The sequence below is a fragment of the Microcystis sp. LE18-22.4A genome, from assembly GCF_027531105.1.
GTDB classification, from domain to species: Bacteria; Cyanobacteriota; Cyanobacteriia; order Cyanobacteriales; family Microcystaceae; genus Microcystis; species Microcystis aeruginosa.
The window spans coordinates 1-40,519 of sequence record NZ_JAPZRB010000114.1 but is presented as its reverse complement, the minus strand read 5'-3'; the positions used below and the strand labels follow the sequence as shown (position 1 = coordinate 40,519).

Annotated in this window: 38 protein-coding genes and 2 pseudogenes; 25 read left to right on the top strand and 15 right to left on the bottom strand. The window is 41.8% G+C overall.

Annotation, left to right across the window (positions count from 1 at the left end; genetic code table 11):
• Positions 1 to 267: 267 nt before the first annotated feature.
• Positions 268 to 810 (bottom strand): helix-turn-helix domain-containing protein, encoded by a 543-nt coding sequence (locus tag O9295_RS04920; protein WP_288032123.1) that lies wholly within the window; start codon positions 808 to 810, stop codon positions 268 to 270.
• Positions 811 to 1,245: 435 nt separating this feature from the next.
• Here O9295_RS04920 and O9295_RS04915 point away from each other — a divergent pair, with 435 nt between their 5' ends.
• From O9295_RS04915 to lepB, 8 genes are all read left to right on the top strand, one after another.
• On the top strand, positions 1,246 to 3,462 hold the full coding sequence (locus O9295_RS04915; RefSeq protein ID WP_288032120.1) for an Hsp70 family protein: 2,217 nt from the start codon (positions 1,246 to 1,248) through the stop codon (positions 3,460 to 3,462).
• 2 nt (positions 3,463 to 3,464) lie between these two features.
• Entirely contained in the window at positions 3,465 to 3,962 is a 498-nt protein-coding gene (locus O9295_RS04910) for a LysM peptidoglycan-binding domain-containing protein (RefSeq protein ID WP_288032117.1), read from the top strand.
• 20 nt (positions 3,963 to 3,982) lie between these two features.
• Positions 3,983 to 6,442, top strand: coding sequence for a hypothetical protein (locus O9295_RS04905; protein ID WP_287739332.1), 2,460 nt, complete (start codon positions 3,983 to 3,985; stop codon positions 6,440 to 6,442).
• Positions 6,442 to 6,828 (top strand): J domain-containing protein, encoded by a 387-nt coding sequence (locus tag O9295_RS04900; RefSeq protein ID WP_242029970.1) that lies wholly within the window; start codon positions 6,442 to 6,444, stop codon positions 6,826 to 6,828. The genes O9295_RS04905 and O9295_RS04900 overlap by 1 nt, the downstream gene beginning before the upstream one ends.
• Before the next feature lie 2 nt (positions 6,829 to 6,830).
• Positions 6,831 to 7,298 carry a nucleotide exchange factor GrpE gene (locus O9295_RS04895; RefSeq protein WP_190356653.1) on the top strand — a complete coding sequence of 156 codons (468 nt, stop codon included), beginning with the start codon at positions 6,831 to 6,833 and terminating at the stop codon, positions 7,296 to 7,298.
• 384 nt (positions 7,299 to 7,682) lie between these two features.
• On the top strand, positions 7,683 to 8,054 hold the full coding sequence (locus O9295_RS04890) for a hypothetical protein (RefSeq protein ID WP_002797213.1): 372 nt from the start codon (positions 7,683 to 7,685) through the stop codon (positions 8,052 to 8,054).
• Between the two features lie 382 nt (positions 8,055 to 8,436).
• A complete protein-coding gene (mazG, locus tag O9295_RS04885) occupies positions 8,437 to 9,270 on the top strand; it encodes a nucleoside triphosphate pyrophosphohydrolase (protein WP_288032115.1) in 834 nt (277 codons plus the stop codon).
• Entirely contained in the window at positions 9,270 to 9,845 is a 576-nt protein-coding gene (gene lepB, locus O9295_RS04880; protein WP_288032112.1) for a signal peptidase I, read from the top strand. Before mazG ends, lepB begins: the two co-directional genes overlap by 1 nt.
• Before the next feature lie 10 nt (positions 9,846 to 9,855).
• Here lepB and O9295_RS04875 read toward each other — a convergent pair whose 3' ends face one another.
• On the bottom strand, positions 9,856 to 10,344 hold the full coding sequence (locus O9295_RS04875) for a universal stress protein (RefSeq protein WP_288032110.1): 489 nt from the start codon (positions 10,342 to 10,344) through the stop codon (positions 9,856 to 9,858).
• Between the two features lie 18 nt (positions 10,345 to 10,362).
• Here O9295_RS04875 and O9295_RS04870 point away from each other — a divergent pair, with 18 nt between their 5' ends.
• Together O9295_RS04870 and pheA are read left to right on the top strand one after the other, a co-directional pair.
• A complete protein-coding gene (locus O9295_RS04870) occupies positions 10,363 to 10,770 on the top strand; it encodes a ribonuclease D (RefSeq protein ID WP_288032108.1) in 408 nt (135 codons plus the stop codon).
• Between the two features lie 55 nt (positions 10,771 to 10,825).
• The gene (pheA, locus tag O9295_RS04865; RefSeq protein WP_288032106.1) at positions 10,826 to 11,680 is read left to right on the top strand and encodes a prephenate dehydratase; all 855 of its coding nucleotides are present in this window, start codon (positions 10,826 to 10,828) and stop codon (positions 11,678 to 11,680) included.
• Positions 11,681 to 11,721: 41 nt separating this feature from the next.
• Here pheA and O9295_RS04860 read toward each other — a convergent pair whose 3' ends face one another.
• Positions 11,722 to 13,647 (bottom strand): sensor histidine kinase, encoded by a 1,926-nt coding sequence (locus O9295_RS04860; protein ID WP_288032103.1) that lies wholly within the window; start codon positions 13,645 to 13,647, stop codon positions 11,722 to 11,724.
• A gap of 91 nt (positions 13,648 to 13,738) precedes the next feature.
• On the opposite strand from O9295_RS04860, the gene O9295_RS04855 reads away from it, so the two are divergent.
• Positions 13,739 to 14,419: a RibD family protein gene (locus tag O9295_RS04855; RefSeq protein ID WP_190718811.1), complete on the top strand. Its 681-nt coding sequence runs from the start codon at positions 13,739 to 13,741 to the stop codon at positions 14,417 to 14,419.
• 255 nt (positions 14,420 to 14,674) lie between these two features.
• Complete coding sequence (locus O9295_RS04850; RefSeq protein ID WP_147069880.1) at positions 14,675 to 15,865, top strand: GNAT family N-acetyltransferase; 1,191 nt, start codon at positions 14,675 to 14,677, stop codon at positions 15,863 to 15,865.
• 28 nt (positions 15,866 to 15,893) lie between these two features.
• Here O9295_RS04850 and O9295_RS04845 read toward each other — a convergent pair whose 3' ends face one another.
• Positions 15,894 to 16,478, bottom strand: a complete 585-nt coding sequence (locus tag O9295_RS04845) for a MiaE family protein (protein ID WP_002778708.1) — start codon at positions 16,476 to 16,478, stop codon at positions 15,894 to 15,896.
• A gap of 132 nt (positions 16,479 to 16,610) precedes the next feature.
• On the opposite strand from O9295_RS04845, the gene glyS reads away from it, so the two are divergent.
• The 7 genes from glyS (at position 16,611) to O9295_RS04810 (ending at position 26,256) form a co-directional block, all read left to right on the top strand.
• Complete coding sequence (gene glyS / locus O9295_RS04840; RefSeq protein WP_288032099.1) at positions 16,611 to 18,743, top strand: glycine--tRNA ligase subunit beta; 2,133 nt, start codon at positions 16,611 to 16,613, stop codon at positions 18,741 to 18,743.
• 325 nt (positions 18,744 to 19,068) lie between these two features.
• The gene (locus tag O9295_RS04835; protein WP_044034869.1) at positions 19,069 to 19,458 is read left to right on the top strand and encodes a hypothetical protein; all 390 of its coding nucleotides are present in this window, start codon (positions 19,069 to 19,071) and stop codon (positions 19,456 to 19,458) included.
• 83 nt (positions 19,459 to 19,541) lie between these two features.
• Positions 19,542 to 20,615 carry a magnesium chelatase ATPase subunit I gene (gene bchI / locus O9295_RS04830; protein ID WP_288032096.1) on the top strand — a complete coding sequence of 358 codons (1,074 nt, stop codon included), beginning with the start codon at positions 19,542 to 19,544 and terminating at the stop codon, positions 20,613 to 20,615.
• A gap of 70 nt (positions 20,616 to 20,685) precedes the next feature.
• Positions 20,686 to 22,110, top strand: a complete 1,425-nt coding sequence (locus O9295_RS04825; RefSeq protein ID WP_288032095.1) for an AAA family ATPase — start codon at positions 20,686 to 20,688, stop codon at positions 22,108 to 22,110.
• Positions 22,107 to 22,796 (top strand): retron system putative HNH endonuclease, encoded by a 690-nt coding sequence (locus O9295_RS04820; protein WP_288032092.1) that lies wholly within the window; start codon positions 22,107 to 22,109, stop codon positions 22,794 to 22,796. The genes O9295_RS04825 and O9295_RS04820 overlap by 4 nt, the downstream gene beginning before the upstream one ends.
• Before the next feature lie 74 nt (positions 22,797 to 22,870).
• On the top strand, positions 22,871 to 23,959 hold the full coding sequence (locus O9295_RS04815) for a glycosyltransferase family protein (RefSeq protein ID WP_288032089.1): 1,089 nt from the start codon (positions 22,871 to 22,873) through the stop codon (positions 23,957 to 23,959).
• Positions 23,960 to 24,264: 305 nt separating this feature from the next.
• The gene (locus O9295_RS04810) at positions 24,265 to 26,256 is read left to right on the top strand and encodes an ABC1 kinase family protein (RefSeq protein ID WP_288032087.1); all 1,992 of its coding nucleotides are present in this window, start codon (positions 24,265 to 24,267) and stop codon (positions 26,254 to 26,256) included.
• Positions 26,257 to 26,384: 128 nt separating this feature from the next.
• On the opposite strand, the gene O9295_RS04805 is transcribed toward O9295_RS04810, so the two are convergent.
• Positions 26,385 to 27,689, bottom strand: a complete 1,305-nt coding sequence (locus O9295_RS04805) for a cytochrome P450 (RefSeq protein WP_288032085.1) — start codon at positions 27,687 to 27,689, stop codon at positions 26,385 to 26,387.
• 433 nt (positions 27,690 to 28,122) lie between these two features.
• A complete protein-coding gene (gene alr, locus O9295_RS04800; protein WP_190718778.1) occupies positions 28,123 to 29,319 on the bottom strand; it encodes an alanine racemase in 1,197 nt (398 codons plus the stop codon).
• Between the two features lie 104 nt (positions 29,320 to 29,423).
• Between alr and O9295_RS04795 the strand changes: the two are divergent.
• The 5 genes and pseudogenes from O9295_RS04795 to O9295_RS04775 form a co-directional block, all read left to right on the top strand.
• Positions 29,424 to 29,564, top strand: a pseudogene (locus tag O9295_RS04795) (RNA-guided endonuclease TnpB family protein); the annotation flags it as partial.
• Between the two features lie 495 nt (positions 29,565 to 30,059).
• On the top strand, positions 30,060 to 30,335 hold the full coding sequence (locus O9295_RS04790) for a polyhydroxyalkanoate biosynthesis repressor PhaR (RefSeq protein WP_147069334.1): 276 nt from the start codon (positions 30,060 to 30,062) through the stop codon (positions 30,333 to 30,335).
• Between the two features lie 113 nt (positions 30,336 to 30,448).
• A complete protein-coding gene (locus O9295_RS04785) occupies positions 30,449 to 30,757 on the top strand; it encodes a DUF4164 family protein (RefSeq protein WP_002760170.1) in 309 nt (102 codons plus the stop codon).
• A gap of 112 nt (positions 30,758 to 30,869) precedes the next feature.
• Positions 30,870 to 31,166, top strand: coding sequence for a polyhydroxyalkanoate biosynthesis repressor PhaR (locus tag O9295_RS04780; protein ID WP_288032082.1), 297 nt, complete (start codon positions 30,870 to 30,872; stop codon positions 31,164 to 31,166).
• Positions 31,167 to 31,279: 113 nt separating this feature from the next.
• On the top strand, positions 31,280 to 31,597 hold the full coding sequence (locus O9295_RS04775) for a DUF4164 family protein (protein ID WP_016514447.1): 318 nt from the start codon (positions 31,280 to 31,282) through the stop codon (positions 31,595 to 31,597).
• Between the two features lie 62 nt (positions 31,598 to 31,659).
• Here the strand turns inward: O9295_RS04775 and mnmE are convergent, their stop codons facing one another.
• Positions 31,660 to 33,033 (bottom strand): tRNA uridine-5-carboxymethylaminomethyl(34) synthesis GTPase MnmE, encoded by a 1,374-nt coding sequence (gene mnmE, locus O9295_RS04770; RefSeq protein ID WP_288032080.1) that lies wholly within the window; start codon positions 33,031 to 33,033, stop codon positions 31,660 to 31,662.
• Between the two features lie 53 nt (positions 33,034 to 33,086).
• Between mnmE and O9295_RS04765 the strand changes: the two genes are divergently transcribed.
• A complete protein-coding gene (locus O9295_RS04765; RefSeq protein ID WP_002803625.1) occupies positions 33,087 to 33,620 on the top strand; it encodes a DUF2062 domain-containing protein in 534 nt (177 codons plus the stop codon).
• 658 nt (positions 33,621 to 34,278) lie between these two features.
• Here O9295_RS04765 and O9295_RS27265 read toward each other — a convergent pair.
• The 8 genes and pseudogenes from O9295_RS27265 to O9295_RS04730 all read right to left on the bottom strand — a co-directional run.
• Positions 34,279 to 34,539 (bottom strand): tetratricopeptide repeat protein, encoded by a 261-nt coding sequence (locus O9295_RS27265; protein WP_353846009.1) that lies wholly within the window; start codon positions 34,537 to 34,539, stop codon positions 34,279 to 34,281.
• Between the two features lie 16 nt (positions 34,540 to 34,555).
• The gene (locus O9295_RS04755; RefSeq protein WP_002737575.1) at positions 34,556 to 34,813 is read right to left on the bottom strand and encodes a ParE family toxin-like protein; all 258 of its coding nucleotides are present in this window, start codon (positions 34,811 to 34,813) and stop codon (positions 34,556 to 34,558) included.
• Positions 34,791 to 35,012 carry a hypothetical protein gene (locus tag O9295_RS04750; RefSeq protein WP_002736659.1) on the bottom strand — a complete coding sequence of 74 codons (222 nt, stop codon included), beginning with the start codon at positions 35,010 to 35,012 and terminating at the stop codon, positions 34,791 to 34,793. The genes O9295_RS04755 and O9295_RS04750 overlap by 23 nt, the downstream gene beginning before the upstream one ends.
• A 72-nt stretch (positions 35,013 to 35,084) precedes the next feature.
• A complete protein-coding gene (locus O9295_RS27705) occupies positions 35,085 to 37,244 on the bottom strand; it encodes a tetratricopeptide repeat protein (RefSeq protein WP_502846490.1) in 2,160 nt (719 codons plus the stop codon).
• Positions 37,245 to 38,249: 1,005 nt separating this feature from the next.
• Positions 38,250 to 38,936, bottom strand: a pseudogene (locus tag O9295_RS27700) (caspase family protein); the annotation flags it as partial.
• Positions 38,937 to 38,939: 3 nt separating this feature from the next.
• Positions 38,940 to 39,329 (bottom strand): hypothetical protein, encoded by a 390-nt coding sequence (locus tag O9295_RS04740; protein WP_287234226.1) that lies wholly within the window; start codon positions 39,327 to 39,329, stop codon positions 38,940 to 38,942.
• Between the two features lie 57 nt (positions 39,330 to 39,386).
• On the bottom strand, positions 39,387 to 39,818 hold the full coding sequence (locus tag O9295_RS04735) for a hypothetical protein (RefSeq protein ID WP_287234228.1): 432 nt from the start codon (positions 39,816 to 39,818) through the stop codon (positions 39,387 to 39,389).
• A gap of 244 nt (positions 39,819 to 40,062) precedes the next feature.
• On the bottom strand, positions 40,063 to 40,519 hold a 457-nt coding region (locus O9295_RS04730; protein WP_288032074.1), incomplete at its 5' end, for a DUF3782 domain-containing protein.

Here is a 40,519-nt window from a genome sequence, read left to right as displayed (position 1 = left end):
AAACCGCCGACACCATCGGTCAAAGCATGGGGGCATCGCGGCTGGGGTTGTCTCTTTCATCGCTGCTCTTTCAACGTAAAGTGCTTACTCTTTAACGATTATACTCGATTTGATCTTTATTTGGCGTTTAAGTCCCATTAGTCTTGTAGTTCAATGCTCCAAAATATGTTTGTCTTTCTTTTTCATTTTTAATGGGTACTTCTACTCTACTTTCTGTTTCTCCCCATACATATCCAGTTAAGTCTCCATTCAGCAAGTGACATTCATCTAAAATAATACTATTATTTCCCCAGATTCGATTTCATCCTTGTTTTGAGCCAATACCTTCTGAATTTCTTTCTTCTTTTTTTCGACTAACTCTTGATCGAATTTTGGATTACTTTTTTGAGATTTTTGACCACTTATTTTCGCCAGCGAAAACAAATGATAATAACTTTGTTGGGATTTGTCAATAACACTATAATGTTGGCTGATATAATCGATTAATTCATCCATGTTCCAATAACTCTTTGCTTTCAACCACCCGATTACCTCATGGGTCTGGTCATCTGTTAAATATCCGATCGATCCTTTATATCCTATTCTAATTCCTTCGATTCCTTTTGTTTTAAATATATTTCGACCGTAATATATAAAAGATTGCTTGACACAGAGTATTTTGCTGATTTCTTCACAGGTTTTACCTTCGAGGGACATCTTTACTGAGAGCGCTCGTTTCATTTCTCTTGAATCTATTACACTTTTTATAAATAGTTCTAATTCAGCGATTTGTAGTTCCTTGCTTTGCTTCTCCAATCCTGTGTAATTCATTTTTTATTGGGTATAATTAAACATTATATTATCTTATCACTTTTTTGAAAATAATTTAGGATCGCTATAGCTTGTTTCGGGGCAGAAAACCATCAAAAACATGGCTACAGAGGGAATCGCTGACTCTAGAGATTAATGACACCATCTGTTACGCTAAGGTTAGCGATCACTATACAGCCAACTCTACGGAATCGCTCTACTCCAGATACAGTCAACGGTACAGCCATTTTCAAGGGGAAAATGTACCCAGTGGTCGCTTGTCAACTTTTTCTGAGAAGCCCCATGCAGTAAGGGTTTTGTTGATTTTTTAGTATTTCTGTATGGGTGAAGTCCAGCCATACCTCATTAGACTGAAAATCGCTATAGTATTTCCTTTAACAAATAGAGTAATCATGGGTATAATAAGAGCAATCTTAAAAAAGATGAAGGTATCCGATGGGTAATATTGTCGGGATAGATTTGGGTACGACAAATTCAGTAGCGGCATTTAAATTAGCGGGGGTGGAGGTAGTGACCGCCGCAGATAACTCGCCTCCGGAGAGAAAATTAACCCGATCGCTCGTCTCCCTAGCCGGAGAGGGGCTGATCGTGGGAGAGGAAGCCTACAGACAGATCAAGGCGACCCCAGAAAACGTGATCATGTCGATCAAGCGTTTGATGGGTAGGAGTTTTAGCGATACTATCGTTCAGGAGCAAATACCCCGTTTAAGCTATAAAGTCACTCGCTCGAGCCGGGGTACGGAGGATAGTCTATCGGTATGGTTAGGGGGCAAGGAATACGAACCGGAAGACATATCGGCCGAGATTTTAAAAAAAGTAGTAGCTAATGCCCAGAATTATCAAGGGGCTAACGGTCAGAAAAGCCGGATAAAGGAAGCTGTGATCACTATTCCCGCCTATTTTAACGATAAACAGCGTCACGCCACGCAGATGGCGGCAAAACGGGCTGGTATCATCGCCTGCGAGTTGCTCTCAGAACCGACCGCGGCGGCAATTTCCTACGGTTATAAACCGGATTCGGAGGAGGTAAAAACTATACTGGTGTACGATTTCGGTGGCGGTACTTTCGATTCTTGTTTGATCACCGCCGCAGGAAATCAATTTATAGAATCGGGGAAAGCTGGGGATCTCTGGTTAGGAGGAGATGATATAGATGCACAATTAATGCGATTTGTCAAGGAAAAAGTGGCACAAGAAGAAGCTCTAGAGGATGTGGACGCTCTGATCGCCGCGATGCCCCATTATCAAAGGGTAAGATTTTTAGGGGATTTCAAGAGTGCCGTAGAGAGGGCAAAGATAGATTTAAGTAGTGCTGAAAGTGCTGCCATCATCCCCGCAACCCCGTTGATCGATGAGATGGGTATGGCGATCACCATTTCCGTGACGATTAAGAGGAGTGAATTTGAAGAGATGATCCGGCCCCTAGTGGAGAAAACGATCGCCATCTGTCAAGAAGCGATCCGGTATTCCGACTATCCCGAAGATCTGATCGATGTGGTGTTATTAGTGGGGGGTTCCTCCCAGATTCCTTTCGTCCAACAGGAAGTTAAAAGAGTTTTCGGTTCCGAGAGGGTGGTAGTTCATCGACGGCCGATGTATGCAGTAGCGGAGGGAGCAGCGATCGTGGCTGCTGGTTTAACAGAGAAGGTAATGACCGTATCCCGTGATTACTGTATCCACTTGGCCGACAGCAGCCAATATCGGATCATCAAACAGGGGGATATATTACCCGTTAAAACCACCCACAGTTTTAAAACCGAAGTGGATGATCAGAGCCTGATCCATTTTAAATTTTATAGTCCGGATCGGGTGCGGGAAGAAAGTACCGGGGAGAAGTGCGACGAGAAAATTGGGGAAATGTGGTTAGCCCTCGATCGACCCTATCCAAAGGGTACAGAAATATTACTAGCCGTTTCCCTAGACGAACAGAATAATTCTCTATCGATGGTAGCAAGTTTAAAAAATGACCCCTCGATCAAAGTGAGTTCCGATTTTTCCCGCGGGGGTGAGGACGAGGCGATATCGCGACAGGTAGAAGAAAGTATCGAGGAGATGAACCGTAAGGAGTTATTAACCACGGTAGGGGCCGAATACGTCTATCAAATAGCTGGGGAAATAGTTCGGGCGGCCAATCAAATCCGCGGAGAGGATGGAAAATCGCGGCAAGATCGGGTCAAGGTAGCCAGGGAAAAATTACAGGAGTTAAAAACTTACACCTGCGAGGATAGTAGTCAGGGTAAAATCCTGATCTCCGAGTTCGAGTTCGTTTTAAAATACTGTCAAATTCTGGTTCCGGAAGAACAACAGGCACGCATCGAACAACTGATCGAAGATTTAAATAAAGCTATCAATAACGGTAATCTTTCGGCTATACAGCGATTAAATGAAACGGCAATACAGGAGAGGAAAAATTTATCCGAATTGTTGCTGCTGCTGCTATTGTGTCGTAGCGTCATCACCCGAACTGGAGTGGTAAATCAAGCCAGCGCGGATAGTATGGCGAGAAAATTCCTAGGGGTTATCACCGCTTTGGCAGCGGGGGATCGAGAAACGGCGGAACGAGAATTACAGCGATTATTACCGGAAGTTCGCCAGAATTGCGAGATCGAATTACCGACAGGCAATGTGGCCACTGGATTAACCCGATTTTAATTATGAGTAAAATTAATTGTCCCGTTTGTCAACGATCGAACGTGGAGGGGAATGTTTGCCCCAATTGCGAGACGGATTTATCCTCTCTACGTCTTTTAATGGAACTATCCCCCGTTGTCGATAATCCGACTGCAACTAACGGCCGCGGCTTATTACTGGGATTGGCTCTTTTGCTGTTAATTTCGGGGATTTTTCTGGGCGCTATCGCTTCTAATCTATTTCCCCGTTCCCTAATCCCTGTCAGCGAATCTAGTCCCGTTATCCCTCCTGTTGGGGAACTGATTGCGCCATCGAAGGAGGTGACTAGAACTGTCTGCGTGGATGGGTTTAACTATCGGGTTCGATCGGGTGATTCCCTATCTCGTATCGCTCAACGTTTTTACGGAGATGAGTCTCTATTATCTCCCATACTTGAGGGTAATCCTTTTTTGCTTGATCGGCTCGATTCTCTCGAGGTCGGTGAAAAGTTATTGATCCCCAACTCTGATAAATCCTGTTAATTTTACCCAGTACGAATATTATGTTAGTTTTCTTGGGCTATGCTATTGGATTTGTTTTAGCTTTTTTTCTCGCCATTAGTTTAACGGCTGTTTTTTTAGGGTTTCCTACTAATAAGGACAATAACTATTCCTCAAGACAATCAGAAATATTAACCGGCTTTGGTTGCGTACTTGTCATTATATTTATCCTCTTTGTCCTCAAAAATTGGCTGGCTTTAGATGAGAATTTTATCACTTATTTTTCTATCACTACATTTGTTTTGATTTTCTTGGTTTTTTATGGACGAATAGAAGGAATTAAAAAGGGCAGAGAACTGGCGAATAAGGCGATAAAATTACAAGCGGAAGATACGGGAAACCCTTTCGAGAAAGGAAAGTTATCGGAGGCGTTAAAATTCTACCAAGAGGCTAACAAATTAATTAATGATCCTAAGTTAAGATCTTTAGAGAAAAATCTTGAACAAGAATTAGAAAAAAGAAAAAAATTTCTGGATTTTTTTAAACAGGGCAAGGAGTTGGGAAATCGGAGATATTTTAAGAAGGCTTTAGGGGTACTGGAAAGCGCACAGGCTCTTTATTCCCATCACCGAATCCGTTTAGAAATCCAGCAATGTCAATTACAGGTAGAGCCAGAAAATATCTGTCAAGTAAGACTTAAAAAAGCCCAGGAATTAGCCCGACAGGGACAACTAAAACAATCGAGAGAGTTAATAAATAAAGCCCTAGCAGATTTCCAGCGACTGGACGTTAAAAACCTATTAACTAAGGTAGAACAGATAACGATCGGCTTCAATTATTTTGAACAGGGAGTGGCTGCCGAAAAAAACGGCGATCTAAACAAGGCGATAGATAACTATCGAAAAGCCCTACTCATGACACCCGAATTAATCGATATAAACCGGCGATTAGGCATGACGAATATTAAAGCGGGGAACTATCGGGAGGGAATAGAACAATTAGAGGGAATCGAAGATAGGGAATCGATCTACTTCCGGGGTTACGGTTATGCGAGATTAAAGGAATGGAGGAAAGCGCGTCGGGAATGGAAAAAGATCGATCGACCGGAAATTAAAGAACAGATAGAGCTGCTCACCCGATATAGCCAAAGGGAAAAATTAACTCTACAGCAGGAAATACAAGAACTAATTCAAGAAGAAAACCTAGAATTAGCCCGCTCGAAAAGTGAGGTGTTTTTAGAGAAATTCGGCGATGACCCTCAAGTTAGCCAGAACTTAAGCAATCATATCGTCTCCCGGATAGCCCATCAACTCTGGATGTCTCAGGATCGAGAAAAAATCCTTATCAACGCCGAGAGGGAATGGGAAAGAAAACGCAATCTGGAATCATTGCACAATTTGGCAATCGCCCTTTATTATCGATCGGTAGAAAATCCCGCTACCCTAGAGAAATTAATACCCGTCTGGTTATCCGCTACGGCGAATTTAAATCTCAACACCAGTATCAGGAATATGGTTTGGAAAGTTATCGATGACGGTGATATACGGGACTTAGAGGCACAATTAACCCGAATACTTGAGGAGCTGATCGATCGAACCAAAGAAGACCTAAATTACTACCTGCAACTTCGCGATCTTTACCGTCGCGATACTGTCGCCCTAGGGTTATTACGGGATAATCCTGTAGAGGGAATCCATATCGAAGGGTTAACCATCCTACCTGGGTTGTATCGGACTCACCCTGATAGAAATACTGTTAAACTGCCCGATCAATTCTGGGCGACTCTCTATACCCGTTGGGGGGAATCGGTGGCTGCCTGTTTGCAGGGGGATCGGGTTCGCGGAGTCGCGTTAAAACCCCTAACCTGCCAATCTAATCTCGAACAGATAGCTAATACTTTTGTATCATTCCATCAAGGTTGTCATTATCTACAACAGAAACAGTGGCAAAAAGCCGAGAATCCTTTAAAAGAGGCGAAACCAGCCCTTAAAAATCACCCAGAATGGATTGAGGAGATCGATCGACTTTACCTAGAATTACAGGAGGAGATTGAGGGTTTCGAGAATCTATTAAGGATGAATAGAAATTGGTACGAGTTAGTACAAACTACTAACTCGAAAATGTATTACGTCCGAGATAAAGCCTTGGAAATAGTCAGGAGATTGGATGAGCAAAAGATAGACGATTCCAAAGCTTTAAGCGAACTGGAGAAATTAAAACAGATAGATTACAATAATGCCATACTAAACGAATTCATCGAGGAGATTATTTTTAGAAAAGACGTAAGGGAAGTAGGGCGATTGATGGAGCGCAATCAATTTTCTGAGGCGATCAAAAAGGCGAAACGATCGAGATCACAAAAACTCCGTCACCTTACCGCCCAATTCTGTCTCGATCTTTTAAGAGAAAATTATCAAAAATTACCCCAAGAATTACTAATAGAACTTGTTAGATCGGCTTACGAATTATGCCCAGATGCTCCAGAGTTTCGAGAAGTCTATAAACTATTTCATATTATTTAATGGGAGTTAGATTAATGTACGATAATTTAGATAGTAATCCTTACGATATTCTAGAAATTTCCCCCGCCGCTTCCACTGCCGAAATCACTAAAGCTTTCGGTCTAGCTATGAAACGCCGTAGGTATTCTATGGATAGCATAGCTAAAGCGCGTAAGATATTAATGAATCCTCAAGATAGGATAGTTGCGGATTATTTACGTCCTCATCTCCCTCTGGTTCAACGCTTGAAAACCATGTCTTTCTCGGAATTGTCTGAACCTTTACCATCTTTAGAAATCTTAAATACCATGGATGATATTAATAATTACGATCAAGAACAACTTAAAAAAGTTGCTGGCGAACTGGCTTCATCGATACTCAAAGACCTTAATTTTTTGGAGGAATAAGGATGAATAATTACAAAATTAGCGAAGAAGATAGAAACAAATTATTAAGCCTAATTATAAATTTAACCAAAGAGGAGGCAAGTTTAAAACAAGCTTTACGGCAGCAAGGAGAGAACAATCGCTCGGAAAAAGAACAGATTTTTTTAGAACTATTAGAGGTATTTGATACCCTCGAATCGTTATTAAATTATTTAGAATATCGACACGAACCAGATGATCGAGTCGGGAAAAGATTACCGAAATCTTTAAAAAGTGTACAGACAAAATTATTAAGTATTCTAGAAAAACGTCAGGTGCTGAAAATAGAACTATCCGCTGATCAGCCAGATTTTACTATCTGTCAGGTGGTCGCTCGAGAAATACGCCCCGATTTGGAAGAACAGACGATCACAAAAATAGTCAGGCAGGGATTTACAATCGAGGATAAATTACTCAGACCGATGGAGGTTATTACATCTAAACAAGAATAGATAACCCCTTGCCACTTCCCACTCCCAACCCTGGCGCTCCCGTCCACCTATTTTCTGAGAATTCTAGAGGTGCTTGTAAAGATTTGTTACAAGGAGACGAGGAAAAATCTGAGGGCAGGGAGACAAGAAAGGATTATCGACGGGGATCAAGGATTTCATCGGGAAATTAGATTGGGGATCAAGAAAAACTGATTGTAAAGTTTTCGATACCTCTCGCCGATTCTTGTAATAGTTCGATACACATAACATAGATGATCAGCGATGATTGTAAATTTATATTGCGAATAGCTCATCTTCTTCGGTGTTTTCCCTATACTGGTTTTCATCAACTTTGAGCCGACGTGCAGAAAAGTTAGACCACCAAGTTTGTAAGAGGTCAGGAAGATGCAATTAACCGCAAGAAATAACTGGGGCCACGTTTCTTTAGCAATGCTAAAAAGCTTTCTTCTCTGGAGTTTCGTCCTCACTGTCTGTTTATTAGTAGTGGGATTTCCTTTAGTAGTATTAATGATGACAGTGGGAGCATTGTCGGCGATTATCTTACAGTCAGTTTTACCGATTAGTTCCGTGCTTTTAGTTGCGGGAATGATTATTGGTATTAATATTTTGGCTATCCTAATTAGTGCCGCTTTATTAACAGCAAAAGGTGTTCATCCCCATGAAGTTAGCTGGCTGCACTGGTTACACGGTGAGGTAAAAACCTCTCATCAAGCTGTTTATGCTTCTTGTCCCCTAACTTGCGGGGTAGTTCATTAAATCTGATTTTCTTACAGTGGAATTACTTACCTTTTTTCTATTTAGATTTATTTAAGTTTTCAACTGCTTTATCGGTTGACTATACAGATTCCAAGCTAGTGGAACCCGGTTTTACCGGGTTTTTTCATCGTTATTGAGCTAAAGCAGTTATCTGAATGGTGAGGTACGAAGTTTTCGTTTTGGGGAGTCGGTCGCCGGTCGTCGATATCAAATTATGAGAAAGGCTGTAACTGAATATTAGAAGATAGGGAAATAAAAGCTTTTTTGCTGTGATCGGTAAACAGTGATCAGTTAACTGAAAACTCACATCTGATAACTGATAACTGATCACTGATAACTGATAACTAACCGGTATAATGGGCGAGAAAACCGGAAAAAATCGATGTCTAGCCTTCCAGAAACCGACAATCCCAGTTACAAGGCCATCTTAGCCGCATTAAACCATTTAATCAGCGTTGTTGCCCGTTTACGAGACCCAGAAAGCGGCTGTCCTTGGGATTTAGTCCAAACCCCGGAAACCCTAATTCCCTACGTTATCGAAGAAGCTTATGAGGTGGTAGCGGCGATTAAAAGTGGTGATAAAACTGCCATTGCCGAGGAATTAGGCGATTTACTGCTACAGGTGGTTTTACAAGCCCAAATTGCCAGTGATGAGGGTAATTTTAGCCTAGAAGAAGTAGCTAGAGGCATCACTGATAAATTAATTCGTCGTCATCCCCACGTTTTTGGGGAGCTATCCCTAGAAAATCCCGAACAGGTGCGTCAAAATTGGGAGAAAATCAAAGCTGAGGAAAAAAATGACCCGACTATTAGCGGCAAATTAACCCGTTATGCCCAAACTTTACCACCCTTGATGGGGGCGATGAAAATTTCTCGGCAAGCGGCGCGAGTCGGTTTTGAGTGGGAAAATATCGCAGGAGTCTGGGAAAAATTTGGCGAAGAGTTAGCAGAATGGCAAGAGTCCCTAGAATCGGGCGATAAAGAGCATCAACAGGCAGAATTAGGCGATTTACTCTTTACTATTGTCAATCTTGCTCGCTGGTATAATTTAGACCCCAGTATCGCTTTACAAGAGACTAATCTGCGTTTTATTCAACGTTTTTCCCTAGTGGAATCTGTGGCGGAAAAGCCTCTCCATGACTATACACTAGAGGAATTAACAGTTTTTTGGCAGCAAGCGAAAGCTAAGTTACATCAACCATCATCTGGGCAATAATGCAAGAGCAAGAAATTAATAAGGACAAATCTAAGAGTTTTTGGGCTTCTATTCGAGAAAATCTGCAAATTATCGCTATAGCTTTAGTTTTAGCCCTACTGATTCGCACTTTTGTGGCTGAACCTCGTTTTATCCCCTCCGATTCTATGTTACCCACTTTAGAACAGGGCGATCGCTTAGTGGTGGAAAAACTTTCCTACGATTTCCATCCCCCTCGACGGGGGGATATCGTCGTCTTTGAACCGCCGGCACAATTACAATTACAGGGATACCAAAAGGACCAAGCTTTTATTAAAAGAGTGATTGCCACAGCAGGGGATGTGATTGCTGTCAAGGAGGGCAAAATTTACCTGAATAATCAACCCTTGTCAGAGGATTATATTCTCGAATCCCCTCAATATAATTTAATGCCTTTGCTTGTGCCGCAAAATAATTTATTTGTCATGGGAGATAATCGCAATAATAGCAATGACTCCCATATCTGGGGGTTTTTACCGGAAAATAACGTGATTGGTAGGGCGGTTTTTCGCTTTTTTCCTTTTAATCGTTTGGGGATTTTAGGGGGGAATAGCTAATCAGCAATTTTTAGTCTTGATGATGTTGAACAATTAAGACGGAACAGGGGGCATGATGGAGAACATAATTACTCACACTACCTAAGAATAACTCTCCTAGACCCGATCGCCCACGCCGACCGATGACAATTAAATCAATATTTTCCTCTCGCGCCACTTTACAGATAGTTTTGGCGGCATGACCGTAAATTTGCCGGTATTCTCCCTTGACACCCATTTCTTCCGCCTGATTAGCTCTTTTTTGCAACATGGCCACCCCTTTCTGCTCGAATTCTTCCCATTGTTGCCGCCAAAAATCGAGAGTGAGATCATTCCCCTGGGCGGGGTAAATATCGGCTAAATTGGGTGGAATCGGTAAAGGGCTATAATCTTCTTCAGGGGAAAGGACGTGCAGTAGTAGAAGGTTAGCTTCGTACTTACTGGCTAAGGATACAGCCTCCTTAAAAACACTGTCCCCCATCTCTGACAAATCTACTGCTATCAAGATTTTTTGATACATTTTTCAGCCTCTGCAACCATGCCTTATTTAACGGAATCCGACGCTATTAAGAATGCGATCGATCACTTTTCTCATTTTCCCATTCTTTGGTTAGATACGGAAGTAGCCGATTACAATAGCAAGACTCCCCGTTTGTCTCTGATTCAAATTCTGGCTGATTCCACGGACTTAACGGGGGAGCGGGTGACAATTTTGGATGTTCTTGATCGACCCGCTCTTACTAACTATTTTATCACTAAAATCATGCTGGTTGACCGGATAGAAAAGGTTTTTCACAATGCTAGTTATGATTGTAAATTTTTGGGCGGTAAAAGCCAAGTTAAAAAAATTACCTGTACCCTAGAGTTAGCTAAAAAGGTTCCCTACTATATTGCTCCTTTACCCAATTATCAACTGAAAACTGTGGTTGAATTAGGTTATACTTGATGTTGACGAGAAAGGCTGTAATAGCTAGAAAAAATTGCTTGCGGGGATAATCTAAATGACTGTAAAGATCGCTTATCTGGGGCCGGTGGGAACCTATTCAGAAACAGCCGCTTTAGCATTTGCTAATAGTTTACCACCCCAGCCTCGTCAATTAATACCCTATCCTAGCATTGCCTTGGCCCTGCGATCGGTTGTCCAAAATCAGGCCGATTTAGCAGTGGTCCCGGTGGAAAATTCCACCGAAGGAAGTGTGGTAATGACTCTTGATGCTTTATGGCAATTACCCGGGTTACAGATTCAACAAGAATTAGTTTTACCGATTTCCCATGCACTTCTATCTCCCAGACAATCGCTAACAGAAATTAAAACTGTTTATTCCCATCCCCAAGCTTTAGCCCAATGTCAAAAATGGCTAGAAAATAATTTACCTAACGTGCCGATTATTCCCACCAATTCTACCACAGAAGCTATTCAAATTCTCGATCGAGAGACTAATTCGGCCGCGATTGCTTCTCCCCGGGCAGCAAAACTCTATAATGTACCAATATTAATACAACCAATTAATGATTATCCCGATAATTGTACCCGTTTTTGGGTCATGGCTTTAACTTCCCATCGCCAAGGTGAGCGGATGTCCCTCGCTTTTCAAGTTTTAGATCAACCCGGCGCTTTAGTCAAACCTTTAGAAGTTTTTGCCAAACGTCAGCTTAATTTATCTCGGATCGAATCGCGACCAACTAAAATATCTTTAGGGGAATACATATTTTTTATTGATCTAGAAATTAATCCAGATCAACAGCATTTAATCGCGGCAACTTTAGAAGAATTAACCAATTATACCGATGCGATCAAGGTTTTTGGTGCTTATCAGGTGGTTAATTTGCCTGTAGAAAGTTTAGAGGAATTATAAACTAAATTCCTCATAAATTACAGAAATTAAATAGAGATATTTTAGCTTTTAAGAGAGGGAAGAATCGGCAAAGATGAGTTTTCCTCTGGGGTAGAATCAAGCTTTCTTTCCCCCACTAGAGGAAGAATAATTTCTACAGTTGTTCCTAAACCTTGACCTTGACTAGAGATAGTAATATCTCCCCCCATCATTTTCATCAAATTCTTAGAAATAGCTAATCCCAAACCCGTACCGCTAAATTTTCTAGTTGTGGAACCATCAATCATCACAAAAGGACGGAATAATTTTGATTGTTGCTGGGGGTCTATACCGATTCCTGTATCGATGATAGTAATAATAGCCTGTGTATTTTCTAGGCGAGTTATTAAAGAAATTGTGCCTGTATCAGTAAATTTAATTGAGTTAGAAATAACATTCAAAATTACCTGTTTAAATTTAGTGGTATCAGCATAGACTATAGGAATTTCTGGACAAAAAAGTAGATTGAATTTTAAGTGCTTACGTTGCAGCGATGCTGTTTGTAAATTAATAACTTCATTGATAATTTGGTGTAAATCTACTGGTTCAAGATTAACGGAAAGTTTGCCCGCTTCTATTTTAGCAATACTGAGAATATCATCAATAATTTCCAAAAGATGTACAGCTGCATTATCCGCTTGTTGCAGATATTCTTTTTCCTCCTGCTCACTATTACAAAATCCATCCATAACGCAACGAATTGAGCCAATAATACCATTGAGAGGGGTGCGTAATTCGTGGGAAGTATTCGCCAAAAATTGGTTTTTTAATTGATTAGCATTTTCCGCTTCTTGCCAACTCTTAACTATTTCCTCTCCCCAAAGGCGTAAACGTTCGAGCATTTCCTCTAAGGCCGAGGCTAACTGATTAATTTCTCGAATATTAAAGTTCTGTGGTGTAATATTTTGTGAAGGAATTTTCTGAATATTTAAGGCATAATCTCGCAGTTTTTCTAAAGGTCTAGCTAAATCCCTAGTGATCAGTATAATAGCTACTAAATAAGCTAATAATAAACCAGAAATCAGATAAAAAATTGCCTCCCAAATTTGTTGCAGAGGAGCCAGAGCTTGGGAGAGGGGACTAATGGCTAAAACTATCCATTTTTGGGATGATTCTCCCGTAACTGGACTGGGGAGGGAACTATAACCTGCGACTAACTCTTTGCCATATTTCTCGAAAGAAAATAAATGGAGAAATCTCTGTTGACCTCTAACAGCATTAATGATGATTAGATTGAGGCGTTCAGCATCAGCTTCTTGACTGATATGGCGACCAATGCGATCAAAATAGGGATGAGCGAGAATAATGCCATTTTCAGAAATAACCACGGGATAACCCGATAAAGAACCGGGTAAAACCTTCTCACGGTAAAGTAGAGAAGTTTGCAGAATCAGACTAGATTGTAATTGTCCTTGATTATCGTAGATGGGAACAGCAAAAACTAATTCTAATTGACGATTATTATTGGGAGATTTTGTTAAAAGTTGTCGAGGTAAACTTCTAACTAAAACATTCTCGATATTCCCAGCAGAGCTAGTCCGTTTTTCTGTCCATCTTTCCAGGGGCAAAACTTTGATAATTTCTGGTTCACAGGCTCGATTTAATAAAGGTTTCTTGGTCTTAATATCAATTAATTCCACACAGTTAATCTGATTAGGAAGCTGGGCCGTGAATTGTTGTAAAAAAGCTTCTTTTTCGGCTAAGGTTCCCTGTTTTAAAACCAGACTTTCGCCCGCAGTGATAAGATTGGCCTGCAAAAATTGAATTGATTGATCAATATTGTCTGCTTTTCTGATGGCACTTTCGGTGAGATTTTGACGGGCCGTTTCCAAAAAAGCCGATCGCGCCTTACGATAGGTGACATAAACTCCCATCAGTAGTACAGGAACACTAACCAAGAGTAAGCGAGAGAGCAGAATACGACGAAAGGAGGATTGACCGATAGGCATAGGCAGAAATTGGTTTGATTCTTGCTATCAAACTCCAGACTATACTAGCCTATTAACCAATCGGACCCGGTGATATTCCTCATCATTTGCCATGAATCGTCCTCACACCACCGTTATTTTAGCCATGAGTGCCGATGGTAAAATTGCCGACGCCTACCAGTCAGCGGCCAGATTTGCTTCTGTTACCGATAAAATGCGTCTAGAACAACATTTATCGCGCATGGATGCCGCTTTATTCGGTGCTAACACCCTGCGCGCTTATCACACCAGTCTTCCTATCCGTCATACCGATTTTCTCGCATACCGTCAACAACGGGGATTATCCCCGCAACCGATACAGATCGTTTGTTCTTATTCGGGCCAGCTTGATCCCCGGATGAAATTTTTTCAGCAGCCTTTCCCGCGCTGGTTAATCACGGCAGCGGAAAAAGTGGCGGCATGGGAAAATCGGGGTTTATTTGAGCTTGTCTTAGTCTGCGGTGATTGGAAGGCTATTTTTAGTCAATTTACCACCCTAGGTATTAAAAAGCTGGCGATTCTGGGAGGAGGTGAATTAATTGCCTCTCTTTTAGCTGAAGATTTAATCGATGAAATCTACCTAACCATTTGTCCGTTGCTGTTAGGAGGCAATAAAGCGGCAACTCCCCTGGGGGGAACTGGATTTATGGCTGATTCTGCCAGAAAATTACGACTTTTGAGCGTGGAAACCGTGCAAGAAGAAATTTTCCTACATTATTCCCTTGAACGAGATTCCCACAAATCTCAAAACTAGATTACCTTAAATAGGGTCTGCTGAAAAAGTTTGTTGGTGGGGGCAGGGTGTGGGGTGTAGGGTGTAGGGTGTAGGGTTTTACTGATTTTGAGGTACTCAGTTACCTAATTTTCAGGGAAAAAGTCCCGGAATTTTACCCCTAATCACTCCCAGTCCGGTACTTTTTGATTGACAAAAAGTCTAAAAGTCTTACCCAACAAGGGTTTTAGATTTATTCAGCAAACCTTAAATAAAAAGGTTGACTTATCTTGTCCCATGGTAGAACAGCTTAAACCACAATATTCTGTCGCTTGGATTGATAAAATGAGTGAGATTCCCCAACAAAAATGGGATGCTCTCGCTCAACCCCTAACTACTCCCTTTCTCGAGTGGGAATGGTTACATAATATCGAAACTTCCGGCAGCGCCACGGGACGCACGGGGTGGCAACCCACTCATCTAACAGTTTGGCGCGGTGCTGAGTTAATTGCCGCCGCTCCTTTGTATATTAAAAGTCATAGTTACGGTGAATTTGTCTTTGACCATCAATGGGCGGATCTTTCCCATCGTTTAGGGATTAGATACTATCCGAAACTGTTAGGAATGACCCCTTTTACTCCGGCGGTGGGTTATCGTTTTTTAATTGCTCCGGGGGAAAATGAACTGGAGATTACTGCTTTAATGATAGCGGCGATCGATCATTTTTGTGACCAAAATCATCTGTCGGGTTGTCATTTTCTTTTTGTGGATCCCCAATGGCGAATTTTAATGGAAAATTTTGGCTTTACTCCCTGGTTACATCATAGTTATATTTGGAATAACAAAGGTTTTCACAATTTTGAAGATTATCTGACGGTTTTTAATGCTAATCAACGCCGCAATATTAAACGGGAACGGAAAGCGGTGACTAATGCGGGGTTAATTATTAAAACTCTGGCCGCCGAAGAAATTCCCCATCATTTATTCCCGTTAATTTATCGGTTTTATAGCAGTACCTGTGATAAATTTTACTGGGGAAGTAAATATCTGACACAGAAATTTTTTGAACAATTATATCCGAATTATCGTCAGCGAGTGGTTTTGATTACTGCCTACCAAAATGAAAAGGATACTAAACCGGTGGGTTTATCTTTTTGTATTCGCAAAGATACTAATCTTTATGGTCGTTACTGGGGCAGTTTTCAAGAGTACGACTGTTTACATTTTGAAGCTTGTTACTATCAACCGATCGATTGGGCAATTAGTCAAGGTATTACCATGTTTGACCCCGGTGCGGGAGGACAACATAAAAAAAGACGGGGTTTTCCTGCCACTGCTAATCACAGTTTACACCGTTTTTATCATGGCAAAATGACTCAAATTCTCCGTAATTATATCCATGAATTTAATCAAATGGAACAGGAAGAAATTGAGGCAATCAATCAAGATTTACCCTTTTCTAAGAGAGAAATTGAGTTGAACGAGTAATTTAGATAGGGTTTGTCCTTGGGTGCAATCAACTATGAATACGAGGTTCCGGGTGCAGAGTAGTGAGAATTTCACTTTCGATCGCCGCTAGGGTTTCTAAACGTTGCTCGATCACTGTCCGTTCAAAATAATCCGCTGCTAATAGCCAATAAATACCATAATGACGCGCTTCGGAAGCCATTAAACCGCGATAAAATTTGCCTAAATCGGGATCAGGACAATATTCTCCCAATAAACCTAATCTTTCGTGGGAACGCGCCTCGATTAAAGCTGATATTAACAGCGAATCCAAAAGGCGATCGGGTTCTTGGTGACGAATCTGGGCCTTTAATTTAGCACCATAGGGGGGAGAATTCAAGGGAGCGAGGGGAATTCCCCATTTATCTAACCATTGATTGACCTGTTCAAAATGTTCTAATTCCTCTTGGGCGATCGCCGTTAATTTCCGCACGAGGGAAGCGTAGGAAGGATAACGAAACATGAGATTTAAGGCCACTCCTGCCGCTTTTCGCTCACAATGGGAATGATCGAGCAGAATAATCTCTAAATTATTAATTGCCTGTTCTATCCAATCCTCAGAGGTGGCACTGACTAATAAATTAATCTTTCCCATCGTCGCTGATTCCAATTTGCTGCCTCTTTCACCCTAACCCAAAAAGTCGAACAACACCAGTCAAAAACTAAGGACACGGCTTCTGTGATAGCCTAGATGATTGGTGAAGCATAAACACGGCCAATCAATCAGATGGATTTTTTACTGGAAGTCGGTACAGAAGAACTACCCGCAGATTTTGTCGATAGCGCGATCGCACAATGGCGGGAAAGAGTTAGCAAGAGTTTAGAGACGGAATCTCTGGACGCGACTGCTATTCAAGTTTACGCAACCCCGCGCCGTTTGGCCGTGTTAATCACAGGATTACCGAGGGAGCAAGAAGCTCGCAGCGAGGAGATAAAAGGACCGCCAGTTAGTGCCGCCTACAAAAATGGCAAAATTACCGCTGCTGGTGAGGGTTTTGCTCGAAAACAGGGAGTTAGCACCGCTGCTTTCTCAATTCGTGCCACAGACAAAGGAGAATTTGTCTATATTGAAAAAACGATTCCGGGTCGTCAAACAGCCGAGATTTTAACTGAATTAATTCCCCAATGGATTACCCGTTTGGAAGGAAGACGTTTTATGCGTTGGGGAGATGGAGACTTAAGATTTCCCCGGCCAATTCGTTGGTTATTAACTTTAGTGGATGGGGAAGTTTTGCCCCTAGAATTAATTAATGGCTCTACCACTTTAACCAGCGATCGATTAACGTTTGGTCATCGCATTCTACACCCGCAATCCCTAGCTATTAGTCATCCCCAGGCATATTTAACCAGTTTGCGCTCGATTTTTGTGGAAGCGGATCCGCAAGTGCGTCAACAGATAATTACCGCTCAGATTACCACCCTGGCCAAAAAACTCAAGGGAGTGGCAGAAATTCCCGCAGATTTATTAGCAGAAGTGACTAACTTAGTCGAATATCCCACGGCAATTGTCGGTAAATTTGACGATGAATTTCTGGAATTACCCCCGGAAGTAATTATTACCGTGATGGTGACACATCAGCGTTATTTCCCGGTGAAAACTCCCCAGGGTTTGTCACCCTATTTCATCACTATTTCCAATGGCGATCCCCAGAAATCTGAGATTATCTCCGCGGGAAATGAAAGGGTTATCCGCGCGCGGTTAGCTGATGCCAGATTTTTCTATACTGCCGATTGTGATGAACCCTTAGATAGTTTTCTTCCCCAACTGGAAACCGTCACTTTCCAAGAAGAATTGGGAACCATGCGCGATAAAGTCGATCGGATTATGGAAATTGCCCAGATGATCGTCGAACAGTTAAATCTCGATGAACAAAGTCGCAGTGATATAGAGTCCACTGCCATGCTTTGTAAAGCGGATTTAGTTACCCAAATGGTTTACGAATTTCCCGAATTACAGGGAGTAATGGCCGAAAAATATGCTTTAATTAGTGGTGAATCGGCTGTAGTTGCCCGGGGCATTTTTGAACATTATCTGCCTCGCAATGCCGGGGATATACTCCCGGAAACAATAACCGGTCAAGTGGTGGGAATTGCTGATCGCTTGGATACTTTAGTCGGTATTTTTGGACTGGGAATGCTGCCCACTGGTTCCTCAGATCCCTTCGCTCTCCGTCGGGCTGCCAATGCAATAATTAGTATTATCTGGTCAGCCGATTTTAATATCAATCTTTTGGCATTAATTGAGCAAATAGCTCAGGATTTTGTCACCAGTCATCCCGATAAACCCAACCCAGTCAATCTGATTAAAGATTTCTTGTTACAACGTCTGCAAACTCTCTTAATTGATGATTTGAGGATAGATTACGATCTCGTTAATGCAGTTTTAGGGGAAAACGATCCAGAGTATAAGTCTCGCGCTTTAGAAAATTTATTAGATACCCGTGAACGCGCTCGCTTTTTATCCCAAATTCGTCAGGATGGTCAGTTAGCCAACATCTATGAAACCGTCAATCGCTCGACCCGTTTAGCACAAAAAGGAGATTTAGATACAACTACCCTAGAAACCAAGGGAATCATCAATACGGAGTTATTTGAACAATCCTCCGAACCAGCATTTTATGACGCTTTAATTGCCCTAATTCCCGAAACTATCAGCGCAAGAGAGCAAAGAGATTATCAGCGTCTCGTCACTGCTTTAACAGCAATTTCTCCCCTGGTGGCTGACTTTTTTGATGGCGAAAATAGTGTGTTAGTCATGGCAGAAAAAGAATCTGTCCGTCGCAATCGTTTAAATCTGTTGGGTTTACTGCGAAATCACGCCCGAGTCCTAGCAGATTTTGGGGCAATTGTCAAGGGATAATTCAGTTATCAGTTATCAGTTATCAGTTATCAGATTTGAGTTTTCAGTGGACAGTGGTAATCAGTGAGCAGTTGTCAATAGACTACCTTTATTGATTCTCCCCATCACCCCATCACCCCATTTCCCCATCACCCCACACCCCACACCCCACACCCTACACCCTACACCCCACACCCCACACCCCACACCCTACTTCCCCACACCCTACTTCCCCATCACCCCACACCCCACTTCCCCACTTCCCCATCCCCCCACACCCCATCTCCCCATCCCCCCACACCCCACACCCCACACCTCCACTGATTAATGCACAATGTTCACTGAAATGGCCGATTCTGAACTACAGCAACAAGTCCAAAGATTACATCGACTGACGGTATGGGGTCGTTGGTTATTCGTGTTGGGTTGTTGGTTAGGGATTGGTTCGGCGAGTTTATGGGTTTTATGGGATGATATAGCCTTAATGCGGCAATATTTTACTTGGACAGCCCTTAGATACGCTTTAGCTTTCAATTACTGGCCTTCTATCGGTCTAGCCTTTTGTTTTGCCATTACAGGAGCAGTGTTAGTCTGGCAAAGTCGCAACATTATTTTAGGACTTTCCCCCAGAGAAAAACTGCGCTTAGAGCAACGGGTGCAGAAAATTCGGGCCGAAGGGTCGCGTCATCCCCTCTGGCGCTGGATCTTAAAAAGCAGGGAAAAAGACTTACAATGATAAAGCTTTGCTGAAAGCTGACGGCTAGAATCCCCACTAGATATAATTCTTTACTCAAAAACTCTTGACTTTTGAATCCACCTATGACCGTGACTCCCCAAGCTCCTCCGAAAACTCGCCGCGTGGTTTTTCCCTTCACCGCTATTGTCGGCCAGGAAGAAATGAAATTATCCCTAATGCTCAACGTCATCGACCCCAAAATTGGCGGGGTGATGATTATGGGAGATCGAGGTACGGGAAAATCGACCACAATTAGGGCTTTAGCCGACCTTTTACCGGAGATTGACGTAGTTGCTAACGATCCCTTTAATTCTGACCCCAATGATCCCGATTTAATGAGCGATGAGGTGCGGCAAAAGGTAGACGAGGCCATCCCCTTGACCATTGCCAAGAAAAAAGTCGCTATGGTAGATTTGCCCCTCGGTGCGACGGAGGATCGGGTCTGTGGCACAATTGACATCGAAAAGGCCCTGTCAGAAGGGGTAAAAGCTTTTGAACCAGGTTTGCTGGCCAAAGCTAACCGCGGCATTCTCTATGTGGATGAAGTCAATTTACTTGACGATCACCTCGTCGATGTGCTATTAGATTCGGCCGCTAGTGGTTGGAATACGGTGGAACGGGAAGGAATTTCCATCCGTCACCCGGCCCGGTTTGTTTTGGTGGGATCGGGCAACCCAGAAGAGGGAGAATTGCGCCCACAACTGCTCGATCGCTTTGGAATGCACGCCGAGATTCACACCGTCAAAGAACCACCTCTACGGGTCAAAATCGTGGAACAGCGTGCGGAATTTGATGGCAATCCCCTCTCGTTTTTAGAGAAATACAACTTAGAACAGGAAGAACTGCAAAGAAAGCTAGTGGAGGCCCAAAATCTTTTGCCTTCTGTGGAGCTTGATTATGATCTGCGGGTGAAAATTTCCGAGGTTTGTTCCGAGTTGGACGTGGATGGATTGCGCGGCGATATCGTTACCAATCGCGCCGCTAAAGCTCTGGCAGCTTTGGAAGGACGGACAACTGTGACGGTAGATGATATCCGTCGGGTAATTGTTCTTTGTTTACGTCACCGTTTGCGGAAAGATCCGCTAGAATCGATCGATTCTGGTTATAAAGTCTTGAAAGCTTTTAATCGCGTCTTTGGATTAGAAGAAAATTCCTAAATCTAATTCACCCTCTCTGCGAAGAGAGGGTTTTTGACTGGATTTAGAGATGAAGGCCAAAAAGGGCTAGATGTGGCCAAATAAGCTAGAATTTTATCGATCGCTGTTATTCTCTGGGGGAATGTCCATGTGGGTTGAAAGTATAAAACTCGAAAACATTAAATGCTTCCAGAATCAAGAGATTAAATTTATTAGTAATCCCAAGAATCAACGTCGTTGGCGCGCTAAACCTTATCATTGGATCACTTTATTGGGAGAAAATGGAGTAGGAAAAAGCACGATTTTACAGGCTTTGGCTTTACTGCTCGCGGGACCAGAAGCAGCCAAAGAATTATTACCACGTCCGACTGGTTGGATATGTAATCCCAAGACACCGGGTAAATTAACCGCAGTGCTTCATCAAGAAGATGGGGATGCGGGAAAATTTGGTACGGATAAAACTCGAAAAACTTTTGCTTATTCCTATTTTGTTACAGGCAAGGAAAGGTTAGAATTAGGAGGCAGTAAGGACAAACAAACTTATACAGAACCAGCATTAATCGAAGAAAATACTAAAATTTTAAGTTGGTTGCGAGCCAATGCTTTTGCCTCCGATAATCATGGTTGGTTTGCCGTCGGTTATGGAGCTTTCCGTCGTTTGACACGAGTGAGTCAAGTGATCATTCCTAGTCTTGAACCTCCGAAACGCTCTAGCAACTTTTTCAGCCAATTTAATGAGGATACATCTTTAAGTTCTTTTGAGAGATGGATGGTGTATTTAGATTATCGAATAGCCAAAAATCCCACAGATATTCAAGCCAAACAAATGAAAAAAATCGGCGAAGAAGCAATTACTAAACTGTTACCCGGTAATGTAGAAATTGCTGAAGTAACTGCCGATGGCTTGATTCAGTTTCTAGTTAACGGTCAAAAAGTTCCAACCATTAGTTTATCCGATGGTTTTCGGAGTATGATTGCTTTAGCCGGAGATTTAATTTGGCGATTATTACAATCCTTCCCCGATCTAGATAACCCCACAGAGGCTTCTGGAGTCGTCTTAATCGATGAGTTAGATATTCATTTACATCCTTCTTGGCAAAGGGAAATTGCTGGATGGTTACAGGAAGTTTTTCCCAAGCTTCAATTCTTTGTCGCTACTCATAGTCCTTTAATCGCTGCCGGTGCGGGGCCAAATTCTTTAACCCTACGAATCGATCTGGTAGCGGGTGAATTAGAGATTGTAGAAATTCATTATAAAGAATTAGCGGCTAATGTTGATCGTACTTTAACAAGTTCTGCTTTTGGTCTGAAATCAACCTATCCCACTGATACAGAAAATAAAATTAAGCGTTACCACCAACTAAATCGTAAAAAGAAAAATCTGGCGGCAGCAGAAAAGCAAGAATATGAACAACTGTCATTATTTGTTCAAGACGTTAAACCCTTTGGCGAAATTAGTCAACCTAATAGTTTAGAATCCCGAATTGATGCCTTACTAGAGGAGCGTTTATCTTGATTCCTGTCACCAGAATATCAGAGCCACCCGTATTAGCTAAAAATGCCGCTCGTTGGCTAGAGGCTTTAGAATCAATAAAATCAAACAACAAGGCAACTAAAGCTCAAATTAACCAAGCACAAAATAAATACAGTCATCCGCAAGTTAAAGACGCATTAGTTAAAATGTTTAATGGGAAATGCGCTTACTGTGAAAGTAAGATTACAGTGGTAACTTACGGAGCGATCGAACATTTTTATCCAAAAAGCCAGTATCCTGATCTGACTTTTACTTGGGAGAATTTACTGCTTTCTTGTGATAAATGTAATGATGCCAATCACAAAGGCACAAATTTTCCTCTCGATGATATCACGGGGAATCCTCTGTTAATAGACCCCACGGATGGAGTAACCGATCCGAATACACATCTTGAATTTGTTTGGGATGAAATGGCAAAATTGGCCAGTGTTTATGGTCGGGATCGACGTGGTCAAATTGTTGAAGATTTGTTCGATCTCAATGGTATGCGTGGACGAAAAGAATTAATTAACTATCGTAGTCAATATATTAAAAGATTGTTAGCATTATTACGTTTAGCAAAACAAGGAGACTCGGAGGTTTTATCTTTACTGCAAGAAGCTTGTCAACCGGGAGCGGAATATTATGCTTTTGCTAGTATTTATATCCTGCCTCATTTGCCTCCCTAAAATCAGGGGTAATTATTATCTACAGTCTGAAAAACAAAATTTATCGCTTATTATTCTCACCTTACTTGCTATTTATGTCTCGTCCTGTTGTTTATTTTGCCGTTACTAATCATGGTTTTGGCCATGCCGTCCGTAGTGCTTCGGTGGTAGCTAATATTATTGAACTTAATCCCGAAATTTTGCCGATATTAGTCACCACGGCCCCGCGCTGGTTATTAGATTCCTATATATCCGGAGAATATATTCAAAGACCCCGAGGGTTTGATGTGGGGGTAATCCAATCGGATAGTTTAACGATGGATAAATTAGCTACTAAAGAAAAATTAGAACAAATAATTGCTCAATCAAGGGCAATTATTGCCAGTGAAGTTAATTTTATTAAAACTAATCGTGTGGGTTTAGTTGTAGCCGATTTACCGCCTTTAGCGGCACTAATTGCCAAAAGTGCGGGGCTTCCTTGTTGGATGATTGGTAACTTTGGCTGGGATTTTATCTATCGTGATTGGGGTGAAGAATTTGCCAGTATTAGTGATTGGATTAGTCGTTGTTATAATCAATGCGATCGCTTGTTTAAACTGCCTTTAGCAGAAGCAATGACAGGATTTCCCCATGTTACAGAAGCAAATTTAACCGGGGGGACACCCCGCTACAGTGAAGAAGAATTGCGACAGGAATTTAAGCTAAATGCCCCTAAAGAAAAAACTATTTTATTGAGTTTTGGGGGGTTAGGATTAGAAGCAATTCCATATAATAACCTCGCCAGTTTTCCCGATTGGCAATTTATCACTTTTGAAAAAAACGCGCCCGAATTGCCCAATTTAATCCGCCTACAGGATAAACCAGAGCGGAGCTATCGTCCCGTGGATTTTATGCCCCTGTGCGATCGAATTATTTCCAAACCGGGATATAGTACCTTTGCCGAGGCTTTAAAATTAGAGGTGCCGATTGTTTCCCTAATGCGAGAAGGTTTCGCCGAATCAGCGATTTTATTGGCTGGAATCCAAGATTATAGTTATCATCAAATTATTAGCAGTGAAGAATTTTTTCAAGGTAATTGGGACTTTTTACGCCAAGCTCCCCAACCGCCCAGATTAAAGGTTAAACTGGCTAAAGATGGTGCAGAATCGATAGCGAGAGCCATCGTAGAATACTTTGAGAGGTAATAGTAATGATTAACTTAGCCAATTTAACCTCGGATGATTAGCGGTGAATTTAGTTATCGGTCAGCCGTCCCTAGTTTATTGAACAAAGTCCTAGAAATCAGCCAAATTACCGCCCTATTTTTTGACAATCACATTCGGGATAATCAGGGCAGTATCAGCCTCGAAATCGTCAAAAACACCGATAACCATCCGGAGAAAGTTGACGGCGAACCGGAGCCGAGAACTAGGGAGACAGAAACAAGATCGGGCAGAAAGCCGATACTTGTTACAATAGTTTACAAATCACCCTGCCCCGTCACCGAACTATGTCCGAACAGATGATCTCCCCGGAGACGCAAACCCCAGAAGCGATTACTGTTGAAGTGCAGCCCGTCCATATTCCCGAAGAGCATCGGGAAGATATCGGCCCGATGGATGACAACGTAGCCGAAAGTTGGCGCTACAACCCCCAAGTTATTAACGACTATTACCGTCGGCGACCTCTAGACGTTTTGGGGAGATTAATCGAAATTGCCCTGCCGGTTTTATCTTTTGTCATCGGTATCTGGTGGGATAAACTGCGGGGAAAATCGCCGAAAAATGAAATTAGACGGGCCGTACAATTACGGGAAATGTTGACCAAATTGGGACCCACCTATATTAAAATCGGTCAAGCTCTCTCTACCCGGCCTGATTTAGTACCGCCTTTATATTTAGAAGAATTAACCACTCTCCAGGATCAAATCCCCTCTTTTCCTAATGAAATTGCCTATCGTTTTATCGAAGAAGAATTAGGTTATTCTCCCGAGGAAATTTACGCAGAATTATCCCCCAATCCCATAGCGGCCGCTTCCCTAGGACAAGTTTACAAAGGTAAATTAAAAACCGGAGAGAGAGTCGCCGTTAAAGTACAGCGTCCCGATTTGATTCGCTGTATAACTTTAGATGTGTATATCATGCGTAGTTTGGCGACTTGGGTGAAAGGTAATATTAAAAGACTTCGCTCCGATTTAGTGGCAATTACCGACGAATTAGCCAGTCGCATTTTTGAAGAAATTAATTATCTTCACGAGGGACAAAATGCCGAAAAATTCGCTCAACTTTATGGTCACATTGCCGAAATTTACATCCCCAAAATCTACTGGAAATATACCGGGAGACGGGTTTTAACCATGGAGTGGGTGGACGGCACAAAATTAACTAATATCAAAGAAATTCAAGCCCAGGGTATTGATGCCACCCACTTAGTTAATGTGGGGGTGCAGTGTTCTTTGCGTCAATTACTTGAACACGGATTTTTCCATGCGGATCCCCATCCGGGTAATTTATTAGCGACTCCCGACGGTAAATTAGCTTATCTTGATTTCGGCATGATGAGCAATATTGAACCCTATCAACGCTACGGTTTAATCGAAGCGGTGGTGCATTTAGTCAACCGGGATTTTGAGTCTTTGGCCAAGGATTACGTTAAGTTAGACTTCCTGTCACCAACTACCAATTTAGAGCCAATTGTTCCCGCTTTTTCGGAAGTTTTCGGTAATGCTTTGGGGGCGAGTGTGGCAGAATTAAACTTTAAAAGTATCACCGATAAAATGTCGGCGATGATGTATGAGTTTCCCTTTCGAGTTCCTGCCTATTATGCCCTGATTATTCGCTCGATGGTGACTTTAGAGGGAATAGCAATTGGCATCGATCCTAATTTTAAGGTACTGAGTAAAGCCTATCCTTACATTGCTAAACGTCTGCTCACCGATCCTTCCACGGAGTTGCGAGATTCCCTGCGGGATTTATTGTTTAAAGACGGTACTTTTCGCTGGAATCGTTTAGAAAATCTCTTGCGTAATGCTAAAGATTCTAATGATTTTAACTTCGAGAAAGTCACCGATCAAGCGTTAGATTTTCTCCTTTCAGATAGGGGTATATTTATCCGCGAAAAATTAGTGAATGAGTTAGTCAATGCTCTCGATAACTTCGGTCGTCGCACTTGGTTTAATCTCACGGTTAATTTCCGGCAACAGGTGGGTTTAGCGGTGCAAGAAACTCCCCCAGAATTATTAGGTGATGCTAAGAGTTTTGAGCATCTTCGCAACATCTTTAGTATTTTACAGGAAACGAAAGGATTCGATGCCATGGCTATGGTGCCAGTGATGACTAAACTAATCGCTAAACCAGAAACCCAACAGATGGGACAAAAAATTGCTGAAGGTTTACTGCAAAAATCCCTAGCGCGTTTAATTCGTTACTTAGTTCTCGAATTCGATAGACCAAATCATCGGCAAAATGGAGAATTACCGAAAGCTTTACCCGCTGCCGATTAACCTCTGTTCGGGTGAGTTCCACCGACGGCTCAAAATCTGAGCATTTCCGATAATAAAGGCCGTGGAATAAATTTCACGGCTCAGAGAAAAACGTTAAACTATTTTTAAAGTTTTTTTATCCTAGCAGGTTAACGGGGTTTAAAGGTGACTTGTAAACCGTCGCGAGGATGGGGAGTGGGGATAGCGGTGAGGGTGAGATCTTGATTGGGGAGTAATTGCCAATCGTATTTTTGTACTAAACGGACGGCTAAAATTTTCATCTCTAAACGAGCGAATTCTTTGCCTATACATTCGCGTAATCCCGCACCAAAAGGGATATATCCGTAGGGTTTTTCCTCGGCTAAAAAGCGATCGGGATCAAAGGTTTCAGGATGAGAATAAATATTATTATCTTTATGGGTATTGGTGATTTGATACTGCACTACCCATCCTTTCGGCAAATGATAACCGTTAAATTGACAGTCTTCTACTACCCGACGGAATCCTCCTCCCACGGGTGGAGTAAAACGTAAAACTTCTTTTAAAACGCGATCTAAATAGGTCATCTGTTTGAGGGTATCGACGCTTAAAGGAGTGGATAGATCAAAATTAGTTATTTCCTCAAGGACAAGCTGAAAAATATCGGGATGCAGTGCCATTTGTAGGCAGAAAGTGGCGATAGCAGAGGTTAAAGTTTCATGACCAGCAAAGAGTAATAATAGCACTTGATCCTTTAATTCCGCTAGGGATAAACTTTGACCGTTTTCGTCTTTAGCTTGTAAAAGGATAGCCAGAGCATCCTGGCCTAAGTCATCATTTTTTTTTCTTTCTAAAATGATAGTTTCTATGGCTTCCAGTAATTCTTCTCGACAGCGTAATGCTTTGCCGAAAGCTGTCCAGGGAAGGGGAATGGGAAGGGTAAATAGTCCCGCACACCAAGTATCAAAAGCTTCTCCTAATTTGGTAGCAGAACCATCGTCAAGACCGACAAATAATTTACAGGCGATATCGAGAGTATAGTTTCTTAATTCAGGATACCATGACAGGGTTGTTGCGGTTTGCCAACGCTCTAAATAGTGAGCGGTAATTGTTTCTACCGTAGGGATATAACTTGCTAGGGACCGGGGTTGAAAAGCTTGATAGATTAAACGACGACGGGAAGCGTGAACATCTCCTGTATGCACCGCTAAAGATGCGCTACCGAGGAGAGTTTTGGTACTTTTGGGCCAAGTTGCCGCAAAGTATTTATTCTCATTGCTGAGGAGAAACCGGTTAGCTTCGGCACCGGATAAAATAATCGTGGGACTGCCAAAAATATGAGTACGGAAAAGTTGACCATATTTATTATGACGTTTGCTGGCAAAATCCCGATCGGTCAAAAAAGCGATTGTTTCTCCTAATAGGGGTAATCCGAAACTGCCGGGGGGTAGGGGTAAATCGTTGCTTATAGTCATCGCTGCCTCTAGGGTAAAACTGATCAGTTGCCGTCGATTAACCCTGTTTATTTTAACCTAAAGCACCGGAGAATTGATCGCGTAATCTAGCCTAGCAATTAGCGATCGCACTTGGCAGCGGTAAGTACCTAAGCAAAGTTAATTACACATCTCACCAGTCAGTCAACAGCGAGAATTGCCGCCAATTGACATTTTTTAAGATCACCGCCATAATTAGGGCTTGCTCAATAAATGTGAAAACCTTGTTGACTAAACCTTTTAGACTTTTTGGTTTCCAAAAAGTACCATATATGGGAGTGATCGGGTGGAAAATTCAGGTACTTTTTCCCTGAAAATTAGGTAATTGACCCCCTCAAAATCGCTAAAACCCTACACCCTACACCCTACACCCCACACCCTGCCCCCAGGAAAAACTTTTTGCCGCAAACCCTAATTAGCCGTTGCTAATAATAATTCGCGGCAAACGATGCTTAAACCCGCAGAGAATTTCCCAGGATATCGTACCTAAATCCCGCGCCCAATCGTCGGCGGTGATGCACTGTGGGCCATCTTTACCGATAAGTGTGACGATTTCCCCTGTTTTTACCTCTGGAATCTCGCTCACGTCAATCATTAACTGATCCATGGTTATCGCGCCGATTTGGGGTACTAAACGTCCTCTCAGGGATACTTTTAAACGATTGGAGAGATTGCGGGGAATTCCATCAGCGTAACCGATACCGACCACAGCAATACGGGTGTCTTTTGCCGCTATGTACTGATGACCATAACTCACTCCGGAGCCGGCGGCAATGGTTTTGACTTGGGCAATGCGCGCTTTTACTTGCAGGACGGGTTGCAAAGGGACTTTATCGGTGAGATGATCGGCGGGATAAAGACCGTAGAGAGCTAATCCGACTCTAACTCGATCGTAGTGCAGAGATCGATCGCTTAGGGTAGCGGCAGAGTTGGCTAAATGCAGACAGGGGGGATGATAACCTTTTGAGCTTAACTCGGCGATCGCTTGTTGGAATCTTTGCCGTTGTAACTGCATCATCTCGGGATTGGGATCGTCAGCCGTGGCAAAATGGGAGTATATACTGGCAATTTTCAGGTTAGGAGCCTCTAAAACCTGTTCGACGAATTTTGTGCCGTTTTGCCATTGTGTACCTAAGCGAGACATCCCCGTATCTAGTTTGATATGGACCGGCAGCCGCTGCTCTAAGCGTCTCATCACGGTGGCAAAAATTTGCACCTGTTCGATTTGCACCAGGGTGGGTTGCAATTGCCAATGGGCTAAGGCTGCCACTTCTTCCGGGGTGTTCACTGCCCCTAAAATCATAATTGGGGCAACGATTCCCGCTTCCCGCAGTTCGATACCTTCCCCGATAGTCGCGATGGCTAAAGACTGCGCTCCGGCTTCTAAAACGCTGTTAGCCACCTTAACTGCCCCGTGTCCGTAAGCATCGGCTTTAATTACCGCCATTAATTCCGTTTTTGGGGCTAATAAGGCCTTGACTTTTCGCACGTTTTGTTGTAAGGCCGAGCGATCAATCTCTACCCAAGCACGATAGCGAATTGCTTCCGACAATTGATAATCATGACGGTTTTTGGGCGGATTGATAATTTTTGGTTCGATGCTAAACACCACTCGCTCACTCCTTTGCACACATAACCCAATTTATCACAGATGTCGGGGTGAAGACCCTCGTACTGACAGGATGAAACCCCGACCAAAATAGAACCGCAAAGCACGATGCCGCTAAGAATATTCGAGATGAAGGTTTACGAATTTTGGCGGTAGGGCATACCGCTACTGCTTCTGGAGGGAGAGTAAGACCAAGTAAAGGCACTGCTTTTGCAAGGCATCTCCCTGTGAATAGACCTCTTGCATAAATCCGAAAACAAACGATAGAAACAATAATGGGAGGGACTTTCAGTTAATTATTTATTAGTAGTTGATAATCTTCAAAAATGTTGCTGTACAAGGATCGACTTAAGACTTTTGCAAGAGGTCTAATGAAGAATCCCTCGCATGAGTGCGATGGGAGTGTCAAACCAAAAGAAAACCGAGAGGGCTAGGAAAAAAGCCGGAAACTCCTCTGGATTTCCTCCTTTTTCCAGGCGGAATCTAGGCTTTAAGATGAATGGGATGTTAGGAAGTTCCCGAAAAAATTGGCAGTTAGGGTTATCGGTGTTAGGGGTTAGGGTTTTTCCGTAGAGAATGAACAGTAACGGGTAATCAGTGACAAGAAAGTAGCGAAGTTTTCAGCTAACACTATCTCAGTGGTTGGACAGAAGTGAAGTTAACTATAGGGTAAGGAATGCCAAAAAGCCTAGACTAAGATAAAATTATTATATCCAACCAGATGCAGTACAGGAGTTTAGCCAATGTCTAACGAAACTGTTACTTATTCCCTAGAAGCTGTCCTCACAAGGATTGAGGGGAAGATCGATAAGATTGATGAGCGCTTGACAAAAGTAGAAATAGGATTAACCGATCTCAAAGGGGATATTAAAGTTTTAGACGGGAAAATCGAAGGCATCGACAATCGGCTAATATCGGTAGAGGGAACCCAAAAAAATCAGGTCTGGACATTAATTATCCTTTTGGGGAGTGCCATTTTTACGGCCGGATGGAAAGTATTTTTTTCCAGTAATATCTGATCTTTCTAATTCTCAACAAGACTACAGTTAACCGCTCCTGAAAGAAAATTTTCTTAAAGCCTAGACTTAAGATAAAATTATATCCAACCGGATGCAGTATAGGAGTTTACCAAATGTCTAACGAAACTGTTACTTATTCCCTAGAAGCTGTCCTCACAAGGATTGAGGGAAAGATCGACTCGCTTGAGAAGCGGGTTAACGAAAGATTTGACAAGGTAGAAGATCGGTTAACCAAACTAGAAATAGGAGTAACTGATCTCAAAGGTGATATTAAAGTGTTAGACGAGAAAATCGAAGGCATCGACAATCGGCTAATATCGGTAGAGGGAACCCAAAAAAATCAGGTCTGGACATTGATTATCCTTTTGGGAAGTGCCATTATTACGGCTGCTTGGAAAGTATTTTTTTCCAGTAATATCTGAGTTATCTAATCCTCAACAAGACTACAGTTAATCGCTCCTGAAAGAAAATTTTCTTAAAGCCTAGACTAAGATAAAATTATATCCAACCAGATGCAGTATAGGAGTTTACCAAATGTCTAACGAAACTGTTACTTATTCCCTAGAAGCTGTCCTTAAAGAAATTAAAGACAGTATCAAGGAAGTTAGTCAAAAATTCGATAAGATTGATGAGCGCTTGACCAAAGTAGAAATAGGAATAGCCGATCTCAAAGGGGATATTAAAGTTTTAGACGGGAAAATCGAAGGCATCGACAATCGGCTAATATCGGTAGAGGGAACCCAAAAAAATCAGGTCTGGACATTAATCATCCTTTTGGGAAGTGCCATTATTACGGCTGCTTGGAAAGTATTTTTTTCCGGCAATATCTGAGTTCTCCAATCCTCAACAAGACTACAGTTAATCGCTCCTGAAAGAAAATTTTCTTAAAGCCTAGACTTAAGATAAAATTATACCCAACCAGATGCAGTATAGGAGTTGACCCAATGTCTAACGAAACTGTTACTTATTCCCTTGATGTCGTCCTTAAAGAAATTAAAGACAGTATCAAGGAAGTTAGCCAGAAATTCGATAAGATTGATGAACGGTTTGATCGATTAGATAATCGCTTAACAAAACTTGAGATAGGACAAGCTGATATCAAAGGGGATATTAAAGTTTTAGACGAGAAAATCGAAGGCATCGACAATCGGCTAAAATCAGTGGAAGGAACCCAAAAAAATCAGGTCTGGACATTGATTATCCTTTTGGGAAGTGCCATTATTACGGCCGCTTGGAAAGTCTTTTTTTCCGGCAATATCTGAGTTCTTCAATTCTCAACAAGACTACAGTTAACCGAACACAGTTGACCAGATTTTCTCATTGCTTATTTACCAATACAAAAACGGCTAAAAATGCGATCGAGTACCGATTCAGTCACTTCTTCGCCGGTAATTTCTCCTAAGGATTGAATGGCAGTACGCAGATCGATCGACCAAAAATCAAAAGGTAAATTTTGGTCAATTGTTTTTTTGACCTGTTGCAAAGCAATTTTCGCCCTAGTTAAAGCGGCCGCCTGTCGTTGATTAATGGCTAAATCCAAATTAGCCGCCTGTAATTCTTGATTTTGGACAGCATTAATAATACTTTTTTCTAAGTCTTCAATACCCTGATTTTGGGCGGCCGACAGCTTGACAACTCGCTCAATTTCTGCTGGGTAAATTACCGTTTCGGGATGAGCTAAATCAATTTTATTAATCACTAAAATTAATCGGCGATCGCTGACAGAGCGATAAATTTCCTCGTCTTCCTGGGTCCATCCTGACTCTGCGGAGACGGTTAAGAGAACTAAATCAGCAGACCGGGCCGTTTGACGGGAACGTTCCACCCCAATTTGTTCAACTCGATCGCTGGCCGAGCGAATTCCTGCCGTATCGAGGACTTGTACGGGGATTCCCGCCACAACTAGCTGAGATTCGACAATATCGCGGGTAGTGCCGGGTAAATCGGTGACAATCGCTCGATCGCTCCGACTCCAAGCATTTAACAAACTGGATTTACCCACATTCGGCCGCCCCACGATCGCCACTTTCAGACCACTACGCAGCAATTCCCCGCGCTCGGCGGTGGCCAAAATTAAATTTACTTGACAAAAAACCTGTTCTATGCTATGGAGAACCGCCTCGTGATCCAAGGGCGGTAAATCTTCTTCAAAGTCAATACGGGCCTCAATTTCGGCCAAAATATCGAGACAGGTGGCACGCAAATGGCGGATCGGTTGAGCGAGTTTCCCCTGTAAACCAGCGAGGGCAAATTGTGCCGCTTGGGGAGAACGCGCCCCAACGAGATCGACAACGCTTTCGGCTTGAGTTAGGTCAATTCTGCCGTTAAGAAAGGCACGCAGGCTAAATTCCCCCGCTTGTGCCAAACGCGCCCCATTTTCTAGACATAACTGTAACACCTGTTGTACGGGCATAATGCCGCCATGACAGTGAAATTCCACCACATCCTCGCGGGTGAAAGAGCGGGGCGCTAACATGAGCAACAGCAAAGCTTCATCGATAATTGCCTGACTGTGGGGATGTCGGATATAACCGTAGAGAAGACGATGACTTTCCCAGGGTTGACGATTGCGGGTATGGAAAAGCCGACGAGCGATCGCCACTGCCTGACTACCGGATAAACGGACAATACCGATGCTACCCTGTTCTGGAACGATCGCCGTAGCGATGGCGGCGATCGTATCCCCTGTGTTCAACATCTCTGAATCACTCCTTGCTAAAATTGAAGTCAGGATCAATTTTGTCAGCATTTATGCCCGAAAATATGCGCTCACGGTCATTAAAAGCGAAAAATAAAGGGAATAACCTAATTAATCGTCTGACGCGCTCCTGTCGCTACTGGTGGATTCGCTTGGTGCGATTGCAGGGACATCCAATCGAAATCGCTCGCGGGTTAGCGGTGGGGGTGTTTTCTGGGGCTTTTCCTTGGATGGGATTACAGATCATTATTGCGATTTTTTTAGCTTTCTGTGTGCGGGGCAATAAAATTGCGGCAGCGGCAGCCACTTGGGTGAGTAATCCTTTTACCTATATTCCCCTGTTTTTGTTTAATTATAAATTGGGAGAATTGTTTTTAGGTCAAGGAAATCAAGCGATCGATAGTCGTATTTTTGCCTCTAACCAAAGTTGGGCGGAAAATTGGGCAAGTTTGAGCGGTGAATTTTTATTAACGCTATTTTTTGGCAGTTTGATTACAGGTCTGTTGGCGAGCATTATCACTTATTTTGTTAGTTATCGTCTCCTCAGTCAATGGCATCACCGGCGACAAACAAGGAGAAAACGCTGATAAATTGTCACCGTTCGGGGGGGACAAAATCTGGTAATCTAAGAGGCATCGATCAGAAGCACCTACGGTAATCCCATAATAAGTCTAAACTGTTATTTGAATGATTGAATGAATACTATGATTGTGTTGTATTCAGCAAGTCTTCATCAATGATCAATTATAGTCCATCCCATAATCACATAATAAGTCTAAACTATGATTGAAATGATTGAATGAATACTATGATTGTGTTGTATTCAGCAGGTCTTCATCAATGATCAATTATAGTCCATCCCATAATCCCATAATAAGTCTAAACTATGATTGAAATGATTGAATGAATACTATGATTGTGTTGTATTCAGCAGGTCTTCATCAATGATCAATTATAGTCCATCCCATAATCCCATAATAAGTCTAAACTGTTATTTGAATGATTGAATGAATACTATGATTGTGTTGTATTCAGCAAGTCTTCATCAATGATCAATTATAGTCCATCCCATAATCACATAATAAGTCTAAACTGTTATTTGAATGATTGAATGAATACTATGATTGTGTTGTATTCAGCAAGTCTTCATCAATGATCAATTATAGTCCATCCCATGGTCAAATTGATCACAGTTAAGACGATGGATGTTGCTGTTGTCGCAGCGTTTGTAAATTTTCCCGAATCTTAACAGTAGCAGGATGATTCTCCCCTAAAGCTTGCTCGGCAATTGCTAAAGCTTGTAAATAGAGGGGGTTCAGCTTCCGCGTACCTTCCTTGAGAGTGGTAGAGTTTTGCTAAATTATTAAGATTTTCAGTGATATTGGGATAGTTATCGCCTTCAAAAATTTCTGGACAGTATTTTTTTTGATTTGCCAGAAATTCCTGTGAGGTAACTTCAGTAAAATATTGGTGGATAATATTGCGAAATTCTTTAGGCTCTAGCATGGTTAATTTTCTCCTTCTATTTAATTAACTCTTCATACTCATCATGAGAACCAATCCAAAACCAGTAATAATCTTCACCTTTTTTCAATGCTAAAGCTCTATAATTCTCAGTTATTCGGACTGACCAAACATTTTTCCCTACTTTCTTGAAATGTAATGATCGATGGAAAACATTACTAATCCAGAGACGATAGGCTTTTTTTGCCTGTTGCTTAATGTAGGGAGGTAAGTTGGCATAACATTGCCAAAAATCAGGAGTTGTTAAGGATTTCATCTAAAGGCTTAACTTGATTGTTACTGATATCATTGTTGACTTTTTGTAATAGTCGATCGAGTTTCCCTGATTCGAGATCGTTTTTTATCTGTTTGTCCCAACTATCATCAAGATAGTCTTGTAACCAAGCTGATAATTGATGGATTTCTTCGTCAGGCAACTGGAGAATCGCGGATTCAATATCTTTGAGTGTAGTCATGATTGTTTGGTTGATTGAAGGTGATTGTATTATTTTATATTGTTGTATTATCGGATAGGTTAATAACCCATCCTACGGGAGCGACTCTAAGTTTTCCCGAATCTTAACAGTAGTAGGATGATTCTCCCCTAAAGCTTGCTCGGCAATTGCTAAAGCTTGTAAATAGAGGGGTTCCGCTTCTTCGTACTTTCCTTGGGAATTGTACAATCTTGCTAAATTGTTGAGGGATCGTGCCACATCGGGATGATTGTCTCCTAATAGTCGTTTAAACAATTCTAATGCTTCTAGATAGAGAGGTTCTGCTTCTGTGTACCTGCCTTGGGATTCGTACAATCCTGCTAAATTGTTGAGGGAAAGTGCCACATGGGGATGATTGTCTCTTAAGAGTCGTTTTCTCAAATCTAATGCTTCTAGATAGAGAGGTTCCGCTTCTTTGTACCTGCCTTGGGATTGGTACAATAGTGCTAAATTGTTGAGGGAAGTTGCCACAGAGGGATGATTGTCTCCTAAGAGTCGTTTTAACAAATCTAATGCTTCTAGATGGAGAGGTTCCGCTTCTGTGTACCTGCCTTGAGAACGGTACAATTCTGCTAAATTGTTGAGGGAAGAAGCAACATCTGGATGATTGTCACCTAATAGTCGTTTCCTCAAATCTAATGCTTCTAGATAGAGAGGTTCCGCTTCTGTGTACCTGCCTTGAGAATAGTACAGAAATGCTAAATTGTTGAGGGAAGTTGCAACATTGGGATCACTCTCCCCTAATAGTCGTTTACACAATTCTATTGCTTGTAAATAGAGGGGTTCAGCTTCTGCGTAGTTTCCTTCGGATTCGTACAAGTTTGCCAAATTATTGAGGGAAGTCGCAACATTGGGATGATTGTCACCTAATAGCCGTTTATACAATCCTAAAGCTTGTAAATAGAGGGGTTCAGCTTCTGCGTACCTTCCTTGGGATTCGTACAATAATGCTAGATTGTTAAGAGAAGTAGCTACATCGGGATGTTCTTCTCCCAAGCGGCGGTGAGTTACTTCTAGACATTGCTGATACCAAAATTCAGCTTGTTCGTACAATCCTTGTCCATAATAGAAATTTCCCAATCCTCCAAAAGACGGGATTAAATCCTCCCCCTCCAGCCATTTTTCCAACGCTGTCGCTGACTCCGCAATATGGGGAATAGATAGGGCGACGGCTTCTATTTGCTCCTTGGTTGGAGTCTGAGGAATAGTCTTTGCCTCCTCCACCATACCCCGACAAAAGGAGCGTTTCAACTCATCAGCATCCTCTCGTAGTGCTAACTTAGCTTGAAAAAACTGTCGCACCAACGGATAAAACTGATAAGTTTCTCCTTCTACTGCTTGCAACAGATTGAGGTTTAGTAATTGTCCCTCTCTAATCTCTTCCAACTTCTCCTCATCTTCAGCAGACAAACACCGCTCTATCACCAACCGCCAAGGAATAGGAGCCAGAGCAAAGAGACTGAGAAAACAGCCTAAATCCCGCGCTGGCTGATTTAACGCCTCCCAACTCACCTCAAAAGCTGCCTCTACCCCTCTTTGCGCCGTCATATCTCCCGAAGGATTCTGCAAAGCAGACAACTGTAAACCCTTATCTATCAACTGCTGCTGCATCCTTGCCAATGTCCAATTAGTACGCCGCTTGAGGAAACGCCCCACCAATTCCAACCCTAAAGGCAAATAACCCAACCACGCACATAGCCCCTTCCCTACCTCTAATTCAGCTTGCAGACGCGACGCACCAATCAGAGATTCCAGTAAAGCAAGGGCGGCTGATTCGCTTAAAACGGGTAAGCGCAACTGCTCAAACGATGCTGCCAGGGACTGTTGCCGAGTCGTAATCAACACCTTAAATCGTTGTTCTGGGGGAGGCAAATAATCTTTGATTTCCTCATACTGATGCACATCATCTAAAATTAGCAGTACATCCCCCGGCGGTTGCCATCTCGCCCAACAATAATCCAATTTCCCCCGCCAATTCAACTCTTCAGGGGGAAACAAGCCCAACAGCGACTTAGCAAATTCTAATAGTTGTACCCCCACCATTTCACCTTGCACCCCGATCCAGCAAATACCGCCGGGATAAGTTGAGTTTTTCTGATGATGTAGGGCATACTGGAGTGCTAACTCTGTCTTACCCACTCCTGCCATTCCCGTCACGACGGCGGTAATCGCAATACGTTCTTGCTGCTGCAACTGGTCGTGTAGTTGTGCCATTGCGTCCTCACGCCCCACGAAATTAACCGCCCCAGTACGCGCCCGATTTAGATTATTAGGGATATTTGCTGTATAAGTAGGGATGGCGATATTATTTTCCAAAATTTCATTACTAAACTCATTTCGACGTAAGAGACTAACACATATATATTCTCCCCGTAATTTCTTACAAGTTAGGCTGTCTAAACCATTGTTTTCTATATATTGCTTGAATAAAGTAAAACCTTGACCAATTCCTTCATATCCTGACAACTGAGAAAGATATTGAGCAATAGCCGCATCAATTGGAATTGATACAGGTGTTGATTCCTTTATAAGTTCTTCCCAAGATGTATTATCTGGAAAATTACCAGGGCTTTTTACTTCAAGAGCTTCTGGTGTAATAATTACTTGAACATGACTATTTAATTGGTAGTTTCTATGAGCGATCGCATTAGAAATTATCTCCCGTGCCACCTCCAAATCTATATCGTCAATTTCTTGTCGCATTCCTTTTTTGTTAATAAATGAAATCTTTTTTGTTGCTCGTTTTACTCGCTCAACTAATTTTTCTATTTGATGAATCAAAGATCCATGAATATCATACCTTTCAAAAGCAGTTTTTCCTCTAGTTCTGTCCACGAAAGTAGATTTACATTGAGGATAAATTCTTTCAGGGTTTTGATGAAAACATAATACAGCTGCCTTATGTAGATATTGTTTTCCCTCATGGTAAATAGGAGAATAAAGTTTAAGTTCATCAACTATTTTTTCTAAATTCTTTTGATCTTCTTCAGATAATCCCATCCTTGTTGCATACTTTTTAATCAATTCTAAATCGATTTTATCAAGACTCGCTTCCGTGCATGGATGCCTATTTGGATGAATTTGTTCATAAAGAAATTTTAATTCTTCAGAAGAAGTAACGCGGTTTTGTTGCTCATTTTCCTTAGATTTATCTTGTAAGATGTATTTGTTTTTGGCAATCCAAATATCAGAATCAGCATTGATTACTTTAAATTGTGGACGCTGATTAAATTGGGAATAAATGGGATCTCTCTCAATTTTCTCTTTTATATAATTAACGATATCTCCGACATAAATATAAGGCTTATTGCTGTTGCGTTCCATTCCGTTCTCTATTCCTTCACATAAAAATTTTGTAAAAATTCCATAGTTTCCTTCGTTTGTTTCACGGGATACTTGAGTTTCTTGACAAGAAGCAATAATAACTATTCCTTTAGAAAGTTTTTGATTGCTTTTTTCTAGTTCCAAAACTAATGGTTCTGAAGACCGAATTCCTTTAGTTACAGCTCCACTGTGACAAGCATCAAGAATTAAAATTGCTCGATTTACTTTATAAGTAGATAAATAGCTTATCAAGTTAGAGAAAGGAAACCAATCACTATCGTCTATCCCTAGTTTTAAACAATATTCTTCCCCCCTAATATCTCCGTGTCCTGAGAAATAAAAAATTAGTTGATTTTGGTTGTTCCATTTTTGTATTTTTGGCAAAAAATATTGTAAAAACTCAATCTGGTTTTGACAATCATGTAAAGGTTTTGGTCCATTACTTTTACAATCTCCGAACTCAGGATTTGTTAACCAAGCATGAACCCGCGAAACATCAGGAATAACGGCATTTAGTTCTCCCTTATTGATAGCAGAAATAGCAACAGCAATTCTTTGTGACTGTTTTTCTGAAGTATCCATAGTTTACTGTTTTAATATTTTTACGCTAACTGTTCCGTGATGAGGTTGAGAATTAATCTCAGACAGCAAGGATTGAATTTCTTTCAAGGATAAATTTTTCATTAAAAATCTTTTTTGCTGTCCATTGGCATCAACAGTGATAGATATAGAATATTGACTTTGTTGAGATTCCCAGTATTGAAGAACTGAAACCAAGGTTTGAATCCCTGTTAATACTAAAGATGCTATTGCTATACCGATAGCCAAGCCACCGTCTCGGATTCCCACCTCTGCTTCTCTGGTTTCAATACTTACAGAACAGTCGCATTCTTCTTCAATTAGTCGAGCAAGATTTTTTAGGTGATAAGAATCATCCTCGGTGGTTGCTCCTTCAAAAGAAATCCTGACATCCATACACACTACCTCTAATAATATCCAAAAAATTTGCCCTCTGATCCTGTGTCACGATTGTTATTTGCTGCCTATATTGGCAAGATGAATCCCCCCAATATAGGCAGTTCCCCCCTCAACCTTTGTCTGCCAACCCTTAGCATTATCAGCATTATTTTGAATCATACTACTATTATCCTGAATTTTACCCGCTTGGATCGTCTGCGCTAAAACCTTTAACTCTTTCGCAAAATCAGGGTCTTCATCCAAAATCACATCCAAATTTTTAGTCAAGGTTTCAACCGCTTTACTATCACCCCTCTCAACCTTAGCCAATGCTTCATCAACTTTAGGAGATTTTCCTGTTAAGCGAGTTTTGATCTTTTCCCATAAAATGGGAATCTTAGCCAAAGCTTCAGCCGTAAAGCGTTTCGCTAAATCCCCCGTCCCAGACTTCACAAACTCTTGTACTGCTAAGGTGACAAGTAAACCTGCTGTTAATGGCTCAGTCATTTTTAAATTTTCCTCTAATAGTAATTCAAATTGGGTTTGAGACTCTAAACGTTTGGAGAAAAATAAAATCTCTAAATTTTCAATCTCTTCACTCTCACCGATTCAAACAAGCGACAATTTCATCGCCAATCTCCTCAGATTTCTGTTCAGGATATCCTAACAAAAATGGCTCTCTTGGATTTGGTGGGTAAAATGTATTCTAAGATACATTTCTCCTAGCGAGGGGGTGGAACGAAAGCTAAACCTACCAAACCCGGGGCGTAAACTCCGCATCATTTAAAATTATTACATTTTCCCCTGACTGCACCAACACAAATAAACCCTGACGACAAGCGTAACTCGCCACCTCATTGGGAACAATCATCGCTGCCACTGCTCCCAAGGCCTTTACATCTCGAAAACGAGGCATTAACCGCTTAAACTTAGCCAAACGTTGTAAATGCTCATCCACATCCCTTTGAGTTAACTTACTTTTGACCTCCACTAAAATGGCATCCGTATCATTCACTACCAATAGATCAATCTCTAAACCCTCATTATCCCGTTTTACCGAAATACCAGGGTGAAACTCATGGACATCAATACCCCGCTCTTGAAAAAGACGCACCACCGCAGGACGTACTTGCCACTCGACAAACTCTCCTAAACGATTGCCCAACTCCCCAATCTGCTTACTAACTCTGTTAATTTGCTTATCTGTT

Excerpts from the sequence above, each read along its gene's own strand:
- mnmE (WP_288032080.1), bottom strand. The coding sequence starts at position 33,033 with ATGTTGAACACAGGGGATACGATCGCCGCCATCGCTACGGCGATCGTT.
- lepB (WP_288032112.1), top strand. The coding sequence starts at position 9,270 with ATGCAAGAGCAAGAAATTAATAAGGACAAATCTAAGAGTTTTTGGGCT.
- O9295_RS04755 (WP_002737575.1), bottom strand. The coding sequence starts at position 34,813 with ATGAAATCCTTAACAACTCCTGATTTTTGGCAATGTTATGCCAACTTA.
- O9295_RS04915 (WP_288032120.1), top strand. The coding sequence starts at position 1,246 with ATGGGTAATATTGTCGGGATAGATTTGGGTACGACAAATTCAGTAGCG.
- O9295_RS27705 (WP_502846490.1), bottom strand. The coding sequence starts at position 37,244 with ATGGCACAACTACACGACCAGTTGCAGCAGCAAGAACGTATTGCGATT.
- O9295_RS04910 (WP_288032117.1), top strand. The coding sequence starts at position 3,465 with ATGAGTAAAATTAATTGTCCCGTTTGTCAACGATCGAACGTGGAGGGG.
- O9295_RS04835 (WP_044034869.1), top strand. The coding sequence starts at position 19,069 with ATGGCCGATTCTGAACTACAGCAACAAGTCCAAAGATTACATCGACTG.
- O9295_RS04735 (WP_287234228.1), bottom strand. The coding sequence starts at position 39,818 with ATGACTGAGCCATTAACAGCAGGTTTACTTGTCACCTTAGCAGTACAA.
- O9295_RS04920 (WP_288032123.1), bottom strand. The coding sequence starts at position 810 with ATGAATTACACAGGATTGGAGAAGCAAAGCAAGGAACTACAAATCGCT.
- O9295_RS04740 (WP_287234226.1), bottom strand. The coding sequence starts at position 39,329 with ATGGATGTCAGGATTTCTTTTGAAGGAGCAACCACCGAGGATGATTCT.
- O9295_RS04890 (WP_002797213.1), top strand. The coding sequence starts at position 7,683 with ATGCAATTAACCGCAAGAAATAACTGGGGCCACGTTTCTTTAGCAATG.
- O9295_RS04805 (WP_288032085.1), bottom strand. The coding sequence starts at position 27,689 with ATGACTATAAGCAACGATTTACCCCTACCCCCCGGCAGTTTCGGATTA.
- O9295_RS04870 (WP_288032108.1), top strand. The coding sequence starts at position 10,363 with ATGCCTTATTTAACGGAATCCGACGCTATTAAGAATGCGATCGATCAC.
- bchI (WP_288032096.1), top strand. The coding sequence starts at position 19,542 with ATGACCGTGACTCCCCAAGCTCCTCCGAAAACTCGCCGCGTGGTTTTT.
- O9295_RS04790 (WP_147069334.1), top strand. The coding sequence starts at position 30,060 with ATGTCTAACGAAACTGTTACTTATTCCCTAGAAGCTGTCCTCACAAGG.
- glyS (WP_288032099.1), top strand. The coding sequence starts at position 16,611 with ATGGATTTTTTACTGGAAGTCGGTACAGAAGAACTACCCGCAGATTTT.
- mazG (WP_288032115.1), top strand. The coding sequence starts at position 8,437 with ATGTCTAGCCTTCCAGAAACCGACAATCCCAGTTACAAGGCCATCTTA.
- O9295_RS04845 (WP_002778708.1), bottom strand. The coding sequence starts at position 16,478 with ATGGGAAAGATTAATTTATTAGTCAGTGCCACCTCTGAGGATTGGATA.
- O9295_RS04785 (WP_002760170.1), top strand. The coding sequence starts at position 30,449 with ATGTCTAACGAAACTGTTACTTATTCCCTAGAAGCTGTCCTCACAAGG.
- O9295_RS04780 (WP_288032082.1), top strand. The coding sequence starts at position 30,870 with ATGTCTAACGAAACTGTTACTTATTCCCTAGAAGCTGTCCTTAAAGAA.
- O9295_RS04775 (WP_016514447.1), top strand. The coding sequence starts at position 31,280 with ATGTCTAACGAAACTGTTACTTATTCCCTTGATGTCGTCCTTAAAGAA.
- O9295_RS04850 (WP_147069880.1), top strand. The coding sequence starts at position 14,675 with ATGGTAGAACAGCTTAAACCACAATATTCTGTCGCTTGGATTGATAAA.
- pheA (WP_288032106.1), top strand. The coding sequence starts at position 10,826 with ATGACTGTAAAGATCGCTTATCTGGGGCCGGTGGGAACCTATTCAGAA.
- O9295_RS04855 (WP_190718811.1), top strand. The coding sequence starts at position 13,739 with ATGAATCGTCCTCACACCACCGTTATTTTAGCCATGAGTGCCGATGGT.
- O9295_RS04750 (WP_002736659.1), bottom strand. The coding sequence starts at position 35,012 with ATGACTACACTCAAAGATATTGAATCCGCGATTCTCCAGTTGCCTGAC.
- O9295_RS04905 (WP_287739332.1), top strand. The coding sequence starts at position 3,983 with ATGTTAGTTTTCTTGGGCTATGCTATTGGATTTGTTTTAGCTTTTTTT.
- O9295_RS04860 (WP_288032103.1), bottom strand. The coding sequence starts at position 13,647 with ATGCCTATCGGTCAATCCTCCTTTCGTCGTATTCTGCTCTCTCGCTTA.
- O9295_RS04875 (WP_288032110.1), bottom strand. The coding sequence starts at position 10,344 with ATGTATCAAAAAATCTTGATAGCAGTAGATTTGTCAGAGATGGGGGAC.
- O9295_RS04825 (WP_288032095.1), top strand. The coding sequence starts at position 20,686 with ATGTGGCCAAATAAGCTAGAATTTTATCGATCGCTGTTATTCTCTGGG.
- O9295_RS04815 (WP_288032089.1), top strand. The coding sequence starts at position 22,871 with ATGTCTCGTCCTGTTGTTTATTTTGCCGTTACTAATCATGGTTTTGGC.
- O9295_RS27265 (WP_353846009.1), bottom strand. The coding sequence starts at position 34,539 with ATGCTAGAGCCTAAAGAATTTCGCAATATTATCCACCAATATTTTACT.
- O9295_RS04765 (WP_002803625.1), top strand. The coding sequence starts at position 33,087 with ATGCCCGAAAATATGCGCTCACGGTCATTAAAAGCGAAAAATAAAGGG.
- O9295_RS04900 (WP_242029970.1), top strand. The coding sequence starts at position 6,442 with ATGGGAGTTAGATTAATGTACGATAATTTAGATAGTAATCCTTACGAT.
- O9295_RS04895 (WP_190356653.1), top strand. The coding sequence starts at position 6,831 with ATGAATAATTACAAAATTAGCGAAGAAGATAGAAACAAATTATTAAGC.
- O9295_RS04810 (WP_288032087.1), top strand. The coding sequence starts at position 24,265 with ATGTCCGAACAGATGATCTCCCCGGAGACGCAAACCCCAGAAGCGATT.